Origin of the sequence: Flaviflexus huanghaiensis (genome assembly GCF_014118685.1) — a bacterium.
GTDB lineage: Bacteria > Actinomycetota > Actinomycetes > Actinomycetales > Actinomycetaceae > Flaviflexus > Flaviflexus huanghaiensis.
The window spans coordinates 1-46,834 of record NZ_JACFAK010000017.1 but is presented as its reverse complement, the minus strand read 5'-3'; the positions used below and the strand labels follow the sequence as shown (position 1 = coordinate 46,834).

At 63.5% G+C, this 46,834-nt stretch carries 34 protein-coding genes, 2 tRNA genes and 3 pseudogenes; 24 read left to right on the top strand and 15 right to left on the bottom strand.

The window, feature by feature from the left end; translation table 11 throughout:
- Positions 1 to 127 precede the first annotated feature (127 nt).
- The 5 genes and pseudogenes from H7E91_RS10765 to H7E91_RS10745 all read left to right on the top strand — a co-directional run.
- A pseudogene (locus H7E91_RS10765) lies at positions 128 to 367 on the top strand (transposase); the annotation flags it as partial.
- Positions 368 to 486: 119 nt separating this feature from the next.
- Entirely contained in the window at positions 487 to 3,033 is a 2,547-nt protein-coding gene (locus H7E91_RS10760) for an HtaA domain-containing protein (protein ID WP_182355099.1), read from the top strand.
- Positions 3,034 to 3,097: 64 nt separating this feature from the next.
- Positions 3,098 to 4,213 carry a heme/hemin ABC transporter substrate-binding protein gene (locus H7E91_RS10755; RefSeq protein ID WP_182355098.1) on the top strand — a complete coding sequence of 372 codons (1,116 nt, stop codon included), beginning with the start codon at positions 3,098 to 3,100 and terminating at the stop codon, positions 4,211 to 4,213.
- Positions 4,210 to 5,304: a FecCD family ABC transporter permease gene (locus H7E91_RS10750; RefSeq protein WP_338401794.1), complete on the top strand. Its 1,095-nt coding sequence runs from the start codon at positions 4,210 to 4,212 to the stop codon at positions 5,302 to 5,304. The genes H7E91_RS10755 and H7E91_RS10750 overlap by 4 nt, the downstream gene beginning before the upstream one ends.
- Positions 5,301 to 6,077, top strand: coding sequence for a heme ABC transporter ATP-binding protein (locus H7E91_RS10745; protein WP_182355097.1), 777 nt, complete (start codon positions 5,301 to 5,303; stop codon positions 6,075 to 6,077). The genes H7E91_RS10750 and H7E91_RS10745 overlap by 4 nt, the downstream gene beginning before the upstream one ends.
- Here H7E91_RS10745 and H7E91_RS10740 read toward each other — a convergent pair.
- Positions 6,074 to 8,494, bottom strand: a complete 2,421-nt coding sequence (locus tag H7E91_RS10740; RefSeq protein WP_182355096.1) for a phosphoketolase family protein — start codon at positions 8,492 to 8,494, stop codon at positions 6,074 to 6,076. The two genes, H7E91_RS10745 and H7E91_RS10740, sit on opposite strands and share 4 nt — an antisense overlap.
- A gap of 231 nt (positions 8,495 to 8,725) precedes the next feature.
- On the opposite strand from H7E91_RS10740, the gene ilvD reads away from it, so the two are divergent.
- The 8 genes from ilvD (at position 8,726) to cimA (ending at position 19,925) form a co-directional block, all read left to right on the top strand.
- Positions 8,726 to 10,564, top strand: a complete 1,839-nt coding sequence (gene ilvD / locus H7E91_RS10735) for a dihydroxy-acid dehydratase (protein ID WP_182355095.1) — start codon at positions 8,726 to 8,728, stop codon at positions 10,562 to 10,564.
- Positions 10,565 to 10,725: 161 nt separating this feature from the next.
- On the top strand, positions 10,726 to 12,327 hold the full coding sequence (locus tag H7E91_RS10730; protein ID WP_182355094.1) for an aspartate:alanine exchanger family transporter: 1,602 nt from the start codon (positions 10,726 to 10,728) through the stop codon (positions 12,325 to 12,327).
- Between the two features lie 288 nt (positions 12,328 to 12,615).
- Positions 12,616 to 14,433: an acetolactate synthase large subunit gene (locus H7E91_RS10725; protein ID WP_182355093.1), complete on the top strand. Its 1,818-nt coding sequence runs from the start codon at positions 12,616 to 12,618 to the stop codon at positions 14,431 to 14,433.
- A gap of 8 nt (positions 14,434 to 14,441) precedes the next feature.
- Positions 14,442 to 14,972: an acetolactate synthase small subunit gene (gene ilvN, locus H7E91_RS10720; protein WP_182355092.1), complete on the top strand. Its 531-nt coding sequence runs from the start codon at positions 14,442 to 14,444 to the stop codon at positions 14,970 to 14,972.
- Positions 14,973 to 14,986: 14 nt separating this feature from the next.
- On the top strand, positions 14,987 to 16,012 hold the full coding sequence (gene ilvC, locus H7E91_RS10715; RefSeq protein ID WP_182355091.1) for a ketol-acid reductoisomerase: 1,026 nt from the start codon (positions 14,987 to 14,989) through the stop codon (positions 16,010 to 16,012).
- Positions 16,013 to 16,126: 114 nt separating this feature from the next.
- On the top strand, positions 16,127 to 17,182 hold the full coding sequence (locus H7E91_RS10710; protein WP_182355090.1) for a 3-isopropylmalate dehydrogenase: 1,056 nt from the start codon (positions 16,127 to 16,129) through the stop codon (positions 17,180 to 17,182).
- Positions 17,183 to 17,193: 11 nt separating this feature from the next.
- Positions 17,194 to 18,330, top strand: a complete 1,137-nt coding sequence (locus H7E91_RS10705; RefSeq protein WP_182355089.1) for a branched-chain amino acid aminotransferase — start codon at positions 17,194 to 17,196, stop codon at positions 18,328 to 18,330.
- The gene (cimA, locus tag H7E91_RS10700) at positions 18,327 to 19,925 is read left to right on the top strand and encodes a citramalate synthase (protein WP_182355088.1); all 1,599 of its coding nucleotides are present in this window, start codon (positions 18,327 to 18,329) and stop codon (positions 19,923 to 19,925) included. Before H7E91_RS10705 ends, cimA begins: the two co-directional genes overlap by 4 nt.
- A gap of 369 nt (positions 19,926 to 20,294) precedes the next feature.
- On the opposite strand, the gene H7E91_RS10695 is transcribed toward cimA, so the two are convergent.
- Together H7E91_RS10695 and H7E91_RS10690 are read right to left on the bottom strand one after the other, a co-directional pair.
- Complete coding sequence (locus H7E91_RS10695; protein WP_182355087.1) at positions 20,295 to 20,972, bottom strand: YggS family pyridoxal phosphate-dependent enzyme; 678 nt, start codon at positions 20,970 to 20,972, stop codon at positions 20,295 to 20,297.
- Between the two features lie 10 nt (positions 20,973 to 20,982).
- The gene (locus tag H7E91_RS10690; RefSeq protein ID WP_182355086.1) at positions 20,983 to 23,649 is read right to left on the bottom strand and encodes a DUF3516 domain-containing protein; all 2,667 of its coding nucleotides are present in this window, start codon (positions 23,647 to 23,649) and stop codon (positions 20,983 to 20,985) included.
- A 126-nt stretch (positions 23,650 to 23,775) separates the two neighbouring features.
- On the opposite strand from H7E91_RS10690, the gene H7E91_RS10685 reads away from it, so the two are divergent.
- Positions 23,776 to 23,847: transfer RNA gene (locus tag H7E91_RS10685), tRNA-Lys, on the top strand.
- A 306-nt stretch (positions 23,848 to 24,153) separates the two neighbouring features.
- Here H7E91_RS10685 and H7E91_RS10680 read toward each other — a convergent pair.
- Positions 24,154 to 25,578 carry an aminotransferase-like domain-containing protein gene (locus tag H7E91_RS10680; protein ID WP_182355085.1) on the bottom strand — a complete coding sequence of 475 codons (1,425 nt, stop codon included), beginning with the start codon at positions 25,576 to 25,578 and terminating at the stop codon, positions 24,154 to 24,156.
- Positions 25,579 to 25,741: 163 nt separating this feature from the next.
- Here H7E91_RS10680 and H7E91_RS10675 point away from each other — a divergent pair, with 163 nt between their 5' ends.
- From H7E91_RS10675 to H7E91_RS11870, 9 genes are all read left to right on the top strand, one after another.
- Positions 25,742 to 26,986, top strand: coding sequence for a Tm-1-like ATP-binding domain-containing protein (locus tag H7E91_RS10675; RefSeq protein WP_206680425.1), 1,245 nt, complete (start codon positions 25,742 to 25,744; stop codon positions 26,984 to 26,986).
- A complete protein-coding gene (locus tag H7E91_RS10670) occupies positions 26,983 to 27,789 on the top strand; it encodes a phosphoenolpyruvate hydrolase family protein (protein ID WP_182355084.1) in 807 nt (268 codons plus the stop codon). Before H7E91_RS10675 ends, H7E91_RS10670 begins: the two co-directional genes overlap by 4 nt.
- Positions 27,756 to 28,613, top strand: a complete 858-nt coding sequence (locus tag H7E91_RS10665; protein WP_182355083.1) for a phosphoenolpyruvate hydrolase family protein — start codon at positions 27,756 to 27,758, stop codon at positions 28,611 to 28,613. The genes H7E91_RS10670 and H7E91_RS10665 overlap by 34 nt, the downstream gene beginning before the upstream one ends.
- A gap of 421 nt (positions 28,614 to 29,034) precedes the next feature.
- Entirely contained in the window at positions 29,035 to 31,179 is a 2,145-nt protein-coding gene (locus H7E91_RS10660) for a heavy metal translocating P-type ATPase (protein WP_182355082.1), read from the top strand.
- Positions 31,180 to 31,461: 282 nt separating this feature from the next.
- Positions 31,462 to 33,186 (top strand): glycerol-3-phosphate dehydrogenase/oxidase, encoded by a 1,725-nt coding sequence (locus H7E91_RS10655; protein ID WP_422111043.1) that lies wholly within the window; start codon positions 31,462 to 31,464, stop codon positions 33,184 to 33,186.
- A gap of 110 nt (positions 33,187 to 33,296) precedes the next feature.
- Positions 33,297 to 34,220, top strand: coding sequence for an ATP-grasp domain-containing protein (locus tag H7E91_RS10650; protein WP_182355081.1), 924 nt, complete (start codon positions 33,297 to 33,299; stop codon positions 34,218 to 34,220).
- The gene (locus H7E91_RS10645; RefSeq protein WP_182355080.1) at positions 34,217 to 34,549 is read left to right on the top strand and encodes a hypothetical protein; all 333 of its coding nucleotides are present in this window, start codon (positions 34,217 to 34,219) and stop codon (positions 34,547 to 34,549) included. Before H7E91_RS10650 ends, H7E91_RS10645 begins: the two co-directional genes overlap by 4 nt.
- Before the next feature lie 71 nt (positions 34,550 to 34,620).
- A tRNA-His gene (locus H7E91_RS10640) sits at positions 34,621 to 34,696 on the top strand.
- A gap of 100 nt (positions 34,697 to 34,796) precedes the next feature.
- On the top strand, positions 34,797 to 35,402 hold the full coding sequence (locus H7E91_RS11870; RefSeq protein WP_241698550.1) for a hypothetical protein: 606 nt from the start codon (positions 34,797 to 34,799) through the stop codon (positions 35,400 to 35,402).
- Here H7E91_RS11870 and H7E91_RS12240 read toward each other — a convergent pair.
- From H7E91_RS12240 to H7E91_RS10600, 8 genes and pseudogenes are all read right to left on the bottom strand, one after another.
- Positions 35,322 to 36,362, bottom strand: a pseudogene (locus H7E91_RS12240) (recombinase family protein); the annotation flags it as partial. The gene H7E91_RS11870 and the pseudogene H7E91_RS12240 overlap by 81 nt on opposite strands.
- Before the next feature lie 183 nt (positions 36,363 to 36,545).
- Positions 36,546 to 36,752: a hypothetical protein gene (locus H7E91_RS10630; RefSeq protein WP_182355079.1), complete on the bottom strand. Its 207-nt coding sequence runs from the start codon at positions 36,750 to 36,752 to the stop codon at positions 36,546 to 36,548.
- 3 nt (positions 36,753 to 36,755) lie between these two features.
- Entirely contained in the window at positions 36,756 to 37,319 is a 564-nt protein-coding gene (locus H7E91_RS10625) for a hypothetical protein (RefSeq protein ID WP_194309250.1), read from the bottom strand.
- Positions 37,320 to 37,330: 11 nt separating this feature from the next.
- Positions 37,331 to 37,768 carry a single-stranded DNA-binding protein gene (locus tag H7E91_RS10620; protein ID WP_182355077.1) on the bottom strand — a complete coding sequence of 146 codons (438 nt, stop codon included), beginning with the start codon at positions 37,766 to 37,768 and terminating at the stop codon, positions 37,331 to 37,333.
- Between the two features lie 81 nt (positions 37,769 to 37,849).
- A complete protein-coding gene (locus H7E91_RS10615; RefSeq protein WP_182355076.1) occupies positions 37,850 to 39,628 on the bottom strand; it encodes a type IV secretory system conjugative DNA transfer family protein in 1,779 nt (592 codons plus the stop codon).
- On the bottom strand, positions 39,625 to 40,173 hold the full coding sequence (locus H7E91_RS10610) for a hypothetical protein (protein ID WP_182355075.1): 549 nt from the start codon (positions 40,171 to 40,173) through the stop codon (positions 39,625 to 39,627). The genes H7E91_RS10615 and H7E91_RS10610 overlap by 4 nt, the downstream gene beginning before the upstream one ends.
- Positions 40,170 to 41,654: an ATP-binding protein gene (locus tag H7E91_RS10605; protein ID WP_182355074.1), complete on the bottom strand. Its 1,485-nt coding sequence runs from the start codon at positions 41,652 to 41,654 to the stop codon at positions 40,170 to 40,172. The genes H7E91_RS10610 and H7E91_RS10605 overlap by 4 nt, the downstream gene beginning before the upstream one ends.
- Positions 41,651 to 42,481, bottom strand: coding sequence for a hypothetical protein (locus H7E91_RS10600; RefSeq protein ID WP_182355073.1), 831 nt, complete (start codon positions 42,479 to 42,481; stop codon positions 41,651 to 41,653). The genes H7E91_RS10605 and H7E91_RS10600 overlap by 4 nt, the downstream gene beginning before the upstream one ends.
- A gap of 113 nt (positions 42,482 to 42,594) precedes the next feature.
- Between H7E91_RS10600 and H7E91_RS10595 the strand changes: the two genes are divergently transcribed.
- Positions 42,595 to 43,812: a hypothetical protein gene (locus H7E91_RS10595; protein ID WP_182355072.1), complete on the top strand. Its 1,218-nt coding sequence runs from the start codon at positions 42,595 to 42,597 to the stop codon at positions 43,810 to 43,812.
- 10 nt (positions 43,813 to 43,822) lie between these two features.
- Here H7E91_RS10595 and H7E91_RS11860 read toward each other — a convergent pair whose 3' ends face one another.
- The 3 genes and pseudogenes from H7E91_RS11860 to H7E91_RS10585 all read right to left on the bottom strand — a co-directional run bounded on the left by H7E91_RS11860 (position 43,823) and on the right by H7E91_RS10585 (position 46,685).
- A complete protein-coding gene (locus H7E91_RS11860; protein WP_241698548.1) occupies positions 43,823 to 44,725 on the bottom strand; it encodes an SCO6880 family protein in 903 nt (300 codons plus the stop codon).
- 22 nt (positions 44,726 to 44,747) lie between these two features.
- Positions 44,748 to 45,293: pseudogene (locus H7E91_RS12180) on the bottom strand (SCO6880 family protein); the annotation flags it as partial.
- 3 nt (positions 45,294 to 45,296) lie between these two features.
- Positions 45,297 to 46,685 (bottom strand): conjugal transfer protein TrbL, encoded by a 1,389-nt coding sequence (locus H7E91_RS10585; protein ID WP_206680424.1) that lies wholly within the window; start codon positions 46,683 to 46,685, stop codon positions 45,297 to 45,299.
- Between the last annotated feature and the right edge of the window lie 149 nt (positions 46,686 to 46,834).

Below are 46,834 nucleotides of genomic sequence, written 5' to 3'. Positions count from 1 at the left end.
TACGGTGTCAGCTCGTACCGATGCACGAACTCACGTATCTGCTCCGCCGTGAACCCCGGACTGATCGACATACCCGCCAACTCCCTCGCTGATCATGAATGACTCACAACCAGCCTGGCAAAGAGGGAACAACCCGGGCGAACGCCTCAACCGAGAAATCCGTCGCCGCACCGACTCCGTGGGAATCTTCCCCAACCGAGAAGCCATCATCCGCCTGGTCGGTGCGGTCCTTGCTGAGCAGACCGATGAATGGGCCGAAGGCCGACGCTACCTCGGCCTGGACATCCTTGCCAGAAGCCGCTTCCAAGCCATAGATAATTCTGGGATCGAGGTGAGCGACGAACACCCACTCGAACTCAGCGCCTAACCCCGAACCAACAAAACGAAGGAACAACCACTACACCACTCAAAGGGACTTGACCAGCACCGGCAGCATCCGCCGATACACCTGAGCCAGCGTCGAAGACGACCGTCACTTCTGGAACTATGAACTGGGGAGTGAAGGAGAGCTTCCGTAGGTATTTGACGTCTCCATTCGCAGGGGGCGACACAGAACTGTCCGGTGGGGTGATTGCTTCCGGTGACGGTTTCGCGTGGCCTGTGGTCGCGGGCGGTGAGATCGATTCACATGGTCTCACCGACCTGGCGTTCGAAGGCACAGTTCACTTCACAGCACACGAGGGCATCCTTGATGTGTCGCTGTCGAATCCCACGATTTCTTTTGCGGGCCCGACGCCCGTCCTCACCGCTGAAGCGGCCTCTCGGGCGTACAACAGAGGCCAAACCACTCCCGGCGAACTCGTTACCTTCGGACGGGTCGAGCTCGCGACCCTACCAACTGCCACCGTGACGAGCGGTGCAGACGTTATCGACGTGAGCTTCGGAGCCGGTTCGCTCACCGAGGCTGGCGCGAAGGCGTTCGGCGGCTTTTATCAGCCAGGCGATGCGATCGATCCGATATCCATCAGCCTCGCAACAGAGACAGTCGAGATTCCCGCCGGCCCTTCATGTGGGCCGGACGCTGCTCCTGCCGATCTATCTGCTTTACAGGGGCACATGTCATGGGGGCTCAAGTCGAGCTTCATCGGCTATCTCTTGGGTCCGGCAGCCGGTGGGACTCTGAACGGTTGCGACGGAGCATGGGGCACCAGTTCTTTCAACTACAGGCTTGCTGACGGAACTCAGTTCAACCCGGACGCTCCTGACGAGCTACGATTCGTCGGCACGATAAACCTTCGTGCACACAGCGGCGTGCTTGACATTGATTTCACCAACCCAGTCCTCACGTTCACCGACTCGACCACTGCGGTCCTGTCACTGACATCGTCCGGATCGCACCGTGGTGCTGCCGGCGGATGGTCTGAGGAGCCGATCAAGGTTGACGACTTCGCGCGGCTGTCTAACGTCGAGATCGTGACGAAAAGTGACGGGTCCATTTCCGTTACCTCTGAGTCCGTCACGGCAGGAGTCGGCGCGACGTTCGTCCTCGGCGCATACCAGCCGGGTGCTCCACTCGATATGTTCACGACAACGGTAAATCCGGCGGCAGTGGTCACGACGCCTGAGCCGGTCGAGCCGGAACCCAGTGAACCCGCTCCGACAACGCCAACGACGCCTGAGCCGGTCGAGCCGGAACCCAGTGAACCCGCTCCGACAACGCCCACCGCCCCCGTCACGCCAGCCAAGCCGCCGACTCCGCCGGCACAGCCAGCTCCGATTGGTGCCGGTGCGATGGACTGGCGGGTGAAGGATTCCTTCCTCCGCTACGTCAGCGGCCCCATGGGAGGCGGTGGATGGACGACGTCGGACGGCGTTACCGGAACATTCCGGTTCCCACTCGCCCCCGGACAGAATCTCAACCCACAGAACCTTCAGACGATCAAGTTTGGTGGAACCGTTGACTTCACGGCCCACGAGGGAAGCCTGCGAATCCGGCTCGCCAACCCGACCGTTCGCAAGTCGGGGAAGACATGGCAGCTGACGGCGACCGTGGCATCACGAAGCATGCAGTCAACCGAAGCGCCAGGTGTTCTCCCTGCCGCGAAATCTGTTGTCCTCGCCGATCTGTCTGACCCGAAGGTCTCGACGGGCGCAGGTGGTTCGACATCGCTCTCCTTCGACGAGGTCAAGCTGACCAGCGAAGGCGCGGCAGCCTTCGCCGGCTTCTATCCGGTAGAAACCGTCCTCGCCCCTATTACGATGAACCTCGCGACAGCTGGATCCGGCCTACCGCCGACCCCAGACCGCGGCTCAACCGATGGCACGTCGAATACTCCCGGTGTTTCCTCGCCGAAACCGGTTGTACAGAACCCAGCTCCGGTCATCGCCGAGCCGCAGATCGTTGACCGCTCGGGGGAGATTGATCCGACCAAGACGCGCGTGACGAGCGGCACCCTTCAGTGGGGCGTCCGTCAGTCGTTCACGACCTACATCCGATCGGCAATCGCGGGTGGAGGATGGACGACGTCCGGCGGAGCCTCCTGGAACGGTTCGACCTTTGTCTTCCCGGCTCGAGGCGGCCTCTACAACACGGCCGCACGTTCAGGCGAAATCCACTACGGAGGGACGGTGTCCTTCTCGGGCCACGACGATGTCCTGCAACTGACGATGTCGAACCCATCGATCGTCATCAACGGCAACACCGCATCGCTCTACCTCACGGTGCGCTCGTCGTCGATGGACGGGGTGGCGAAGGACCACGGACGTGTCCACTTCGCGAACCTCACGCTGTCGAACGTCCAGTCATCGAACCAGGCTCTGAGCTTTACCACCTCATCCGCGGTCCTCACTGCAGCAGGGGCTGAGGCGTTTGCTGGATTCTACGAGGCTGGCACCGACCTTGCGCCACTGACCGTCTCGGTCAACCTCGCCCCGGCGACGGTGTTCGATCCGCAGACTGGTGAGCTCAAGACATACGACGCATTCGGCAAGCTGGCTTACACGGGGGCGTCGAGCTACGGCCTCGCACTTGCTGGCCTCGTCATGCTTCTGGCCGGTGCGGCTGCCCTGCGGTTCCGCAAGATCACGGCCTGATCATCCAACCCGAGGCGGCCTGTCGAGAACTCCTGGCAGGCCGCCTCTCAGACAGAGAGCTGACATGACAAAGCGTATTACGGCGGTCATTATGGCCGTTCTCCTCCTCGGTGCATGCGGCACCGGCAACGTAGCGGAGGAGCCTTCGGCGGCCGAGACGACCGTCTCCGAAGCGGCAGATGTGGACTCGACGGAGGCTATGGAAGATCCTTCAGTTGAGGGGGATGCGGCACCTCTGCCCGATCCGCGGAGTTTGACCGGGGTGTCCGAGGTGGCTGATCTTCCTGATCCCGAACCGATCGACGGTGCTTTCGAGCAGGTCCTGCCGGTCACGGTGACAGATCACGAAGATAACCGCGTGACGATCACCGATACTGAGAGAATTCTTGCCCTCGACCTGTCCGGTTCTCTGTCACGCACGGTCATCGCTCTTGGTTACGGCGATTCCATCGTCGGCAGGTCGATCTCGTCGACCGAGGAGCAGCTCGCAGACGTTCCAGTCGTCACGGCCGAGGAGCACTCCCTCAACGCCGAGGCCATCCTCAGCCTCCGCCCGACGCTCGTCATCGCAGATCGGACGATCGGGCCACCGGAGGCCCTCGTGCAACTGGAGAGCTCTGGCATTCCCGTCGTCCTCACCGACCCTCAGCACACGATGGAGTCCAACTCCGACCGAATCCAGACGGTCGCCGATATTCTCGGCGTTCCGGAAGCCGGGGCTGCTCTCGTCGAACGAACGGAGTCCGAGATCGCGGCGGCCATCGACGAGATTTCCGCATGGGTTCCCGAGGAGCCACTGTCGGCCGCGTTCCTTTATGTGCGCGGCACGGCCGGAGTGTTTTTCATCTTCGGTTCTGATAACGGCACATCCGCCCTCATCGAGAACGTTGGTGCGCGTGACATCGCCTCTGAGCAGGGGATCATCGGGACCGTCCCGGCCAACGCGGAATCGCTCCTCCTTCTCAACCCCGATGTCATCTTGACGATGACGGGCGGGCTCGAGTCCACCGATGGCATCGACGGGCTCCTCTCACGTCCCGGCGTATCAGACACGACAGCGAGGCAGAAGCAACGGATCATCGCGATTCCGGACGGAATGTCGCTCTCTTTCGGGCCGCAGACCGGCGAGGTGCTCGTCGCTGTCGCCCGGGCTCTCTACGGAGTGGATGAGACCGAGTGACCGTTAAGGCCGCAGATTCCTCGCCCGCGCTGCTACCCGCGGCGCGCCGAGGTATCGAACGGCGGCGCCGTCGGCGGGTCGTCACCTTTGCCACGGTGACCATCGCCCTTCTCGCCCTCATCATCCTGTCGAGCGCCATTGGCCAGTACTCCATCGCTCCGAGCGATGTCGTCCAGGGAATCCTCTCCCGCGTTGGGCTCGCCGAGCCACTCGATGATCCGCTCGACATGGCGACCCTGTGGAACATCCGCCTCCCCCGGATCGCTCTCGGTGTGCTCGTTGGCGCCGCGCTCGCGGTCGCCGGGGCAGTCATGCAGGCCGTGTTCTCCAACCCGCTTGCCGAGCCTGGTATCATCGGCGTTTCCTCCGGTGCGGCCGTCGGTGCGTCGAGCGCCATTGTGTTCTTCCCCTTTGCGCTTGGCGGGTTCGCTGTCCCGGCCGCCGCCTTTGTCACCGGTCTCGCTGCCGCGATTGTCGTCTACATGCTGTCGCTCCACGACGGCAGGACGGAGCCACTCACTCTCGTCCTCACCGGTATCGCCGTCACCGCCGTGTGCACAGCACTGACCTCGATCGCTACCTATATCGCTCCGAGTACGGCGCGGGACCAGATCGTGTTCTGGCAGATGGGGTCGCTGAACGCGGCGACATGGAATCAGGTGGGGATTGTCGGGATCGTCGTCTCAGTTGCTCTGATCTGGGCACTTGTCATCTCGCGTCGCCTCGACATTCTCGCACTGGGGGAAAAGGCGGCGAGCCACGTCGGCATCAGCGTCCAAATGTTACGTGGCTCCGCAATTGTTCTCGCCGCGCTACTGACCGCGGCGGCTGTGTCGTACGCCGGGGTCATCGCTTTCGTCGGTCTCATCGTCCCGCATATGATGCGACTCGCCCTTGGCCCTCTCAACCGCTACCTCATCCCTGCATCGCTCCTCGGAGGAGCCGTTCTCATCACCGGATCCGATCTCGTCGCGAGGACGATCATTAACTTTCAGGACCTGCCGATCGGAATATTCACGGCGCTTGTTGGTGGCCCCATCTTCTTCATCCTTCTCCGTCGCAATCTCCACGGCGGCCGGAGCCGGTCGTGAGTGTCCGGGCCTCCGGGATCAGCTTCTCCTACGGCGTTAAACAGATCCTCAGCGATGTCGGCCTTGAGGTCGACGCCGGCACAGTCATGGGACTGCTCGGGCCGAACGGTGCGGGCAAGTCGACTCTGCTCGGCGTTCTCAGTGGCGATCTCACGCCAGACGCTGGCACCGTCGAGCTGGGCGGACGAACGCTCGCATCGTTTTCGCGCAAAGAGCTGGCCCGTGCCCGTTCCGTCATGCCGCAGAGCAGCGAGTTCCCCTTTGCCTATCTCGTGCGCGACATCGTTGCGATGGGCAGGGCGAGCTGGGACACAGGTGACGTGGAGAACGATCGAGTTATTGACGATGCCATGGCGCGCACAGCAGTCATGGACATGCAGGACCGGGAGATCACGAGCCTATCCGGGGGAGAGTCCGCACGCGTGACCCTTGCGCGGGTGCTCGCCCAGGACGCCGACATCGTCTTCCTCGATGAGCCGACCGCAGCACTTGATGTGTCCCACCAAGAGCGGACGATGTCGACGTGCACGGAGCTCGCGGCAGAAGGCAGGACCGTCGTTGCAGTCATGCACGACATTCAGCTCGCGGCGGCCTATTGTGACGTCATTGCTCTCATGCACAGGGGCAGGATCGTCCGTGTCGGTGCCCCCAGCGAGGTGCTCACCTCCGAGAGCCTGAGCGAGATCTACGAATGGCCGATCAGGGTCCTCACTCTCGATGATGGAGAACTTGCGATCCTTCCCGCTCGCACGGGGATCTCCTCCGCGTCCTAGGAGAACTCCGGGTTGGGTTCGAATACCCAGTCGGTAACCTCCGGCATGTCTTCGAGGTGTTCAACCTTGTACCTCTCGTGCCGCTCGAGCTGCTGCGTACACCAGCGTGTGAGGTCGGCGCCGCCGCGGATCGTGCGCTGCGTGTTATTGATCGCGTCGATGACAAGGTTGTAGCGGTCGATCTTGTTGCGGACGACCATGTCGAATGGCGTTGTCGTCGTCCCCTCCTCTCGAAAGCCGCGCACATGGAATCTGTCGACATCGGGCCGACCGTGGACGAGTTGATGGATGACGCCGGCGTACCCGTGGAAGCAAAACACAACGTCCTTCGTCGTCGTGAATGCTTCGGCAAAGTCCTGGTCACTCATCCCCGTCGGATGGTCCTTTGGTCGGGACAGTGTCTGGAGGCGGACGACATTGACGACACGAACTCTCATATGAGGCAAGCGTTGTCTGATGATCTGAGCCGCGGCGACAGCCTCCATCGTCACAATGTCACCAGCACAGGCGATGACAATGTCCGGATCCTCGCCGGAGTCGAGATCCTCGTTGCCGGCCCAATCCCAGATCCCGAAACCTTTCCGACAGTGGGCATGCGCCTCGTCCGGGGTGAGCCACTGGAACTGCGGCTGCTTGTCTTGGACGATGACGTTGACGCGGTCCGTCGTCCGAAAGATGTGGTCCGACACGTCGAGGAGACAGTTCGCGTCAGGCGGGAGGTAGGTGCGGACAATCGTGCCTCTCATATTGACGATCGTCGAGAGGACGCCGGGTCCCTGGTGAGAGAAGCCGTTGTGATCATTTCGCCAGGCGGTCGAGGACAGGAGGATGTTGAACGACGGCACGGATTCGCGCCAGTCGAGGCTGATCGCCTCTTCCAGCCACTTTGTGTGTTGGACCGTCTGGGAGACGCTCACCATTCCGAACGCTTCGTAGCTCGCGAACATGCCGTGCCGACCCGTCAGCGTGTAGCCCCCGAGCCAGCCGTGGGTGAGGTGCTCGGACAGAACCTCCATGACCCGGCCCTCGGCTGAGAGCTTGATGTCCTCGTTCGTCGTTGCCTCCATGAACGTGCGGTCAGAGGCGTTAAACACCGCGCCGAGCCGGTTCGAGTTTGTCTCATCGGGGCAGAACAGCCGGAAGGTCGTCGGGTTGAGGCGGTAGATCTGCTCGAGGAGCTGGCCGAGGTATGTTGTCGATTCGTCTTTAAAGGTGCCTCGGTCCGCTGGGTCGAAGTCGATGGCGAGGCCTCGCCAATCCGGTAGCGTGAGTGGGGAATACCCACCGCCACCGTTACCAGCGGGGTGAGCTGACATGCGCAGTTGTCCACTCGGATTGATGGCGCGGACCGCCTCCGTTGGAGTCCCGCTCTCGTTGAACAGTTCCTCTGGTCGGTAGGACCTCATCCACGCCTCGAGCTGACGAAGATGATCGGGGTTGTCTTTCACACCCGAGAGCGGCACCTGGTGGGACCGCCACGTGCCCTCGACTTGGACACCGTCGACGGTTTCGGGGCCTGTCCACCCCTTCGGGCTGCGCAGGATGATCATGGGCCAGTGGGGACGCTGACCCTGCACGACGCCCACGCTGCGCGCGGCATGCTGAATCGCCCTAATCTTCGCGTACGCCTTGCCTAGAGCATCGGCGAACCGGATGTGCATGCCGGGAAGGTCATGACCGCTCACCTCAATGACCTCGTAGCCGTGTCCCTCATAGATCCTGCGGACCTCGTCAGGATCCTTTCGCCCCTGGACGGTCGGTGAGGCGATCTTCGCGCCGTTGAGATGAAGGACGGGTAGCACGGCACCGTCTCTGGCAGGGTTGAGGAAAGAGATCGACTTCCACGATCCTTCGAGCGGCGCGGTCTCAGCCTCGCCATCACCGACAACGGTGAGGGCAATGAGGTCAGGGTTGTCGAAGACCGCTCCGAAGCCGTGGACGAGGGCATATCCAAGTTCGCCGCCCTCGTTGATCGAGCCCGGGGTCGTGACCGAGGCGTGCGAGGGAATGCCGCCAGGAGTGGAGAACTGTCGGAAGAGCTTCCGAAGGCCCTCCTCGTCACGAGTGATATCCGGAAAACACTCGGTGTATGTGCCCTCGAGGTAGGTGGCTGCGACGATCGCGGGCCCACCGTGGCCGGGCCCGGTGATGTAGATCATCTCCTGACCGGTTTTTTGAACAAGACGGGACGCGTGCGCATAGATAAACGACAGGCCAGGAGATGTCCCCCAGTGACCGAGAAGTCGCGGCTTGATGTCACCCGGCTCGAGAGGCCTGCGCAGCAACGGGTTCGATGTGAGGTAGATCTGCCCAACGGTAAGGTAATTGTTAGCCCGCCACCAGGCGTCGACGTTGGCGACCTCCTGGTCGGACGGATGCCTAATCGACTCAATAATGTCCTGAGACGTGGTCTCCATGATGCGACCCCTTGAGAAAGACAACCTGTCGTGTGCTTCACGTCACTCGAATTTATCCCCGCTCGCTCCCGGTCTCAATGCGAGAGGTCACGACATCCAGACTTCTTTGACATCCCCGCGACGCGGCCGGTTAGGAACGGAGAGCTCGTCATTGTCTCGCCTCGTGACCGCCTGCCCACTGCTGGCGGCGCCAGTCATACAGTGGTGCGAAACCTTAGTGAAGGAGCATTGATGCCTCAGCTGCGCTCGGCCACATCTACTCAGGGCCGCAACTTCGCCGGTGCGCGCGCTCTGTGGAGAGCGACCGGAATGGGTGACGATGATTTTGGCAAGCCGATCATTGCGGTCGCCAACTCATTCACCCAATTCGTACCAGGCCACGTCCACCTCAAGGACATGGGCCAGCTCGTTATCTCCGCGATCGAGGAGGCTGGCGGGGTCGGCAAAGAGTTCAACACGATTGCCGTCGACGATGGAATTGCCATGGGGCACGACGGCATGCTCTACTCGCTGCCCTCGCGGGAGATCATCGCCGACTCGGTCGAATACATGGTCAACGCCCACACGGCAGATGCTCTCGTCTGCATCTCGAACTGCGACAAAATCACGCCTGGAATGCTCATGGCGGCCATGCGGCTCAACATCCCCGTCATCTTCGTCTCCGGTGGCCCGATGGAGGCCGGTAAGCCAGTCGAGGGCGTCATCGACCATCCCGTCAACCTCGTCGACGCCATGTCGGGGGCGGCGGACGAGTCGATCACCGATGAGCAACTCGCCGACATCGAGTCGGCGGCCTGTCCGACGTGCGGGTCATGCTCGGGAATGTTCACCGCGAACTCAATGAACTGCCTGACCGAGGCTCTCGGGCTCTCCCTTCCCGGCAACGGATCGACGCTCGCGACCCACGCCGCCCGCAGGGACCTCTTCCTTGAGGCGGGCAGGAGGATCGTCGACCTCGCGAAGAGGTACTACAACGAGGACGATGAGTCCGTTCTTCCCCGTAGCATCGCGACGAAAGACGCGTTCTACAACGCGATGTCCCTCGACGTGGCGATGGGCGGGTCGACGAACACCATTCTTCATATCCTCGCGACGGCAATCGAAGGGGAGATTGATTTTACCCTCGATGACATCGATGCGGTGTCGCGCGAGGTCCCCTGCATTTCGAAAGTCGCCCCCAACCACCCGAACTACCACATGGAGGACGTCCATCGAGCCGGCGGAATCCCCGCTATCCTCGGCGAGCTGTATCGGGCCGACCTGCTTCGCACGGACGTCCACACTGTCCACTCCGATTCCATAGAGGAGTGGCTCGGCCAGTGGGACATCCGCGCCGAGAACCCGGCCCCGAAAGCCCTCCAGCTGTTTAAGGCTGCGCCGGGCGGAGTCCGGACGACCCAAGCTTTCTCCCAGGCCAACGAGTGGCAGACGCTCGACACGGACGCAGCTGGCGGCTGCATCAGGTCCGTTGAAAACGCCTACACGGTCGATGGTGGTCTTGCCGTCCTCACCGGCAATATTGCCGAAGAAGGCGCCGTCATCAAGACCGCCGGCATCGACGAGGAGCTGTTCCACTTTGAGGGCCGGGCACGGGTCGTCGACTCTCAGGAGGACGCGATCGAGCTCATCCTGTCGAAGTCAGTCGTGCCAGGCGACATTGTTGTCATCCGGTACGAGGGTCCCAAGGGCGGGCCGGGCATGCAGGAGATGCTGTACCCGACGTCCTTCCTCAAGGGTCTTGGGCTCGGCAAGACGTGTGCCCTCATCACCGATGGTCGGTTCTCCGGCGGAACCTCCGGCATCTCCATTGGCCACATTTCGCCAGAAGCCGCAGCAGGAGGAGCCATCGGCCTTATTGAAGAGGGCGACACGATTGTCCTCGACGTCGCCAGTCGCCGCCTCGACCTGCTCGTCGATGATGAGACTCTTGCAGCGCGCCGCGCGGCCAAGGGCGCGGCGCCGTGGACGCCGGCGAAGGAGCGTCCGAGGAAGGTCTCGAAGGCACTCAAGGCATACGCGATGCTCGCCCGCTCTGCGACATACGGTGGGGTGCGCAGCCTCGACGACTAGGACATAGGACGTTCGCAGCGACGTCTGCCAGGTGATAGTGCGAGCGCAAGAGGGTGAGATATTCACCTCCCAGCGTGTTCCTACGGGACCCCAGCCCCATCAATTCGGACATTGGAGGGGCGATACTGGTGACAGCATCGTTCACCACCAAGGGGTATTTTATGAGCGCTATCTTCTCACTACTGGCTGAGCAGCCGGTCCTACTGGCATTCCTGCTCGTCGGCGCAGGAATGGCGCTGGGGCACATCAAGGTCAAGGGCGTGGGGCTTGGGGCCGCGGCCGTTCTCTTCCTCGCCATCGGGATCACGGCATGGGCGACGGCGGAAGGCTTCGATATAGCGATCCCACACATCGTTGGAACGCTCGGTCTCGTCATCTTCGCCTTCGCCATCGGTAACAACGCCGGCGGCACGTTCTTCAAGTCCCTCAGGCAGGCGACCGGACCAATCATCACAATGGTCCTCCTCTTTGTCGTCGCCGCGGTTGCCGCATATCTCGTCGGCACCTACGTGTTCGACATGGATATCGCCCTCATCGCCGGAACCTTCGCTGGAGCGGTGACGAACACTCCGGCGCTCGCGGCTGCAGGCGAATCCTCGGGTGATCCCGGAACAGCGACGGTCGGCTATGCCGTCGCCTACCTCTTTGGTGTCATCGGCATGATCATCGCCGCGAATGCGGCTCTTCGAAAGGCCCATCTCGACACGGACGTCCCGTCGCCCGTCACCCACCAAAACGTGCGCGTCGATCGTGACGATACCCCGACCGTTGGAGAGATCATGGCGCGTCTCGGGGCAGCGATCGACTTCTCCCGCATCCGCCGTGGCGAAGAGGGCCCGATCTGGATTCCATCCTCGACCGAGCAACTCCAGCGCGGCGACCTCGTCACCATCGTTGGTGAAGATGCGGCAGTCGAACAGGCGGTCGCCGAGCTCGGCCACCGCTCCGTCCACTCGCTCCGCTCCGATCGTAGGCTTCTCGACTTCCGCCGCATCACCGTCTCCGAACCCAAGGTCGTCGGTAAAACGATCGCCGAACTCGACGAAATTCTCGCCGAGCGCTGGGGCGCGAAAATCTCCCGTGTCCGCAGGGGTGATCAGGACATGCTCGCCGTTCCGCTCTTGATGGTGGAAATGGGGGACAGGGTCCGTGTCGTCGGACCGACAATGAAACTCAAGGAGATCTCCCGCTGGCTCGGTGACTCGTCGAAGGGCCTGACCGACATCAACCCGGTCGCGCTCGGTCTCGGTCTCGGTCTCGGTATGCTTCTCGGTGCCATCGAGGTCCCCGTGCCCGGTGGCGGTACCTTCTCTCTCGGCGCGGCTGCCGGTGTTCTTATCGTTGGTCTCGTCATGGGCAGGCTCGGAACAATCGGTGGTGTCGTCACGGCCCTGCCGAAGTCAGCCAACACCGTCATGTCCGAGCTCGGGCTCCTTCTCTTCCTCGCCCAAGCCGGTACGAATGCGGGTGGGCAGATCGGTCAAGCCTTCAGCGGCGACGAATGGTGGAAGATCCTCCTGCTCGGTATCCTCGTCACCTCAATCATGGCCGCAGGGCTCTACGTCACGATGAGGAGCATCTTCAAGATGGGAGGGACGCGCCTGTCCGGCCTTCTCGGCGGCGCGCAGACCCAGCCAGCGGTGCTCGCGTTTGCCAACGGCCGCACCGGTGCCGATCCGCGAGTCGCCCTCGGCTACGCTCTCGTCTACCCGGTTGCCATGATTACAAAGATTCTTGTTGCTCACTTCCTCGGCGGAATGTAGGCGACATGCGATTGTCGAGGGGAGCCGAAAGGCTCCCCTCTCGCCGTTTTGAGCGCATTTTCTACCGGGAACAACCACTATTTGCTTCTCAACTTGTAGGACGGCGCGCCAATATATGAGATTCGGGACTTTTGGCTTGCTCTCCAGATGACGGTGCGGCTACTGTTGGGGCATGGCAATAATTCTCGTAGTACCACGGCGCGCCGCCACGGTCCGCTGAGGCTGTGTTGCGCGCCCCCTGTCAGAAGCAGGGGGCTTTTTATTGCCACACCGAAACAAGGAGGAACCATGGGGAAACCTTCATCCCCGGCTGCACTGGCTGAGACTGGTGCCATCAGGGCACAGGGTGCCATCCGAGAGAAGTCGACCGGAGCCCGGTCGATCATTCGGTCGCTGGAAGAGCTGGGCGTAGAGACGGTATTCGGCCTCCCCGGCGGCGCCATCTTGCCAACCTACGACCCGCTCATGGACTCGAACTCGCTCCGCCACATCCTTGTGCGCCACGAGCAGGGCGCCGGCCATGCGGCGGAAGGTTACGCGCACGCGACAGGAAAGGTCGGTGTCTGCATCGCGACATCCGGGCCTGGTGCGACGAACCTGACGACCGCTATTCTTGACGCCTACATGGACTCTGTCCCGCTGCTATGCATCACCGGACAGGTTGGCGCTAGCCTCATCGGCACGGACGCCTTCCAGGAAGCAGACATTGTCGGCATAACGATGCCGATCACGAAGCACTCGTTCCTCGTCACAGATGCGAAAGATATCCCCGCTCGCATTGCTGAAGCCTATGAGCTCGCGCAGACCGGACGTCCCGGACCCGTCATCGTCGACGTGGCCAAGTCCGCTCAGAACGCTGAATGCGAGTTCGTGTGGCCGCCGGTGCGGGACCTGCCCGGCTACCGGCCCGTGACGAAACCGAACGCTCGCCAGGTGCGCGAGGCTGCACGTCTCATCGCCACCGCGAAACGACCTGTTTTCTACGTTGGTGGTGGGGTTATCCGCTCGGGCGCGGCCCAGGAGCTACGTGAGCTGGTGAAGATGACGGGCATCCCCGCCGTCACCACGCTCAACGGGATCGGCGCGCTGGAGTCTGATGATCCGCACAACCTCGGCATGCCCGGCATGCACGGCACGGTCGCGGCAGTCGATTCCATGCAGCGCTCCGACCTGCTCATCACCCTTGGTGCCCGCTTCGATGATCGTGTCACGGGCAAGCTCGACACGTTTGCGCCCGATGCGAAGATCATCCACGCCGATATCGACCCGGCCGAGATCGGCAAGAACAGGCACGCGGATGTGCCGATCGTCGGTGACGTCAAGGAGACGATTCTCGACCTTATCGACGAGATGCCGGCAGCGTACCGCCAGTACGACAAGAGGGACATCTCCGAGTGGTGGGTCCGGCTCAATCGAATGCGGGAGACATACCCGCTTGGCTGGACACCGACGGAAGACGGCTATATGGCGCCTCAGTACGTCATCGAGCAGCTGAGCGAGGTCGTCGGCCCCGACGCCATCTATGTCTCCGGCGTTGGTCAGCACCAGATGTGGTCCTCCCAGTTCCTCAAGTTCCGCGACCCGCGGACGTGGATCAACTCCGGGGGAGCGGGCACGATGGGAGTGTCGGTGCCTGCGGCGATGGGCGCAAAGGTTGCCATGCCCGACAAGGTTGTGTGGGCCATCGACGGTGACGGATGCTTCCAGATGACCAACCAGGAACTCGCCACCTGCGTTATCAACAACATCCCGATCAAGGTCGCGATCATCAACAACTCCTCGCTCGGCATGGTCCGGCAGTGGCAGACACTGTTCTACAGCGGCCGCTACTCGAATACGGATCTCGACACGGGCCATGGCACTCGCCGCGTTCCGGACTTCGTCAAGCTCGCAGAGGCCTACGGCTGTGCCGCATTGCGTTGCGAGCGCCCGGAGGACGTTGCGGACACAATCCGCCAGGCGATGGCGATCAACGACCGCCCGGTCGTTGTCGACTTCCAGGTCTCGGCCGATGCCATGGTGTGGCCGATGGTGGCCGCCGGTGTCTCCAATGACGAAATCCAATACGCGCGGGATCTCGCTCCCGAGTGGGACGACGAAGAATAGAAGGAAACATGAACACTCGACATACGCTTTCGGTTCTCGTCGAGAACAAACCCGGTGTGCTGACCCGCGTCACCGCGCTGTTTGCGCGGCGGGCTTTCAACATCCACTCGGTCGCAGTGGGGCCGACCGAGGATCCTGAGATCTCCCGGATCACACTCGTCGTCGACGCTGCGGATGCTCCTTTGGAGCAGGTGACGAAGCAACTGAACAAGCTCATCAACGTCATCAAGATCGTCACCCTTGAACCCGCCACCTCGGTCCAGCGCGAGCTTCTTCTCATCAAGGTGGCCGCGGACGATTCGACCAGGGCGTCGGTCCTTCAGCTCGTCGAACTGTTCCGGGCCCACGTCGTCGACGTCTTCCCGGACGCGCTGACGATCGAAGCGACCGGTTCTGCGGGCAAGGTCGATGCACTGCTGACGTCGCTCGCACCCTACGGGATCAAAGAGATTGTCCAATCGGGCGCTGTCGCGATATCCCGCGGCCCGCGCTCCCTATCCGAACGAGTGAGCGCAGAGCGCGCTCTCCGCCGCGCCTGACAAGGAGAACAACTGTGGCAGAAATCTACTATGACGACGACGCCGACCTTTCGATCATCCAGTCCAAGAAGGTCGCTGTTATCGGCTACGGCTCCCAGGGTCACGCGCACGCGCTCAACCTGCGGGATTCTGGTGTCGAGGTCGTCGTCGGCCTTCGTGAGGGATCATCATCTGTAGCGAAGGCGCAGGAGCAGGGCCTGGCGACCGCCCCCGTCGAGGAGGCCGTCAAGGACGCAGATGTCATCATGATCCTTGCCCCCGACCAGCACCAGCGGAAGATCTACTCCGAGCAGATTGAGCCGAACATGAAGAAGGGCGCTGCGCTCTTCTTCGCCCACGGATTCAACATCCGGTTCGGATACATCAAGCCATCACCGGATCACGACGTGTGTATGGTCGCGCCGAAGGGCCCGGGCCATACGGTCCGCCGGCAGTACGTCGAAGGCCGCGGTGTTCCCGACATCATCGCCATCGAGCAGGATGCGTCCGGCCAGGCGTGGGAGCTTGCCCTGTCCTACGCGAAGGCGATTGGTGGAACCCGCGCAGGTGTCATTAAGACCACGTTCACGGAGGAGACGGAAACAGATCTCTTCGGCGAGCAGGCTGTCCTGTGCGGTGGCGTGTCCCAGCTCATTCAGTACGGATTCGAGACGCTTGTCGAGGCTGGCTACCAGCCTGAGATTGCCTACTTCGAGGTTCTGCACGAGCTCAAGCTCATTGTCGACCTCATCAACGAGGGTGGTCTGACGAAGCAGCGCTGGTCGATCTCGGACACGGCCGAGTACGGCGACTATGTCTCGGGGCCTCGGGTCATTTCCCCGGTCGTCAAGGACAATATGAAGGAGGTGCTCGACGACATCCAGTCGGGTGCCTTCGCTGAGCGCTTTATCTCTGATCAGGATAAGGGCGGGCCCGAGTTCCAGGAGCTGCGCAAGCGCGGCGAGGGCCACGAAGTCGAGAAGGTCGGCGTCGAGCTTCGCAAGATGTTCTCGTGGAAGTCTGTCGACACGGACTACTCTGACGGACACGCAGCCCGGTGAGTGGACGGTGGGTGCCCCGGCCAACGCCGGGGCACCCACTCATGCCACGCCGCTCCGCTTCCGAATTGCGGACCTGCGATTTCAACATGTGGACAGAACGCTAGGATTGAGGACATGAATCGAACCATCAGGCTTGCCGTGATCCCCGGTGACGGTATCGGACCAGAAGTCGTCGCCGAGGGGCTCAAGGTCCTCCGCGCAGCGCTCCGTGATTCGGACGTCACGCTCGAAGAAACATACTTCGACCTGGGTGCCGCGCGCTGGCACCGCACGGGAGAGGTCCTTCCGGACGCTGAGCTGGAACAGATCAAGGAGCACGACGCGATCCTTCTCGGCGCAGTCGGTGATCCCTCGCTACCATCCGGCATTCTTGAGCGGGGCCTGCTCCTCAAGCTGAGGTTCGACCTCGACCACTACGTCAACCTGCGGCCGTCGAAGCACTACCGTGGGGTCCCAACGCCGCTCGCGAACCCTGGCGACATTGACTTCGTCGTTGTCCGCGAAGGCACCGAGGGACTTTACGCGGGCAACGGGGGCGCGGTCCGTGTCGACACCCCGCACGAGATTGCGACGGAAGTGTCGGTCAACACGGCCTACGGCGTGGAACGTGTCGCCCGATACGCGTTCGAGCTAGCGACGGAGCGCGATAACCGGCTCACTCTCGTTCATAAACACAACGTGCTCGTCAATGCCGGGCATCTCTGGCGCCGCACCGTCGAGCGGGTCGGTGCTGAATACCCGGGTGTGACAACCGACTATCTCCATGTCGATGCGGCGACAATCTTCCTTGTCACGGACCCGTCCCGTTTCGATGTTATTGTCACCGACAACCTCTTCGGCGACATCCTCACCGATGAGGCAGGCGCCATCACCGGCGGCATCGGGCTCGCCGCCTCGGGCAACATCAATCCGACGGGTGACTTCCCGTCGATGTTCGAACCCGTCCACGGCTCAGCTCCCGATATCGCGGGGCAGCAGAAGGCGGATCCCATCGCGACGATCTCCTCTGTCGCCCTCATGCTTGACCATCTCGGTCTTGCCGACGAAGCGAAGCGGATTATGGCCGCCGTCGATGACGATATGGAGGCGCGTGCCGATGCGGCTGAAGCTGGAACGCCGCTCGTCCGGTCGACTGCCGAGGTCGGCGACGCTGTCGCTGCGCGGATCTGAAGGAAGAATTCATGACACAGTCAGCTCTTGAACAGGCGGCAGCGCTACCGCTGCCCACCTCCGATGAGGTGGCCGGGCGCTGGGAGTACCGCCCAAACCCCGCGCCCGCGTCCTCCGTTCAGCGGAACGAGATTGCCGGCCGGCTCAGCTTTGGTGTCGACTTCACAGACCACATGGCGCACGCCGTATATGAGGAGGGGAAGGGGTGGCACGGGAAGGTCATCGAACCCTATGGCCCGCTGCTGCTTGACCCTGCCGCAGCGGTGCTGCACTACGGTCAGGAGATCTTCGAGGGGCTCAAGGCATACCGTCACGATGATGGCTCGATATGGACGTTCAGGCCGGGTTTCAACGCCCACAGGCTCAACGCATCTGCGCGCCGTCTCGCCGTCCCGGAACTTCCGGTCGAGGACTTTCTCGCCTCGATTGTCGGCCTCGTGCGGGCTGATGAGGAGTGGGTGCCGTCGGTACCCGGTTCGTCCCTCTATCTGCGTCCGTTCATCATCGCGACCGAGCCGTTCCTCGGCGTGCGAGCAGCCCGGAGGCTCGATTACCTCTGCATCGCCTCCCCGTCGGGACCGTACTTCGTCAACGGCTTCCAGCCCATCTCCGTCTGGGTTTCCCCGGACTACCACCGGGCTGGGCCCGGGGGCACGGGCGCCGCGAAGTGCGGCGGTAACTATGCCTCCTCGCTCGTGCCGAAGCTCGAAGCGTACAAAGAGGGCTACGACGAAGTCTGCTTCCTTGACGCCGCAACGAACGAGAACATCGATGAGCTCGGGGGCATGAACGTCTTTGTTGTCTACGAGGATGGTTCTGTGTCGACGCCGGTGCTGACCGGCTCAATTCTCGAAGGCGGTACCCGGGGCGTCATCCTGAGGATCCTTCGAGACCGCGGGGTTACTGTGAGGGAAGAGACGATCCCGCTCAAGAGCCTCGTTGCGGACATATCGTCGGGGCGCGCTGCCGAGGTGTTCGCCTGCGGCACCGCCGCCGTTGTCACCCCGATCGGTCGGATCGCGGGCAGTGACTTCGACGTGCAGGTTCCGGGTGGGGATGTGACGAGGTCGATTTACGACCAGGTCACCGCCATCCAGCTCGGCCACGAGCCGGACCCGTACGGCTGGACCTACCGGGTGTCGGCATGAGCGGCGACGTTCTCGTCTACGATACGACGCTACGCGACGGAGCCCAGCAGGAGGGCATGAACCTGTCTGTCGCAGACAAGCTCACTCTCCTGCCCATGCTCGAGGCTTACGGCGCCGACATCATCGAGGGAGGGTGGCCGGGAGCCATTCCGCGCGACACAGAGTTCTTCGCGGAGATCGCGAAGACACAGCCGCTGAGCCGTGCGCGGCTCGCGGCCTTCGGCGCCACACGCAAGGCCAATATCGCTGTCGAGGATGATCAGCAGGTCGCTGCCCTTCTTAACTCGCAGGCCCCGATCATCACCCTCGTCGCGAAGTCCGATGCTCGGCACGTCATCAAGGCACTGCGGACGACAGAGGAGGAGAACCTCCGCATGGTCCGTGACACGGTCGCTTACCTCGTCGAGCAGGGGCGTGAGGTCATGGTCGACCTCGAGCACTTCTTCGACGGGGCCGATGACGACCGGGACTACACCTTTGCCGTCGCGCAAGAGGCCGTCCGGGCCGGAGCCAGCACTGTCATCGCCTGCGACACAAACGGCGGAGCTTTGCCAGATACGGTTCTCGCCCGCGTGACCGAGCTATCGGCTCTTTTCGACGAGGAGGGCCTGACAGCGACAATCGGTATCCATGCCCACAACGACGGGGAGATGGCGGTGGCGAACAGCCTCGCGGCGGTCACCGCTGGCGCAGCCCACGTTCAGGGCACGGTCAACGGCTACGGTGAGCGCACGGGTAACGCCAACATTCTGACGACCGTAGCCAACCTTCATTTGAAGATGGGACGGAAGGTCGTGACCGACGATCAGTTGGCGGACCTGTCGCGCGTGTCCCATGCGGTCGCCGAGATTGTCAATATCGCACCGTATCGGCGTCAGGCCTACACCGGAGTCTCGGCCTTCGCCCACAAGGCGGGCCTCCATGCTTCCGCGATCAGGGTCGATGCCGACCTGTACCAGCACATCGATCCGGCGCGAGTCGGCAACGATATGCGGATGATTGTGTCCGATATGGCTGGGCGTGCCTCGATCGAACTCAAGGCTCGCGAGCTGGGCCTCGACCTGTCCGACCGTCCCGATGTCCTCTCCGAGGTGACGAGGCGGATTAAGGATGCTGAGGCGCTGGGCTACACGTATGACGCGACGGATGCGTCCGTCGAGCTCCTCATCCGGGAGATCGCCTTCGGCGAGCGGCTGTCCTACTTCGATGTCGAGTCGTGGACGACGCACCTGTCGGGTAGTTCGGATGGATCGAACGGTGCTGAGGCCGTCGTCAAGCTCTCGACCGGTGCTGGCCGCTCGGTCACCGTCGGTGAGGGAGTCGGCCCGGTTGATGCGCTCGATCAGGCGCTACGTGGCGGCCTCTGTCAGGTCTATCCGGAGCTCGATGACTGCGAGCTCATCGACTTCAAGGTCCGCATCCTCGACCCCTCAGCGGCAACCCGCGCGACGACCCGCGTCATCATCTCGATGTCATCCCCGGCCGGCATCTGGGCGACCGTCGGCCTCGGCCGCGACATCATCGAGGCCTCGTGGGAGGCCCTGACCGACGGCTACATCTACGGCCTCTTCAAGGCGGGGGTCCCCGTTAGGTGAGAATCACTGGCTGATCCACGGATGCGGCAGGCCCCGGACGACCAACGGAGGCTGCCGTATTTTCCGGTTTGCTCTACCTCCCAGAGATGATGAGAGTCGTCCTGAGAGGAATAGGGCAGTACGTCACGATCTCTCGCTGAGGAAAGATCTCTTACTGGGGAGAATCCCGCGCAGGAACCGCTCGGAGTCGACACCGATTCTGACGAGCCTGACGTTAACGAGGATCGGCTCCGATAACCGGCGATTCTCGATCAACCGGGCAACGGCAAGTTGCGATGGAGTCCAACTCACCTCTGGGTGATCCACAATGGTCCGTCGATGGAGCTTTGCCGTGAGCGCTCGCGAACACTTGGCGTGCTTCGAGCCTCCTCAGGCTCTGTCGCGCTCTCCGAACACCTGCCGGCCGACGCGGATGATCGTAGAGCCCTCGTCGATGGCGATGCGCCAGTCACCGCTCATCCCCATCGACAGCTCCCGGCATCCCAGATGCCCCTCGGCGCGGAGCTGCTCGGCGAGCTTCCTCGTCGTCGCGAAGGACGCACGGACGGTCTGATCGTCGGTCGTGTTGGCGCCGATGGACATGAGCCCGGTGAGAGTGAGATGGGGGAGGGCGAAGATCTGCTCCGCGAGTTCGAGAGTGTCTTCCGGTGCGACGCCGAACTGCGACGAGGCTCCAGAGGAGTTGATCTGAAGGTAGATGCTACAGGTGACTCCCAGGTCGCCTGCGACAGTGTTGAGGCGGCGCGCTGTCTTGAGGGAGTCAACGGTCTCGATAGTGCCGGCGTCGATGAGGGCGGGCCGGGCCTTGTTGGACTGGACGTGGCCGATGACGTGGGTCTCGTGCTCGGGTGCGCCCATCTCCCTCAGCGCCTCCTCCGACGCGGTGAGCTGCTGGATGATGTTGTGCCCGATGAGGGTCGCGCCAGCATTGAGGGCCTCGAGGACGGCCTCCGGGGCCTGATGCTTGGCGGCGAGGAGGATTCTCGTGCGGCCTCCCGACGCCTCGTCAACCTCGGCCTTCAACCGCTGAAAACGCTCACCGATCATGACACTCCTCCTAGACAACGTCTCCTATCCTAATCAGCTGGGCGACCAGCTCATCCGTGGCACCGCTCTGCTGGACGTCGATGACGGCGACGAACTCGGTATCGCGCGACTCCTCGCCATCGTCGATGGTCTGGTGGACAAGCCAATACCCCTGCGAGGCGGCGTTCTGCGCAGCGTCATCTGACAGCCCCATATCGACGAAGTCGGCCGCTTCCGGCGATTCGTTGAAGGTGACGAACGAAGCGGACCGGGAGTTCGTGTCCGCCCCCAACCACTCGTGGTCTTCGAAGTAGCTATCGAGGAAATTGTTCCAACGGTCGGTGTCAAGGCGCTGCGGCTGTTCGAGGAACGAGGGCGTGGACATCGCCGCAAGCCGTTCGACATTCTCATCGGCGGCGGCCTCGACGAAGCGCCACAGCCAGTTCTTCACCCGCGTGCGGAACGCGTGGAGATTGGCGGTCATGGGGACCGTCCCGTCCTCGCGTGCGCCGAAGGCCCGCTCCATCCCGCCCTGCGGGATCCGTGTGTGCTCCATGATCTCGTCATCGTCGATGATGCCGTCGGCTAGCGCCTCCCACTCAGCAATGAGAGAGGAGTCGACCGAGCGGACGAGCTCACCGAGCCAGGAGATGATGTCATCGAGCTCGTCCGTCAAAGCATCGGCCGGGATGATCTGCTTGAGCGCCTTGTACGTGTCGGTGAGATAGCGGAGGACGACGCCTTCGCTCCGGGCCGCATCGTAGCGGGAGATGAGGTCGGAGAACGTCATCGAGTGCTCGACCATGTGGCGGACGACGGACTTGGGCGACAGTTCGTACTCGGCGATCCACGGATTGGTCTGCCGGTAGATCTCGAGGGCAGGGTTGAGGAGCTCGGCGAGCGGAGTCGGCCACGTAATCTCATCGACGCGCGCCATCCGCTCGTTGTAATCCATACCTTCGGCCTTCATCGCGCTGATCGCAATGCCGCGCTCCTCATTCCGTTGTGCCATGAGAATCGGCCGGGGGTCTTCCTGGACGGCTTCGATGATGGAGACGACGTCGAGCGCGTACTCCGGCGACTCAGTGTCCAGAAGATCGAGTGACGCGAGGGCGAAGGGCGACAGCGGCGCGTTGAGGGCGAAGTCGTCCGGGACCTCCCGGGCGAGCTCGATAGCGGGTTTTCCAGGGTTCGCATCCCGCCAGTCGCGATCTCGGTGGATGATGACGCCCGCCGCCCGCAACGAGACGTAAATTTCGACCGCTGTGCGCAACAGCGGATTCGACTGCCGCTTCGGCTCATAGTTGTCCGTGAGGAGCCGATACACGTTCATGACCGGATCGCCAGGCCGCGCGAGGACCTGGAGCATCATCGCGTGCGAGATTCTCATCCTCGACTCGAGAGTCTCAGGTTGGGCGGAGATGAGGCGGTCGAACGTTGCCCGGGTCCAGTTGACCTGACCTTCGGGTGGCTTCTTCTTCTGCGCCTTCTTCTTCCTCTCGGCCGCCTTTGCCTCGGCTTTGGCATTCTCGATCTCGTGCTCGGGGGCTTGGACGACGACCTCGCCGGTCGTGTCGAAGCCGGCGCGCCCGGCGCGGCCGGCGATCTGATGGAATTCGCGGGCCGACAGCTGCCGCTGCTTCTCCCCATCGAACTTCGCGAGCGACGTGAGGAGGACCGTGCGGATCGGAACGTTGATGCCGACGCCGAGGGTGTCCGTCCCGCAGATGACACGCAGCACCCCTCGCTGGGCGAGTTTCTCGACGAGCCTGCGGTAGCGGGGGAGCATGCCGGCATGATGAACGCCGATGCCAGCCCTCAGGAGGCGGGACAAGACAGCGCCGAAGCCCGGCCCGAATCGGAAGTCGCCGATCGCGTCCGCGATCGCCGCCTTCTGTTCCTTCGAGGACAGGGCGACGGACTGAAGCTCCGTCGCGGCAGACACCGCCGCTGCTTGGGAGAAGTGGACGATGTAGACGGGGGAGCGATGCGTCGACACGAGCTCCTTGACTGTCTCCGACACTGATTCAAGAGAGTAGGTATAGCTCAGCGGCACTGGGCGCTCAGCATCATCGATGATCGACACCCGGCGGTCGGTTCGCCGCTCGAGATCCGTGACGAAGGCCGACGTGTCACCGAGCGTCGCTGAGAGGAGCACGTGCTGGGAGCTGGTGAGCTCGAGGAGCGGTACCTGCCAGGCCCAGCCGCGATCCGGTTCAGAGAAGAAGTGGAACTCATCGGAGATGACAACGCCTGCGTCCGCAGCCTTGCCCTCCCGCAGGGCGACATTAGCGAGGATTTCTGCCGTGCAACAGATGATCGGGGCGTCGGCATTGATCGTCGAATCACCCGTCACCATACCGACGTTCGCAGCGCCGAACAGTCCAATGAGGTCAAAGAACTTCTCCGAGACGAGCGCTTTGAGAGGTGCCGTGTAGTAGCCGCTCCGGCCCTGCGAGAGGGCGACGAACAGCGCCGCCATCGCAATCATCGACTTGCCCGATCCCGTTGGCGTCGAGACGATGAGATGGTCGCCGTCGAGGGCAGCAAGCAGTGCCTCGTCCTGGTGTGGATAGAGTCCCTTATCCGTGGACTCAACCCACGCATGGAAAGCCTCGTAGACATCATCTGCCGGGGGATCCTCTCCGAAGCGGTCGGCGAGGATATCGAGAGCATCATTGAGGGGAGAGGAGGTCACCCCTCCAGACTGCCACAAAGCCCGCAGCAGCCGGGCGCCAATGTGTGCTGTGCATGAGTTCACAGCGAGACGCGGGGGTCCGGGTTTGTGTGGTGCAAGAACACCGCGTATCGTTATTTCTTGCGCGCACCGCTAGCTCAATGGTAGAGCAACTGACTCTTAATCAGTGGGTTCAGGGTTCGAGTCCCTGGCGGTGTACAGATGAAGATCCTGGCCTCTGGCTGGGATCTTCGCTTTCTCCGGAATCTCGGAGGTCTCACCCCGCGCTCGTTCGCCGGCGAGTGAGCCTTATGGCACCTCGTGAGTTCTAGGCCAGAAGTGTGTCTTGGTTGGGCGCGTCCAGTAGTCCTGTCCGGTCTAAGGCGATGTCGTATGGGCGGAGCTGTCTCCTCGGGATCTCAGGTGTGGCTGTAGAGGTGCAAGTCGGTCAGGGGCCCGATGCCCGAGGTGGGACTCAATCACAGGCGGTCCAAGGGGAACCATTGCGCACGGCGCACCCTGTGGCTAAGAACAAGCTGACACAGTACTTGCAGAATCCACTCCTCTTACGGTGGCGGCCATCCGAGGGAGGGCTATTTCGAGCAGGCCGGGATTTCCGAGAGGGACCCGTATGTGTGTCCGCCATCGATCAATTGGAGAGAACTCTGATCCGGGGACGATAAGGATATTCTCTCGACGCAGACGGGAAGCAAGGGCAACTGTATCGATTCCTGTATCCACCCAGAGGCACGCGCCACCGTGATATGGGCTGAATGTCCAAGAAGGGAGCCACTCGCTAAGCAAGGTCTCGGCTGTTCGGCTGGCCGGAATGAGCTCTGATCTCCGGAGTGTTCGCGCTTCGGGTGCGGTGGGCAAGCACGTTGCCGTGAGAAGCTGTGAGGGGATACTTCCTGCGAGGTCACTCGTCACGCGGGCATTGAGAGCGGCCTTAAGAAGTGGTTCGGGTCCTCGTATCCATCCGACGCGGAGTCCGGACCAGAAGAGTTTCGTGAGTGAACCGACGGTGATGGTCAGGTTGTCCGGCAGTAGCGACGCCATGTGGCCCGGATGGTCACCGGCGCTGAGGTCGGCAGTCGACCCGTCGTCGAGCAACGGCACACCAGTCTGGATAATGATTTCGGCAATCTGCCGTCTCCGCCGAGGCGACCACGTCACCCCGGTGACATTGTGGGCAGCTGGGATGGCGTAGATCAGCCGAGGTGAATGCTTTCGGATTGCGGTGGCGAGCTCTCCGGGGATCGGCCCGTTGTCATCGCAGTCGACACCGATGACTTTGACTCCCCTCCGGCTGAAAACATCGAGAGCACCACGATAGGTCGGGTCCTCCACGAGAACGGTGTCGCCCGGTTCGAGCATGCAGGCAGTGACGAGAGTGAGTGCATGGTGGGATCCGTTGGTGGCGAGTATCTGAGCCGGTTCGGTAAGAGTTTCGAGATCGGTGTAATACTGTGCGACAGCCTCTCGGAGTTCGTCTATGCCCCATGGCATGAAGCGGTCATTGAATGACAGGCGTCGCAGGTCCTGTACCCACCTGCTGCGAAGCGCCTTGCCGAACAGTGGTGAGGTCTGTAGAACGCCGCTGCTGAGATCGAGTGGACCTGTCGGAGCAGTGTAAGTACCGAGTCGGTCATCCTCGGCGAGTGGCCCAGAACGCAGTTTCGTTGCCCGGACTCGAGTCCCTGATCCGTGCCGGGTTACGATCCAACCCTCGTCGGCAAGTTCCTGATATGCGTGGCCGACGGTCGTTCGACTGACTGCGAGAACTTGGGCGAGTTCGCGCTGTGACGGCAGAGTCGACCTCGGGGCTATGGCACCTGAACGGATCACCTTACGAATTGCGCAGGCGAGCAACGAGTGGAGGGCGCCTTCGTCGGCATCCCAGCCCGAGAGCTGTCTGGACAGCATGCTGGCCGTGATGCGCTTTGCCATCTACCCTCCGTCGGTTCACGTGGACGCGTCTTCAGCACCCGCCCATCCTCAGCCATCCTATCGGGAGATCTGAGCCACAACGGTTGCCAGTTGGGCCTAAGTGGTCATTGGCCTAGTCGAAGTTCTAAGAGATGGTTGACGAAACCCCAACACGAAGAGGTGAATGATGGGTGACGTTCTTGTCGTCGGGACAAACGATACAAAAGGGCCCGAGATCCGCTTCATTGTTGATCAGCTGGAAAAGGTTGGCGCAACCTGGCAGGTCATCAACATTGGAGTGTTCGAATGTGGAGAATCGACGGTGCCTGTTGCTGTAGGTCCTGCCGAACTTGCTGAGCTCGCCGGTGCTGACATCAATGAACTGCGCCGTGGCGGCGAACAGGGTGGAGCGCGTGCGCGTGCGCTCGATGCGATGTCGGAGGGCCTTGCTGAGGTCCTGAAGAGATACCACGAAGAAGGATCCCTTGGTGCTGTTCTCGGCTTCGGCGGCTCCTCGGGCTCCTCCGTCATCGGCAGGGCGATTCAGGTGCTGCCGGTCGGAGTTCCGAAGATCCTCGTGTCAACAATGGCAAGCGGCGATGTCACACCCTATATCGGGACCCGGGACGTGACGCTCATGTACTCAGTCACCGATATCGCAGGCCTGAACCGGATCTCCCGCGTTGTCCTGCGGAATGCTGCGAGAGCGGCGGCGGGCATGGCGCAGGGCTTCATCGAGGATGACGACGAAGTGCAGGATAGACCGCTGGTCGCGATCAGCATGTTCGGAGTGACGACCCCCGCAGTCACGGCGGTCCAGCAGGCCCTTGAACAGCAGAACTTCGAGACGACGGTCTTCCACGCCACGGGGGCCGGCGGGCGCGCGATGGAAGGACTCGTCGACGACAGGCTGATCGATGCCGTCATCGACCTGACGACGAGCGAGCTGACCGATGAGCTGATCGGCGGTGTCCTGACTGCCGGTCCGGACCGTATGGAGGCCGCGGGACGGGCAGGAATCCCACAGATCCTGGTCCCCGGCGCCCTCGAAGTCATCAACTTCGGTGCCGAGCACACGGTCCCAGAGAAGTTCAGGGTCCCCGAGCGCCGCGTCCACGTCCACAACTCAGCCGTGACGATCTGCCGGACCAACGTCGACGAGAGCCGGGAGCTGGGAAGGATCTTCACGCGCAAGGCCAATCTCGCAACTGGGCCGACAGCGGTCGTCATCCCGCTTCGTGGCCTGTCGGCGCTGGGGCCTGAGGGACAGCCCTATCACGACCGAGTCGCCGACGAGGCTCTCTTCGACGAGATCCGCAGCGGGCTTCGGAGCGATATCCCGCTCATCGAGGTTGACGCCGCAATCAACAGTACGGAGTTCACCGATGTCGTCCTGGCAGAGTTCATGAAGCTCTGGAGCCAGAAGTGACGATCGTAGCCGCGGGTGTCGGGTGTGGCCTGACAGCGGCCGGCGCCGTCGCCGGCGGTGCGGACCTTCTCGCCTGTTACTCGACCGCTGTCTATCGGGCAGCCGGCTTGCCGTCGTCGCTCGCATTCCTGCCCTACGACGATCCGAACGAGATCGTCGGGCGGGCGTTGCCCGAAGTAGTGGCGGCCGCCAAGGGAGTCCCGGTGATCGCTGGCGTCGGATCGCACGATCCGCGGGTCCAGCTCCCACGACTGCTCGATGACCTCCAGCTTGCGGGTGCATCAGGCGTGACCAATGAGCCCTTCATCGGCGTCTACTCAGGCCCGCTGAGGGATCACCTCGAAGCGGCCGGGCTCGGCTATGACAGAGAGCTGTACCTCGCGGAGCTCGCGAGCAAGCAGGGCATGCTCTGCCTGGGGTGGGCGTGGGACGTCGAAGAGGCGCGAAGGATGGCGGCCACGGGAGCAAGCCACATAGGGCTCATGCTCGGCATCACGAGATCATCCGATGATCCGGTCGAGACTGCTCAGGCGTACACGCTCCTCGCCGATATGAACAGCGCCGTTCGGGAGGAGAACCGCGATGCCATCACGTTGATCCACGGTGGCCTGCTCGCGGACCCTGTGTCCGTCAAGGACGCTCTCGAAGCCTCGGGAGCCGACGGCTATCTCGGCGGATCCACACTCGAGACACAGCCAGCCGTCAGCGGCATCAGCGCCGCAGTCCAAACATTCAAAGAAATCGCAATAGATGAAGGAAGGTGCCAGACATGGCTAAGCAATACACGCGCGACGAGGTCGTGACGCGACTTAAGAACGAGATCAATAACGGTAGCCCGGTCGTCATCGTCGGTGCCGGTACAGGCATCTCGGCTAAATTCGCCGAGAAGGGTGGTGCTGACCTTATCGGCGTGTATAACTCCGGTAAGTACCGGATGGATGGACACGGGTCTCTCGCAGGCCTCATGCCGTACGGGGATGCGAACGAGATCGTTCTTGAGCTCGGTGGCCGTACGGTCCTGCCGATCGTCCAGGAGGCCCCCGTCATAGCCGGAATCTGCGGCACCGACCCGACACGACAGATGCCGACATTCCTCGAAGAGCTCAAGCGGCTGGGCTTCTCGGGTGTGATGAATTTCCCGACCGTCGGCCTCATCGACTGGGACAGTCGATTCCGTCAGGAGCTCGAGACGACGGGCATGGGCTACGAGAAAGAGCTCGAGACTCTGAAGATCGCAAAGGAGCTGGGCCTGTTCACCATGGGCTATGCCTTCCGTCCGGAGGAAGGGGCGATGGTCGGCGAGGCTGGTCTCGACGTCGTCATCGCACACATGGGACTCACCCGTGGTGGTTCGATCGGCTCAACCATGTCCAAGGAGGACGACCTTGCTGCGGCCTGCCGTCTCGTCGATGAGATTGGGGATGCTGCGCGGGCCAAGAACCCCGACATTCTGGTCTTCTGCCACGGCGGTGCGATTGCCTACCCCGAGGATACGGTCTACGCCTACCAGCACTCTCAGGCTGTCGGATTCCTCGGAGCATCGAGCGCGGAGCGCATCCCTGTTGAAGGGCCGCTGCGCGAAGCGACAGCAGCATTCAAGGCCGCACCTCTTCCGAACAGGATCTAAGGATAGGGTCTGATGTTTCTAGAGGGCCGGTCGCATGAGTGAACGAACTCGGTGACCGGCCCTCACCCGTTGCAGTCAAGGCGCGGCGGATGGGCCGGCTAGTCACTTTCGTGTCCTTCCAGGACCGAAATGCGTTAGATTCCTCGTCACATCGCAAATGCTCAGCGTGCCTCCATGGATGCCGAAGTCCTCGGCTATCCGAGCGATCGCGGCCTTCGAGTCAGTCTGGGAACTCTTCCGAGTGTGCAATGGTGGATTTCTTCCATCCTTGCGTGTGAACAAGCCAGACGAGACACCACCTGAAGCATCAGTCCCATGCTGCGTCCATTCCGTGGCCAGGGGAAATGACGGCCCCGGCACCGCGACCTCTTGCGCTGGTGCCGGGACGGGGGAATGGTGGGTTACCAGGAGGCTGACTGCGATGAACGAACACACCCACCAGCATGAATCCGAAGAGCCGACCGAGGTCGCCCACGACGCCGAGCATGGCCACGGCGACACTCACGTCGACGGTCACGACCATCCCGACGGGAACGAGGGCCACGATGGCCATCGCGGCCACGACCACGGCTCCCACGCAGAGCAATACCGCCGCCTGTTCTGGATCATGCTCGCGCTCGGCATCCCAGTCGTTCTCGCCTCGCCGATGTTCGCCTCCCTCGTCGGCTACGACGTGCCCGAGGGCCTGACGTGGATCGCTCCCGTCCTCGGAACCGTCATGTATGTGTGGGGCGGCAGGCCCTTCCTCGTCGGCGCGATCGATGAGATCCGTGCACGCCATCCAGGCATGATGCTGCTCGTCGGCCTGGCGATCACAGTCGCCTTCCTCGCCTCGGCCGCAGCCACGCTCGGCCTGCTCCATCACGACCTCGAGTTCTGGTGGGAGATGGCGCTCCTCATCGTCATCATGCTCCTCGGACATTGGCTCGAGATGAAGTCGCTTGCCCAGACCTCATCGGCCCTCGACTCTCTGGCTGCACTGCTGCCTGATGAGGCGGAGAAGGTCGTCGGCGACGAGATCGTCACAGTCCAGCCAGCGGACCTTGAGGTCGGCGATATCGTCATCGTCCGGCCCGGCGGGCGGGTGCCCGCCGATGGGGCGATCGTCGATGGAGCGGCGTCGATGGACGAATCGATGATCACCGGGGAATCGGCCGCGGTGACGCGGACGGTGGGGGACCCGGTCGTCGCGGGAACGGTCGCCACGGACTCCGGCATTCGTATCGAGATCTCCGCGGTTGGGGATGACACCGCGCTCGCCGGCATCCAGCGCCTCGTCGCCGAGGCTCAGTCGTCAACGACTCGGGCCCAGCGGCTCGCGGACCGGGCGGCTGCGCTCCTCTTCTGGTACGCGCTCGCGGCGGCGGTCGTCACTATCGCCGTCTGGCTCGTCATCGGCGATCCGCAGGATGCGGTGGCGCGCACGATCACGGTGCTCGTTATCGCCTGCCCCCACGCTCTCGGCCTCGCGATCCCGCTCGTCGTCTCGATCGCAACAGAGAAGGCGGCCCGCGGCGGCGTCCTCATCGCCGACCGGCTCGCGCTCGAATCGATGAGGACCGTCGACACCGTTATCTTCGATAAGACCGGGACCCTGACAAAGGGCTCCCCGACGGTTGATGGCATCCGCTCCGTCGACGGGTTCGCCGATGATGAGGTGCTGGCGCTCGCGGCGGCCGCCGAGTCCTCTTCGGAGCACCCGCTCGCGCGAGCGATTGTGTCCGAAGCCGAGGGCAGGAACCTGACGATCCCGGCATCGGACAACTTCTCCTCATCGCCCGCGGTCGGTGTGCGTGCAGATGTCCAGACTGACTCAGGGGCTCGCACGGTGCTCGTGGGAGGCCCGTTCATGCTCGAGCAGGAGGGCGCGGAGCCGATAGCCGAGGAGTGGAGCCGCAGCGGCGCCACGGTCCTCCACGTCATTGTCGATGGCCGGGTTGCAGGAGCGCTGCGGGTCGCGGACGAGATCCGGCCCGAGTCGAAGGCTGCGGTGACGGCCCTCCACCGGCGCGGCATCGACGTCATCATGATCACCGGTGATGCCGAGGCGGTGGCCGCCTCCGTGGCGGAGGAGATCGGCATCGACGGCTACTTCGCCGGCGTGCGTCCGGAAGACAAGGCGGGGCACGTGAAGCGCCTCCAGGGTGAGGGTCGCCAAGTCGCCATGGTGGGCGATGGCGTCAACGACGCCCCAGCACTCGCCCAGGCGGATGTCGGGATCGCCATCGGTGCAGGCACGGATGTCGCAATCGCCTCGGCGGGTGTCATCCTCGCCTCCGATGACCCCCGCTCAGTCCTGTCCGTCGTCGAGCTCTCGACCGCGTCGTACCGGAAGATGAAGCAGAACCTATGGTGGGCGGCCGGGTACAACCTCGCGGCTGTCCCGCTCGCCGCCGGAGTCCTCGCCCCGTGGGGCTTCATCATGCCGATGAGCGTGGGCGCCATCCTCATGTCGCTCTCGACCGTCATCGTCGCCCTCAACGCCCAGCAGCTGCGGTCGGTCGATCTCAGCCCGGAGCGCACCGCACCCCTGGGCGCCGCCGACCGTGAGGCAGTGCGGGCGTAGACCGGCCGGTTCGTGGCAGAAGGAGAGTGCGCCGCATCTTCCCCCTCGGCCGCGTCGGGCGGCCCCATGCTCGGCAGCTCCGAGTGGCAACGTGACGAGCTTCCCTCGGAAGAATCGGCGTGCGCGTATCGGATCGTCTGCGAATGGCCAGGTCAAGGCACGTGGACTCACATTCCTGGATGCAGCCTGCACGAGCGTGCCCGAATGTTGACGCAATCGTTCACATCCGGCATTCTGGACAAAACGGCGTTTTGAAGACGCATTTTCTCTTGGGAGGTTCCAGTGTCGACCACCGCACTCACCCGTGACAGCCGCCAAACCGCGCTCGCGCGGATGGCAGAAGAAGAGTTGGACATCCTCGTCGTCGGAGGGGGTGTGACAGGAGCCGGGATCGCCCTCGACGCGGCAACGCGCGGCCTCAAGACCGGGATCGTTGAGATGAGGGACTGGTCGGCCGGCACCTCCCAATGGTCCTCGAAGCTGGTCCACGGCGGCCTGCGCTACCTCTACCAGCTCGACTTCGCCCTCGTCGCAGAGGCCCTGCGCGAGCGGGGCACGCTGCTGACGACGACGGCACCGCACCTCGTCTCCGCCCAGCCGTTCCTCTGGCCGCTCAAGCAACGCGTCATCGAACGCGCGTACTCGGCCGTTGGCGTCGGCATGTACGACGCGTTGGCGAAGATTGGCGGCGGGCACGTTCCCGTCCAGAAGCATTACGGGCACAAGGGAGCCCTCGAGCTCGTGCCGAGCCTCGATCCTCAGTCCCTCATCGGCGGAATCCGCTTCTACGATGCGCGGGTGGACGATGCGAGGCTTGTCATCGACCTCGTCCGCACCGCCCAGGGCTACGGCGCTCTTGCCGCACCCAGGACACAGGCGACTTCATTCGTCACTGAAGGCAATACCGTTGTCGGCGCGGTCCTCAAGGACCTTGAGTCCGGCGAGGAGATCACAGTCCGTGCCAAGCACATCGTTGGCGCGACCGGTGTCTGGACCGAGGAAACGCAGCAGCTTGGTGACTCCGAGGGAGGTCTCAAGGTCCTGGCGTCGAAGGGCATCCACATCGTTGTCCCGAAGGATCGTATTGAGGGCAAGACCGGTGTCTTCCTCCGGACCGACAAGTCGGTTCTCTTCATCATTCCGTGGGAGCGGTACTGGGTCATTGGCACGACTGATACGGCGTGGCATGGGCAGCGCGACGCCCCGGTCGCAACCTCAGCCGACATCGACTACGTCCTCCAGCAGGCCAACTCGGTGCTCGCCGACAAGCTCACCCGGGACGACATCATCGGCACGTTCGCGGGCCTGCGGCCCCTTCTGCAGCCGGGCACGAAGAGCGAGGACGAGTCGACGAAAGTCTCGCGTGAGCACACCGTCACCTCCCCGCAGCCGGGTCTTACCGTCATTGCCGGAGGCAAACTGACGACGTACAGGCAGATGGCGGAGGATGCGGTTGACCACGTCCTCGGCGGTGAGGCGAAAGCGAACCCGTCGATCACAGCAACGATCCCGCTCGTCGGCGCTGTTGGCTACGAGGCCGGCAGGCGTCGACTGCCGGCGCTGTCACAGCAGTACAAGCTGAGCGAGACCGTCATGAAACACCTGTTCTCTCGCTACGGAACCGAGACAGCCGATGTCCTCGCCCTCATCGACGGCGATCCGTCGCTCGGCGAGCCAATCGAGCACGCCCCCGACTATCTCCGTGCCGAGGCGGTCTTCGCTGTCACCCACGAGGGCGCCCTCCACCTCGAAGACGTGCTCCTCCACAGAATCAGACTCGACTTCGAACAGCCCGATCGGGGGAGCGCGGCCGCTCCCGCGATTGCCGAGATCATGGGGGACCTGCTCGGCTGGGATGATGAGACGCGGCAAGGCGAAGTGGCGAACTGGGTTGCGCAGGCTGATGCGATTCTTGCTGCTCAAGAGACGGACTCCGACTCCGAGGCTTCGGAGCACCGGATGCGGGCCGAGGAGATCGTCCCTGTCGAACATCTCGACATCGTCTAACACACGTTGGGTGGGCGCTGGCCATGTGGCCGGTGCCCACCCGCTGTGATACGCGTCCGATCGTTGCTCGATGCGGCCAAAGGTCCTAGTTTTCGGGTACCGTTGGAAGCGTGTCTGATCCGATAGTGACTCTCGTAACTTCGCAGAACTTTCCTCGACTTGATGCTGACGAGGCAGGTCTGCCTGACGCACTTCGAGACCGGGGCATTGAGCCCCGCATCGCAGTCTGGAACGACCCCTCGGTCAACTGGGATGAGGCTGGCACAGTCGTTGTCCGATCCGTGCGTGACTACGCGAAGGACCGGAGGGGCTTCATCGAATGGGCTGAGTCCATTCCGCGGCTGCTCAACTCAGCGAATGTCATGAAGTGGAACACGGACAAGCACTACCTGCAGGACCTGGCCGTGCTTGGGATGCCAACGATCGAGACAACATGGCTTGAGCCGTCGCAGAACCTCAGCCGCAACCAGGTCCACACCCGGTTCCCGGCAGTCGGGGACTTTGTCGTCAAGCCCGCCATCTCCTCCGGGGGCCGGGGCACCGGCCGCTACACGTCAACTGACGCAATCTCCCGGATGAGGGCCATCACAGACGCCATCCACCACCTCGAGCGCGGCCGCTCCGTCATGGTCCAGCGCTACCACGAAGAGGTCGACCGCTCGGGCGAAGTGTCCCTCATTTACCTCAATGGACTGCCCTCCTACAAGGTGGAGAAGGAGCCGATGCTCCATCCCCGCTTTGAAGGCGGCGACGTCGTCCACGAGGAGATCGCGCGCTCGTCAGATGCGACGGAGCAGGAGTGGCGCTGGGGCGAGCGGATCCGTCAGTCCCTTCACTCCTACATCAAGGAGCAGAGCGGGCGGGATGAACTGCTGCTCTTCAACCGAGTCGACATCGTGCGCGGCGGTCCGAACGACAATGAGGAGTTCTACGTCATGGAGATCTCCCTCATCGACGGCTCCCTCTACCTCAGCGCGGATGAAGACAACCTCGCAAAGTTCGCCGACGCGATTGCGGTGCGTGCGTCCTGGTGAAACGCGTAGCTGCCCTGCTCGTCGTTCTCGGTCTCGCCGCCTGTGGCGCCGAGACGGGAAGCAACGACGAGGCATGCCGCGAGGTTGACGCCGTTGCAGTCGAGATCAGGGAGTTCGCCGAGCCGCTGACAGACGAGCAGGCGGACTCAGCACGCCAGTGGGAGTTCCGGTTGGCCGAAGCATCCGTGCTCGCGACCGACCATGACCTTGCCGCATCGATCCGAGACCTTGCTGACGCAGCTGGCAACGTTGCCGAAGATCTTGACGACGCACGAGCACGAGATACGTTCGAGAGCATCCATGCCGACGTCGCTGCGAAGTGCAACTGACACCACATCCAACCGATTCCGCCAACGGAGCCGAGGTTGGGTATAGTGGTGAATCGGCGAACAACGCCATGGTGGCTATAGCTCAGTCGGTAGAGCGCCTGGTTGTGGTCCAGGAGGTCGCGGGTTCAAGCCCCGTTAGCCACCCCAGATGGGTCAGGTGTGAACTTGCGACCAACGGTCCGCCCTTGGTCGCGGTTCCCTCCTGGCCCAATTTCTTTGCTTCGGCGGCCCAACTCAGGGCGTCTGCGTGGAGGCCGGACAGGCTCAGTCCGTCGTACGGGGGCCGGTAGCCGACTCGCACGTCATTATCCTCGTCGATGTAGATCGCCTTGAACAGTGCCTGGTTACACAGTCGGCGGTTCGCGTCGTCGGCATGCTCGTACAGATCGGCTGCGTTGGACAGCAGTTTCAGCGAGTCGTCGAGGTTCGCCCGTGCGTCGGCGTAGTGGCCGTGGTGCGCGTTGATCCGGTACTCGATGGTCTCCAGCGACGCGGTGATCCGGTCCTGCTCCTTCTTGAGAAGGTCGAGCGGGATCGCTCCGGCATAGTGGGCTTGCAGCAGCTTCTGCTGTTCGCCTTCGAGCTGGGTTCTTCTCATTGCAAGGTCGGCAAGTTCAGCGGCTCCTTCGGCCATCATCTCGTCGAACCTGGCATGGAGCATCGCCGAGACTGCCTGCATCGTCTCGGGGTCGAGCTGGACTCGTGCGTAGAAGCGTTCGACGAGCTGTTCGACCTGCTCGATCAGCATCGCCTGCCGGGTGCAGTCACCCCTGCCGCCATGACGGCTGGCACACACGAAGTATGGGTAAATCTTGCCCTGACTGCTCTTGGCATTGCACACCAACAGGCGTGACCCGCACTGCCCGCAGAACACGGTGCCCTTCAAGTAGTGCTCGTGCACTTGCGTCGCATCGGCGGCCGAGCGGTGTGTCCCGAGCACGATTTGTACCTGTTCCCACACTTCGCCGGGAACGATGGGCTCGTGCACACCCGCGTAGGTGACGCCCTGGTACCGCACGCTCCCCTTGTAGTAGGGATTCGTCAGCATCCGATGCACCGAAGACTTCCCAATGGGTCGAGAAGGTCGTCGAGGTGTCGCGACACTGGTCAGCCCGCGCGCCACTAGCTCCTGGTGGAGTTGGCTGGTCGTCCAGTCACCGGAAGCAAACACCTGGAAGGCCCACCGGACCAGTCGGGCTCGTTCCTCGTCGATCTCGACGGTGCGTATCTCCCGCCCGAATTCGTCGCGTACGCCGACGTTGCGGTAGCCGATAGGTGCCCTCGTCACGGTGCCGCCCTGTGCGGCCTTCTGCGACAGGCCCTTGACGACCTCGGTAGCGAGGTTGCGGGAGTAGAACTCGGCAATCGACGACATGATGCCATGCAGCAGCATTCCCGACGGGGTCTCGTCGATGTTCTCCGTGGCAGAGACCAGCGTGACGCCGGCGTCCTTGAGCGCGAGGTGGATAGTCACGTCGTCGGCTCGGTTGCGGGCGAGCCGGTCGACCTTGTGGACGATGCAGTAGTTGGTCTTGTGCTTGGTGACGTACTGGATCATCCGCATCAGTTCGGGGCGGTCTGCCTTGCGTGCGGACTCGCCAGCATCGACGAACTCCTCGATGATCGTTGCTCCGAGTTGGTCGGCCTTGCGCTGGTTCGCCTCGCGCTGCGCCGGGATCGAGAAGCCCTCCGCCTGGCCGCCCTTCTCAGCCTGCTCCTTGGTGGAGACTCGCAGGTAGGAGACGGCGAACGATCCAGGGAATGGTGTTGGCGTTACGAGGCTGTCTATCGCGGTGCGGTCCGCGTCGATCATTGTCATGGCTCTTCTCCACAGTCACTGGTCCTGCCGACGCGGACGGTGTGACGGCGGATGTTGATCGTGAGAAGAGCCCGAAGGCTGTAGGACTAGGCCATGTCGGCCACGTTTTCGTTGCCTCGCCAAGATGGCGAAGCGCTAGGACCACAACATCCGCCATCCGCGACGGATGCCTACATTCTACGACGACGTGTTCGCCGTGGCACGAGGGGGCTTCGGTCGAGTCGCACCTTCCGAGCGGCACGAGCCCGATTGCTGGAGCGCCAGGCGGATCAGCAGCTCGCAGAGCTTGTCCAGGTCAGGCGGCTCGTGGAACTCGGCGCGGACCGTCAGCTCGCGCTCGCTCTGCTGACGCTGCCCAGTCTTCCGTTCATAGCGACGCGCCACGATTCACACCTCGCCGGTCTCCGGGTCGACGCCCGCGAAGAAGGCATCCTCTGCCTCCTGGCGTGAAGCGACCGCGTCGAGAACAAACCGGACGAAGTCCTCGTCGCGATCTGTGATCGGTGAGTCTTCGATCGTCGGTGCCGGGTCTTCCCCCGGCCAGCTCGTCTGGCGAGTCGGGCGGTCTCGGTCGAGCCGAGTGCCGCACGCCGCCACCCAATCACGAAGCCGGGCGCGTGCGTCAGCGAAGTCGCGGTGCCAACCCAGCGGTGCGGACCCGTTCTGCTCCGGGTCGTACGCGCACAGCCAGTGCAGGTGCAGTGCGGATAGCTCCCAGAGGAGTTCGGGGTGACGGTGCCAGTACGGCGGAACCACGCTCGCCCGAAGCCCATAGGTATGGCGGAGCCAGTCCACCCAGCGGTTCAGTTCGAGCAGTTCGGCTTCGAGATCGTTAGCGGTCAGCAAGTTCCAGTTGACCGGGTGCGGTGGTTCGGGCACGTCGAATCGTGGTGACGCTGGTCCCGCCTCAGGTGGCATGTCGTCGTGCTCAGGGAAGAATTGATCGGTCATGGCTGAGTCGCTCACAGTCCAATGGCGGTCGCAGCAGACGGCGCAGCCTGCTGGGGGCTAGCGAATGCCGTGGCATCACGGGCGGAAGCACGCTCACTGCGATCCACCTCATAGCGAGTACGCGCGAGGTCATGTCCGATGCGCGTCGCGATGAACTCCTCACCCTCGTACCGCTGGCCATTTCGCTCGTACGAGTAGTCCCGCACACGCCCGTCGGCGATGATGTTGTCGCCCTTGGCGAGCCGCTCGGCTCCCTGCTCAGCGGCACCGCGATACGCGATGAGATCGTGGAAGGTCGTCTCCAACTGAGTGAAGGTGTTGTCGGGCTCCTTGCGGTAGTGCTCAATCCCGACTTTCATGTACAGGCGCGCGTCACCGCGCTCGGTGTAGCTGAGCTGCGGGTCCGAGGCGACGAAGCCGGAGATGGACTGGTGGGTGCGAATGGCCATGATGGCCTCCTCCTGACTCGGGCGACCAGCCGTGTGGGTCGCTGTGTCAGGCAGGTGCGCTTCGGCCTCCAAGCGCCGTCGTCAGGAGGCAGGACGGCGGCGTAGGAGGGCTTCGAGTTCGTCGCGGTCCCTGCGGAGTTGCGCGGCGTCGGGGCGAGTTGGCCAGGCGCGGAGGTCGGTGACGATGGGTGGCGCGGAGCGCAGCATGGTGATGCCGGTGCCGAATGGCAGGGTGCGGATGCGGTCGGGCGGCAGGATCGGGACGCGGCGGATCGAGCGTTGGTTGGATCGGGTGCCGTGGTCGCCCAGTGTCACGCTGTCGGTGTACTCGTCACGCTCGCCGATGAGCGTGGAGAGGTCTTGGAGGTCGCGGCTGTTGGATGCGCCGCCGAGGATGATCTTGACGATGCTGGCGTCCCAGATCGCCCCGGCCTGGTGTTCGCTCCACCGATCACGAGCTTGGGCGAGGGACTGCAAAACGGGCATCGCAGTGATCCCGGTGCCGCCACCTTCGGCCATGAGCGTCGGCAGGGACGGCAGCGGTGCGAGGTTGCCGATCTCGTCGAGTGCGAGCAGCAGTGGCGGGTCGAGTCTGGCTCCGGGTGAGCGTGCGGCGAGTCGCCGTGCGGTTTCGATCAGGTCTTCGACGAATTCTGCGACGAGCGACGCGGAGGCTCCTGCTCCGGCTCCGGTGGCGAGCATGTAGAGGGTGCCTTGCTCTGTGAGGAAGGTTTCGGGGTCGAAGTGTTCGTGCGGGCCGGGTGTGACGGCATCGAGCACGCGCGGATCGGCGAGGGCAGCGAGTGCCAGGGAGACGCCTTGCCAGATGCTGTCGCGGGTCTTGGGGTCGGCGTCGATCATCGCACCCAAGGAGTCGTCCCAGCCCATCGCCGCGTTCGGGTGTGCGCTGAGGATCGCGACAGCCTCGGATGCGGCGCTGGGGTCGAGGGTCCACCCGAACAATTCAGCGGGCGGGCGACCGTCGAGCGCAGCAGCGTGCAGGAGGCTCTGGAGTGCGGTGCGGGTCTTTCCCTCCCAGAACCCGCCCGACTCAACCCCACCAGCACTGAGCCCTGTGGCGGCTACGAGGCCGTTAGCGCGGATCATGGCAGTCAAGGGATCGTCGCACCCGCGTATCGGGGACCAGCGGAGCCCTGCGGGGATGCCTTCGGCCAGGTGTTGCGGGTCGAACACGGCGACCGGCCCGCCCTTGCGACGACGTGCCAGCAGGGTCGCGGTGAGGTTGTCGGGCCTCGTACTGGTCGTGACGACTGCGCCGGGTGCGTCAAGGATCGCGTTGATGACGACGTGCAGACCCTTGCCAGATCGGGGCGGGCCGATCAGCAGGATCGAGTCCTCAACCGATGCCCACACCTTCCTGGCACGGCTGGCACCGAGCAGGTAACCGACATCCTGCGGTGCAGGCGACTCCAAGGAGGGTCGCAGAGTAGCCGCGCGGTGCAGCAGAGCTTTCGCGGATGCAGCGGCCTTGACCTCCTGGCTGGTCGCAATCCCCGCGAGTCGGTGCGGATCAGTCTCACTCTTCAGAGCGTGTCGGCGTAGCACGACCCACACCCAGACAGTCCCGGCAGCGAGCCCTCCCAAAAGTGTCGCACTGATGAGCCAGTAGATGACCGGGTTGAGCCCGTCGGCCCCGAGCGCGGTCGCTGGGTCGGCGGGGTTGAACAGCACCGCGACCCCCGCCGCGGCGCCAGATTCAGGTTGGGGTATTCCAGTGAGGAACGCGGTGACACTGCCGGCGGCGCGAAGAACGAGAGCGATCCCGAACATGCCGATCAGGCCAATCAGAGCGGCGTTGGTGAGTTCGTCGCCCATACCTCCGGCTGGCCGCTGGTTCATGTCAGCCGCCGCACCGCAAGCGTGCCCGAGATACGCCCGAGCAAGATCACCTCGTGCGTGCCATCGGGCATGTCGTCGAGGTCGATGAGTGCGCGGGCTTCGCCGGTTCCGGCGGCATCCGTGTGGGAGACGATTGTCGCGACGGCGACATCCTCGCCGGGTATGAACCCGCCCGCGGTGACCTCAGTCAGACGCGGCACCCGTCGGGCGTGGCGACTTCGACGAGTCTCAGGCACAGGAGTCTCGGTCGGCGCCGTGGCGCGTCGGGGCTTGCGGGCGCGCAGGATGTCGGTGAAGACGCTGCCGTCGCTCTCGCGCACCTCGACTCGGACGGCGATAGTTCGGTCCTTGGTGATGGCATCCATGAGCGGCCCGAACGCTGCCCGCGTCCACACGGTTCCATCCGAGGGTGGGAACGGTGTTCCATCGACTGTGACGGTGAGAGTGCCATCTTCTGCGACGGTGACGAGGACGTGCGGCAGTTCGACAGGTGCGGTCGTATCGTCATTACTCGGACTTATTCGACGCGTGCTTGTGAGGTTCATCGGTGGCCTCCGGCTGCGCGGCTGCTGGTATCGAACAAAGCGAGTTTATCGGGGTGGAGTTGATGTTGGCAGACGAAGCTCCTGGCCTTGATCCGCCATAGGCCTTGCCCGACTCCGAGGTTTGGCAAGAGTTGCTGTTCTGTGCCGGTCAGCCCGAGTGCCTTCGCGGTGGGGCCGAGCTGGTCGGACTCCTGCCGGTACACGATCCGCGTCTCCGCGTTCGCGAGCAGCGAGTTGGCCAGGGAACGCATGGCGGAGCCTTGGTCGCCCACGTTGTCGAGGTCGGTGAGCTTGTGGAAGATCAGCATATTCGCGATCCCGTAGTGCCGCGCGAGTCGCCAGTGCGCGTCCATTCGGCGCAACAAGGCAGGGTGGGACATGAGCCTCCATGCCTCGTCGTAGATCACCCACCGCTGCCCACCGTTCGGGTCGAGCAGCGCGGACTCCATCCATGCAGACGAGCACGTCATCAACACTGAGATCAGGGTCGAGTTCTCGGTGACCCGCGAGAGATCGAGCGAGATCATCGGCAACGACGGATCGAACTCAATCGTCGAAGGCCCATCGAACAGCCCGGCCAGGTCCCCGGCGACGAGGCGCCGCAGCGCATGGCCGACGAGCCGACCGTCCTCAGCCAACCGGCCGTCGGCATCCGTACTCGGGGCGAGGATGCGGTCGACGACCATCGGCAGGATCGGCACGTCGTTCTCCTGCACCGTCTGGGTCAGGGCGATGTCGATCGCGGTGTGTTCCAACGGCGATAAGCCCCGCGCGAGCACGGTCTCAGCGAGCGCGCCGACCAGATCACGACGCCTGGCCGCGACGGTTGAGGCCCACTGGTCATCCGACAGACCGCTGGGCCGGTGGCCTTCGTCAAGCGGATTCAGGCGAGTGTTGAGGCCGTGTCCGAGGATGATGGCTCTGCCGCCGACGGCGTTCGCGACAGCGGTGTGTTCACCCTTTGGGTCGCCGGGCACGTACACGCGCCGACCGAACGGCAGCGACCGTGTGTAGAGCGACTTGGCCAGAGAGGACTTGCCTGATCCGACGATCCCCGCCAGCACCACGTTCGGTGCGGTGATGATCCCGCGCGCGTAGAGCACCCACGGGTCGTAGACGAAACTGCCGCCCGAATAGAGGTCCTGGCCGACGAACACGCCATCGGCACCGAGCCCACCCTCAGCGACGAACGGGTATGCGCCCGCCAGCGTTGCCGACGTGTCCTGATGCCGCGTCAGATGGAACCGGCCCGGAGTGCGTAACCGCGCAACACCTGGCTCACCCGCCTTCGGCAGGTAAATGGTGGCGCGTCGCGCGGCGCGCTCCTCCTCGGCCTTCGCCTTCACATCGGCAACCTCGGTCTTACGTTGCTCGGTGTGGAGCCTGACCTCAGCTTTGCGGCGCTGCTTGCGGAGCTTTCGCCGTTCCTTCGACGGGGTCACCAGAACGGCAGTGTGCAGTCGCGCGCGATCCTCGGTCACAGCTCCAGCCCCCGCGCCTGCTTGACTGCCGTGATCTTGGCTGGCTCGAACCACGACCCATTTTGCTTCGGCGTGGGAAGGTCGGTCCTCTTCGGAGCGCCCGGCGACGAATACGACACCAGAAGTTCTGGTCCACCAAGTACCGGAGTGGATGCGACTGGTTCGACGTCTTGCTGCTCGGTCTCTGGTTCGGTGTAGCGGCGCAGCAGCGAGACGTAGCCGACGTGCGGGTTCACGACCAGCGCGTAGTCGCCCGAGAGCGCCACCCGGTCGTTGGTGCCCTCGCCGGGCTGATCGTAGATGTACCCGTTTTCCAGCGCGGCCTGTGTGGTCTCATCGCCGTAGTCCCACTGCGCGAGGAAATCCACCGCATCGACATGCCCCAGCTCACCGAGGATGCGCAACGGTCGGTTCGCCTCCTCGCCCTGGAGGAAGATCACGCTGACCCACCGCGACGGAGCGGTTTCCTCGACGGCGGGCTCAGGGTGCCAGGCGATCCGCCCCGCCGCGTTGAACCCTTCCGCGAGCCGGTCATATGCCCGGTCGACGAGGCTCGCCGCCTGACGAAGCTCCTCCGCAGCAGCGCGCGCGTCGCGGACTCCTGCCTCGTGGCTCCCTGCGTCGTTGAAGGCGTGTGCGGCCTTGAGCTCGTGAACATCGGCGATCTGGTCAAGCACCTGCCGCAGCGACCGCATCCCCGAGGACAGATCACCGATCACCCCGTACATCTGCGCGGGCTGATCAAAGGTCCGGCTCGCATGGGCGAGTCCTCGCAGTGCCTCGGACGCCTCAGCGGCATCGGCAGTCGAATCAAAGAACGTGGGCATCGTGAACCTCCTGGCACGTCGTGTGTCTTGGAGGTGCGCCCGAGAAGCCAAGACCGCTGTCGGTGGTCACGGATACTCTTGAGTAAGAAAGCTGACAGCGGAGGAGACGGCAAGTGGCTGATGAGATCGAGTTGATCCATGACGGCGAGGGGCTGGCTGTCATCGGTAACTCATCGGCTGTCGAGCGCTTCCTGGATTCAATGGGGATGTTGTCCCTCTCGCGTGAGCTTCGTCTCGACAGGCTCGGATCGGTGCTCGATACGGGGTCGAAGGCTGCGGAGGCGGCGTCCAACATCGCTGAAAACGCTGGCCGATACGTGAGGCTCACCAAAGAGTCGTCCGAGCAGGTCAAGGAATTCGGCCTGATGCCTACGAAGACCAAAGGCATCAGTCACGCGATGCTGGGCGACCCCGGCTCCATCAGTAGGTGGATTCAGATCGAGGATGGTCCGGCATCTCTTCTCATGAACCCCGCTATTCTCTCCGGCGCTGCCGGAGTAATGGCTCAGCTTGCTCGGCAGCAAGAGGCACAGGAGCTGAAGCAACTCCTTGTCTCTATCGACGGAAAGCTTGATGACGTACGCCGTAGGCAACGAGACGAAGTCCTTGCCAAGATGGATCGAGTCAGTTTCGTCATCGACGAGGCGATGGTGATACGCGAACACGGCGGAGATCGCGAAACCGCTTGGGACAAGGTCAAGACCGAGGTGGGCACAATCGCCGAGGTTCAAGCAGACGCACTACGGGCTCTGGAAGCCCTCGCCGACAAGGCCAACGACCAGTCGGGCGTGGGCGCACTCGCAAAGGCAACCCAGGACATCGAGGCAGAGATCGGCGTGTGGCTCGCTGTGCTGGCGCGATGCTTCCAGTTGCAGAACGAGTATGCGGTGCTGGAGTTGGATCATGTCTTTGACACAGCGCCGGCTTCGCTGGATGGACATCGGATCGGCCTCGATGCTGCGCTCCAGCAGCGGCACAGCAAGATCGTCCTGAAGACGGAGCACCTCATGACTCGCCTCGATCACGCCGGTGGTGTCGCACGTGAGAACGTCGTGCTGCATGCCCGCGCCGCACGCAAGGTAATCAACTCGATCAACAGCGTCAGCGACTCCATTGATGACTTCCATGCGCCATTCGCGATCGAATCTCATCGGGAAGCGCTGACCCGCCCCCGTTGGAGAGATGCAGTGCGCGATCCACAGCAGTTGCGAAATGCCGCAGCAGAGGCTGGGCCGAAGGTTGCTGTGGGTGTCCTAGGTATTGGGACCCTCGTCGTCGGGGCGGTCCTCAAGAACGGCGACTCGAAGGACTCATCTGGCGGAGAGGCCTGAATGCCTGAATTCACACCCTTCGGCAGAGCGGCAGTGCCGCTGCGGTGAACGCAGCGGCTTGCTGTCCGACAAGGAGCCGGGTCTCGCAAGAGGCTTGGACCGCGGCTTGCTCGATGGCGGCGACGGCGGCGTCGAGTTCTTCGACGGTGGGTGCGGAGACGGCGATGAGGCCGGTGTAGCGGAGGATGCCGTGGCCGGCGGTGAGGTCGGCTTCTTGCTGGAGCACGTCGTGGTACTCAGCGGTTTGGGAGGCGTCTTCGATCTGGCCGATCTTCGCGCGCTGGGCCTGGTCGGAGATGTGCTCGACCTTCTTCTTACGAATATCGCGCGCGGCCTGATCGGAACGCATCGGGGTGCAGATCAGTGAGAACGACCGCTGGATGCCGGTGGACAGCAGCACCGGCGACAGGAACCCCGGATAGACGAGCGACCGGGGCCATTCACTGATCCAGAGCACCGCGTGGTGAGCGGAGTCGGTGCGCAGCCGTCCCCAGGTTTCGGTGACAGCGACGGGCCCAGCAGTAGCGAGGGACTGGCCGAGCCTGCCGTGCCGCTCCAAGGTGGCCGCGATCGCGGGGTCGTAGGCGGAGCGCAGCATCACGGCGATCTGCCCAGGCGTGAGCCACTCCGAGGGCGAGAGGTCGGCAGAGCGAAGCGCGGCGACGAGCGTGTTCATCTCCTGCCGCAGCACGGCCGCATCACCACGAATCCCGCCACCGGCGGTCCTGATCTGCCGAGCACTGGTCTTCAGGTCCAGTGACAGAGAGAGCGTGGTGGCGTGGCGTTCACCGGCAGGTCCAGCGCGGTCGATGAGTTCGGCGTAAGTGTCTGCAGCCCAAGACCCGTCGGGGGTGCCGTGGGTGGCCCACCATTCTGCGAGTCCGGTGCCAGAGTCCGGCAGGGTCCGCTCCAAGACCTGAAGTAGTGGCGATGCGCCCGGAGCGACAGACGGTCGCCAGCACGCGACCCCAGGAGCTGACGCGGCGTTCCTGCTCACTGGGATCAAGTAGCACGAACGCGGGATGCGTGACCTCGCACACGACGGTCAAGGTCGCGCCGTGGGGGTCATGGATCATCCCGGCCCCGGTGTCAGGATCGGTGTATTCGCGCAGCCTGGCCATATCGCCGGGCAGCGCAAGGGTTCCGACGGGGCGAGGGACGACGGTCCTGCGTCGGTACAGCAGTTGCCCGCCAGTGGTACGCCACAGCCACCAGCAAGCGATGGGCAGCCACTCCACCATGGGACGACCCGAGATCGGTATCCAGGTCAGCGCGCCAGCGAGTCCCCAGATGGGGGCGGTGTAGGCCAGTAGCATCCCGCCGCCGGCGTAGAACGCGCCGATGAGTGTGGTGCCGCCGATGGCAAGCGTGATGAGTTGGGTGAGTGACAGGCCGAGCAGAACGCCGCGGCGGGTGAGGCGGGAGAACTTCACCGGTACGAGTTCGCCCGCAGTAGGACGATCATGGTTCGAGCTGCTCATCGTCTACTCCTTCGGTGGGCGGGGCGCGGGCGGCAGAGGCTGATTCGGCGGCGGTGCCGTACCGGTACTCGGCGGTCGTGGTGCTGGGTTCGACGGTGCGGCAGGCGATGCGGCAGGCGGTGGAGGTGCTGCCTGCGCGGCTGCGTCGGCGGCGTGCTCTCCCTGAGCTCCCAGGGCGGTTCCGGCTTTCGGGCCGGCCGTCGCGGCTCCCTTGGCTATGCTCGCTCCAACGACGATGCCTGCCGCGACAGGACCCGCCGCGGCCGCGCCGCCCCCACCCGCTGCCGCACCTCCACCCCCGGCGGCACCACTGCCGCTCGCAGCGGGTGCTGGTGGTGAGCTCTTCGGCGACGCTGGTGCACTGCTGCCACGACTGGACCCTCCACCTGCGTTCCCGCCTCCGCTGCCAGGTCCGTCGAGCACTTTCTTCGTGTCACCGCCGCCTTGCGGCTTGGCTGGGACCGGGATCGGGCGGTTGAGTGCGCTCTTGGCATCCTGCTCGGAGCCGATCGCGTGATACATGTCGAACCCGACGAACGCGATGAACTTGTAGGTGAGGTACGGAGCGAATGCTGCCATTGCCATCAGCACGATCCCCGCGATGGGGTCGCTGATCGAGGCGAGGTCTGCGTCGATCGGTGCGGAGACTTGGGTAATCGCGACGAGGAACATCACGACGAGCACGAGCTTGGAGCAGATCAGGGCGACGACGAACATCGCCCACTTCCCGATCCACCCCCGTGAGACATCCCACGAGGCACCAGAGAAGGCCAATGGGGCGAACACGACCGCGACCAGTAGGAGTGCCTTCCGAACGAGGAGGGAGAGCCAGACGATGGCGGCGGCGGTGATTGCGAGGCCGGCCATGAAGATCGTGATGATCGCTCCGACGCCGGGGGCGGCGATGTTGATGCCGACCAGTCCTGCGGCGAGGAGTGCAATCTTGTCACCCATCGACTCGGTGGTCTCCCCGGCAGCCTGCACGATCCCGATGCACAGCTGATCGACGACTTCCAGCAGAAGCGCCGTGAGCGTGATGACGACGAACGATCCGAGGACGGACTTCGCCAGGCCCAGGGCGGCTCGGGTGAGTGCGGTGGGGTCGCGGCGGATCAGACCGGTGATGAGTTGGAGGCAGAAGAAGATCAGCATCACGAAGACCGCGATACCGAACAGCAGGTTGTAGACGGCGATGTAGCCGGGCTTGGTGACATCCACCAGTGTCGTGGTGTCGAAGACCGACCAGACCGCCTCGAACAGCCACCCGGCGGCTGCACCCATCGCCTGAGCGAGCCAGTCGAACGGGGCCGCGACCAACGAAGCGGCTCCTTCGCCGACGGCATCGCAGACCGAGGAGATCACGGGAACGTCGCACACGCCCATCACGAACACCAGCACTCTCGACAGACGGGGTCTGAAGCGTCCTGGGTTTCGTTCCGATTCGTTGATTGAGGAGAATTGGATTATGACCAATGTGTACAGCCCGGAGTTCAGGCAGCGGGCCTTGCGAATGATGGACGATTATCGCCGCGGTGGTGACG

Coding starts and splice junctions, on each gene's coding strand:
- H7E91_RS10760 (WP_182355099.1), top strand. CDS start 487: ATGAACTGGGGAGTGAAGGAGAGCTTCCGTAGGTATTTGACGTCTCCA.
- H7E91_RS10755 (WP_182355098.1), top strand. CDS start 3,098: ATGACAAAGCGTATTACGGCGGTCATTATGGCCGTTCTCCTCCTCGGT.
- H7E91_RS10740 (WP_182355096.1), bottom strand. CDS start 8,494: ATGGAGACCACGTCTCAGGACATTATTGAGTCGATTAGGCATCCGTCC.
- ilvD (WP_182355095.1), top strand. CDS start 8,726: ATGCCTCAGCTGCGCTCGGCCACATCTACTCAGGGCCGCAACTTCGCC.
- H7E91_RS10730 (WP_182355094.1), top strand. CDS start 10,726: ATGAGCGCTATCTTCTCACTACTGGCTGAGCAGCCGGTCCTACTGGCA.
- H7E91_RS10725 (WP_182355093.1), top strand. CDS start 12,616: ATGGGGAAACCTTCATCCCCGGCTGCACTGGCTGAGACTGGTGCCATC.
- ilvN (WP_182355092.1), top strand. CDS start 14,442: ATGAACACTCGACATACGCTTTCGGTTCTCGTCGAGAACAAACCCGGT.
- H7E91_RS10710 (WP_182355090.1), top strand. CDS start 16,127: ATGAATCGAACCATCAGGCTTGCCGTGATCCCCGGTGACGGTATCGGA.
- H7E91_RS10705 (WP_182355089.1), top strand. CDS start 17,194: ATGACACAGTCAGCTCTTGAACAGGCGGCAGCGCTACCGCTGCCCACC.
- cimA (WP_182355088.1), top strand. CDS start 18,327: ATGAGCGGCGACGTTCTCGTCTACGATACGACGCTACGCGACGGAGCC.
- H7E91_RS10695 (WP_182355087.1), bottom strand. CDS start 20,972: ATGATCGGTGAGCGTTTTCAGCGGTTGAAGGCCGAGGTTGACGAGGCG.
- H7E91_RS10680 (WP_182355085.1), bottom strand. CDS start 25,578: ATGGCAAAGCGCATCACGGCCAGCATGCTGTCCAGACAGCTCTCGGGC.
- H7E91_RS10675 (WP_206680425.1), top strand. CDS start 25,742: ATGATGGGTGACGTTCTTGTCGTCGGGACAAACGATACAAAAGGGCCC.
- H7E91_RS10665 (WP_182355083.1), top strand. CDS start 27,756: ATGGCTAAGCAATACACGCGCGACGAGGTCGTGACGCGACTTAAGAAC.
- H7E91_RS10660 (WP_182355082.1), top strand. CDS start 29,035: ATGAACGAACACACCCACCAGCATGAATCCGAAGAGCCGACCGAGGTC.
- H7E91_RS10625 (WP_194309250.1), bottom strand. CDS start 37,319: ATGACCGATCAATTCTTCCCTGAGCACGACGACATGCCACCTGAGGCG.
- H7E91_RS10620 (WP_182355077.1), bottom strand. CDS start 37,768: ATGGCCATTCGCACCCACCAGTCCATCTCCGGCTTCGTCGCCTCGGAC.
- H7E91_RS10615 (WP_182355076.1), bottom strand. CDS start 39,628: ATGAACCAGCGGCCAGCCGGAGGTATGGGCGACGAACTCACCAACGCC.
- H7E91_RS10610 (WP_182355075.1), bottom strand. CDS start 40,173: ATGAACCTCACAAGCACGCGTCGAATAAGTCCGAGTAATGACGATACG.
- H7E91_RS10600 (WP_182355073.1), bottom strand. CDS start 42,481: ATGCCCACGTTCTTTGATTCGACTGCCGATGCCGCTGAGGCGTCCGAG.